At 53.7% G+C, this 57,671-nt stretch carries 50 protein-coding genes and 1 pseudogene (2 of these 51 cut by a window edge); 20 read left to right on the top strand and 31 right to left on the bottom strand.

The genetic code is table 11. The annotated features are described in order from the left end of the window. Positions 1-244, top strand: partial view of an alkaline phosphatase PhoX gene (locus D9N13_RS04705; RefSeq protein ID WP_290586548.1) — the final stretch only. It extends 995 nt beyond the left edge of the window; 244 of the gene's 1,239 nt are visible here — the last part of the coding sequence; the start codon falls outside the window, past its left edge; the stop codon is at positions 242-244. A gap of 44 nt (positions 245-288) precedes the next feature. Here D9N13_RS04705 and D9N13_RS04700 read toward each other — a convergent pair whose 3' ends face one another. The 4 genes from D9N13_RS04700 to D9N13_RS04685 form a co-directional block, all read right to left on the bottom strand. Continuing rightward, the gene (locus D9N13_RS04700; RefSeq protein ID WP_290586545.1) at positions 289-579 is read right to left on the bottom strand and encodes a putative quinol monooxygenase; all 291 of its coding nucleotides are present in this window, start codon (positions 577-579) and stop codon (positions 289-291) included. Positions 580-669: 90 nt separating this feature from the next. Continuing rightward, positions 670-1,572, bottom strand: coding sequence for a helix-turn-helix domain-containing protein (locus D9N13_RS04695; protein ID WP_290586542.1), 903 nt, complete (start codon positions 1,570-1,572; stop codon positions 670-672). A 223-nt stretch (positions 1,573-1,795) separates the two neighbouring features. After that, complete coding sequence (locus D9N13_RS04690) at positions 1,796-2,005, bottom strand: cold-shock protein (protein WP_290586540.1); 210 nt, start codon at positions 2,003-2,005, stop codon at positions 1,796-1,798. A gap of 169 nt (positions 2,006-2,174) precedes the next feature. After that, positions 2,175-2,885: a thiopurine S-methyltransferase gene (locus tag D9N13_RS04685; RefSeq protein ID WP_290586537.1), complete on the bottom strand. Its 711-nt coding sequence runs from the start codon at positions 2,883-2,885 to the stop codon at positions 2,175-2,177. A gap of 294 nt (positions 2,886-3,179) precedes the next feature. On the opposite strand from D9N13_RS04685, the gene D9N13_RS04680 reads away from it, so the two are divergent. Beyond that, a complete protein-coding gene (locus D9N13_RS04680; protein WP_290586534.1) occupies positions 3,180-4,151 on the top strand; it encodes an alpha/beta fold hydrolase in 972 nt (323 codons plus the stop codon). Positions 4,152-4,165: 14 nt separating this feature from the next. On the opposite strand, the gene D9N13_RS04675 is transcribed toward D9N13_RS04680, so the two are convergent. Together D9N13_RS04675 and D9N13_RS04670 are read right to left on the bottom strand one after the other, a co-directional pair. Continuing rightward, positions 4,166-5,023 carry a universal stress protein gene (locus D9N13_RS04675; RefSeq protein WP_290586532.1) on the bottom strand — a complete coding sequence of 286 codons (858 nt, stop codon included), beginning with the start codon at positions 5,021-5,023 and terminating at the stop codon, positions 4,166-4,168. A 17-nt stretch (positions 5,024-5,040) separates the two neighbouring features. Continuing rightward, the gene (locus D9N13_RS04670) at positions 5,041-6,528 is read right to left on the bottom strand and encodes a SulP family inorganic anion transporter (protein WP_290586529.1); all 1,488 of its coding nucleotides are present in this window, start codon (positions 6,526-6,528) and stop codon (positions 5,041-5,043) included. A 274-nt stretch (positions 6,529-6,802) separates the two neighbouring features. On the opposite strand from D9N13_RS04670, the gene D9N13_RS04665 reads away from it, so the two are divergent. The 5 genes from D9N13_RS04665 to D9N13_RS04645 all read left to right on the top strand — a co-directional run bounded on the left by D9N13_RS04665 (position 6,803) and on the right by D9N13_RS04645 (position 11,572). Further along, positions 6,803-8,401, top strand: coding sequence for a glycerol-3-phosphate dehydrogenase/oxidase (locus D9N13_RS04665; RefSeq protein WP_290586527.1), 1,599 nt, complete (start codon positions 6,803-6,805; stop codon positions 8,399-8,401). A gap of 82 nt (positions 8,402-8,483) precedes the next feature. Continuing rightward, positions 8,484-9,065, top strand: coding sequence for a cytochrome b/b6 domain-containing protein (locus tag D9N13_RS04660; RefSeq protein ID WP_290586524.1), 582 nt, complete (start codon positions 8,484-8,486; stop codon positions 9,063-9,065). Between the two features lie 190 nt (positions 9,066-9,255). After that, positions 9,256-9,579 carry a PepSY domain-containing protein gene (locus tag D9N13_RS04655; RefSeq protein ID WP_290586521.1) on the top strand — a complete coding sequence of 108 codons (324 nt, stop codon included), beginning with the start codon at positions 9,256-9,258 and terminating at the stop codon, positions 9,577-9,579. After that, positions 9,579-10,244, top strand: coding sequence for a response regulator transcription factor (locus D9N13_RS04650; RefSeq protein ID WP_290586518.1), 666 nt, complete (start codon positions 9,579-9,581; stop codon positions 10,242-10,244). The genes D9N13_RS04655 and D9N13_RS04650 overlap by 1 nt, the downstream gene beginning before the upstream one ends. Continuing rightward, positions 10,241-11,572, top strand: a complete 1,332-nt coding sequence (locus D9N13_RS04645) for an ATP-binding protein (RefSeq protein ID WP_290586515.1) — start codon at positions 10,241-10,243, stop codon at positions 11,570-11,572. Before D9N13_RS04650 ends, D9N13_RS04645 begins: the two co-directional genes overlap by 4 nt. 1 nt (position 11,573) lies before the next feature. Here D9N13_RS04645 and D9N13_RS04640 read toward each other — a convergent pair whose 3' ends face one another. After that, on the bottom strand, positions 11,574-13,757 hold the full coding sequence (locus D9N13_RS04640) for an AsmA family protein (protein WP_290586512.1): 2,184 nt from the start codon (positions 13,755-13,757) through the stop codon (positions 11,574-11,576). Between the two features lie 144 nt (positions 13,758-13,901). Between D9N13_RS04640 and D9N13_RS04635 the strand changes: the two genes are divergently transcribed. Further along, positions 13,902-16,307, top strand: a complete 2,406-nt coding sequence (locus tag D9N13_RS04635) for a fatty acid cis/trans isomerase (RefSeq protein ID WP_290586509.1) — start codon at positions 13,902-13,904, stop codon at positions 16,305-16,307. Between the two features lie 60 nt (positions 16,308-16,367). On the opposite strand, the gene D9N13_RS04630 is transcribed toward D9N13_RS04635, so the two are convergent. Further along, positions 16,368-17,417 (bottom strand): aldo/keto reductase, encoded by a 1,050-nt coding sequence (locus D9N13_RS04630; RefSeq protein ID WP_290586506.1) that lies wholly within the window; start codon positions 17,415-17,417, stop codon positions 16,368-16,370. A 197-nt stretch (positions 17,418-17,614) separates the two neighbouring features. Between D9N13_RS04630 and D9N13_RS04625 the strand changes: the two genes are divergently transcribed. Continuing rightward, on the top strand, positions 17,615-18,379 hold the full coding sequence (locus D9N13_RS04625; RefSeq protein ID WP_290586502.1) for a hypothetical protein: 765 nt from the start codon (positions 17,615-17,617) through the stop codon (positions 18,377-18,379). A 175-nt stretch (positions 18,380-18,554) separates the two neighbouring features. On the opposite strand, the gene D9N13_RS04620 is transcribed toward D9N13_RS04625, so the two are convergent. Genes D9N13_RS04620 through D9N13_RS04605 form a run of 4 tightly spaced genes read right to left on the bottom strand, consistent with a single transcriptional unit; the run spans position 18,555 to position 25,280 of the window. Then, positions 18,555-19,733: a Wadjet anti-phage system protein JetD domain-containing protein gene (locus D9N13_RS04620; protein WP_290586499.1), complete on the bottom strand. Its 1,179-nt coding sequence runs from the start codon at positions 19,731-19,733 to the stop codon at positions 18,555-18,557. After that, positions 19,717-23,022, bottom strand: a complete 3,306-nt coding sequence (locus D9N13_RS04615) for an ATP-binding protein (protein WP_290586496.1) — start codon at positions 23,020-23,022, stop codon at positions 19,717-19,719. The genes D9N13_RS04620 and D9N13_RS04615 overlap by 17 nt, the downstream gene beginning before the upstream one ends. Then, positions 23,019-23,771: a DUF4194 domain-containing protein gene (locus D9N13_RS04610; RefSeq protein ID WP_290586493.1), complete on the bottom strand. Its 753-nt coding sequence runs from the start codon at positions 23,769-23,771 to the stop codon at positions 23,019-23,021. Before D9N13_RS04610 ends, D9N13_RS04615 begins: the two co-directional genes overlap by 4 nt. Next, positions 23,772-25,280, bottom strand: a complete 1,509-nt coding sequence (locus D9N13_RS04605; protein WP_290586491.1) for a DUF3375 domain-containing protein — start codon at positions 25,278-25,280, stop codon at positions 23,772-23,774. It abuts the gene before it with no gap. Between the two features lie 123 nt (positions 25,281-25,403). On the opposite strand from D9N13_RS04605, the gene D9N13_RS04600 reads away from it, so the two are divergent. The 9 genes from D9N13_RS04600 to D9N13_RS04560 all read left to right on the top strand — a co-directional run bounded on the left by D9N13_RS04600 (position 25,404) and on the right by D9N13_RS04560 (position 38,323). Then, the gene (locus D9N13_RS04600; RefSeq protein WP_290586488.1) at positions 25,404-25,994 is read left to right on the top strand and encodes a restriction endonuclease subunit S; all 591 of its coding nucleotides are present in this window, start codon (positions 25,404-25,406) and stop codon (positions 25,992-25,994) included. After that, positions 25,991-26,461: a hypothetical protein gene (locus tag D9N13_RS04595; protein WP_290586485.1), complete on the top strand. Its 471-nt coding sequence runs from the start codon at positions 25,991-25,993 to the stop codon at positions 26,459-26,461. The genes D9N13_RS04600 and D9N13_RS04595 overlap by 4 nt, the downstream gene beginning before the upstream one ends. Continuing rightward, the gene (locus D9N13_RS04590) at positions 26,458-28,008 is read left to right on the top strand and encodes a type I restriction-modification system subunit M (protein WP_290586484.1); all 1,551 of its coding nucleotides are present in this window, start codon (positions 26,458-26,460) and stop codon (positions 28,006-28,008) included. The genes D9N13_RS04595 and D9N13_RS04590 overlap by 4 nt, the downstream gene beginning before the upstream one ends. Before the next feature lie 11 nt (positions 28,009-28,019). Next, positions 28,020-28,868, top strand: coding sequence for a DNA damage-inducible protein D (gene dinD / locus D9N13_RS04585; protein WP_290586481.1), 849 nt, complete (start codon positions 28,020-28,022; stop codon positions 28,866-28,868). Positions 28,869-28,956: 88 nt separating this feature from the next. Next, positions 28,957-30,138 carry a restriction endonuclease subunit S gene (locus tag D9N13_RS04580; protein ID WP_290586477.1) on the top strand — a complete coding sequence of 394 codons (1,182 nt, stop codon included), beginning with the start codon at positions 28,957-28,959 and terminating at the stop codon, positions 30,136-30,138. A 10-nt stretch (positions 30,139-30,148) separates the two neighbouring features. Next, positions 30,149-33,106 (top strand): reverse transcriptase domain-containing protein, encoded by a 2,958-nt coding sequence (locus tag D9N13_RS04575; protein WP_290586474.1) that lies wholly within the window; start codon positions 30,149-30,151, stop codon positions 33,104-33,106. Between the two features lie 15 nt (positions 33,107-33,121). After that, positions 33,122-34,207 (top strand): PD-(D/E)XK nuclease family protein, encoded by a 1,086-nt coding sequence (locus D9N13_RS04570; protein ID WP_290586471.1) that lies wholly within the window; start codon positions 33,122-33,124, stop codon positions 34,205-34,207. A 52-nt stretch (positions 34,208-34,259) separates the two neighbouring features. Continuing rightward, positions 34,260-37,565 carry a type I restriction endonuclease subunit R gene (locus D9N13_RS04565; RefSeq protein ID WP_290586468.1) on the top strand — a complete coding sequence of 1,102 codons (3,306 nt, stop codon included), beginning with the start codon at positions 34,260-34,262 and terminating at the stop codon, positions 37,563-37,565. A 5-nt stretch (positions 37,566-37,570) separates the two neighbouring features. Next, positions 37,571-38,323 carry a M48 family metallopeptidase gene (locus D9N13_RS04560; RefSeq protein WP_290586466.1) on the top strand — a complete coding sequence of 251 codons (753 nt, stop codon included), beginning with the start codon at positions 37,571-37,573 and terminating at the stop codon, positions 38,321-38,323. Between the two features lie 106 nt (positions 38,324-38,429). Here the strand turns inward: D9N13_RS04560 and D9N13_RS04555 are convergent, their stop codons facing one another. The 19 genes and pseudogenes from D9N13_RS04555 to D9N13_RS04465 all read right to left on the bottom strand — a co-directional run. Continuing rightward, a complete protein-coding gene (locus tag D9N13_RS04555) occupies positions 38,430-38,606 on the bottom strand; it encodes a hypothetical protein (RefSeq protein WP_290586463.1) in 177 nt (58 codons plus the stop codon). A 100-nt stretch (positions 38,607-38,706) separates the two neighbouring features. Then, positions 38,707-39,456, bottom strand: a complete 750-nt coding sequence (locus D9N13_RS04550) for a hypothetical protein (RefSeq protein ID WP_290586461.1) — start codon at positions 39,454-39,456, stop codon at positions 38,707-38,709. Next, positions 39,456-40,502 (bottom strand): hydrogenase expression/formation protein HypE, encoded by a 1,047-nt coding sequence (hypE, locus tag D9N13_RS04545; protein WP_290586457.1) that lies wholly within the window; start codon positions 40,500-40,502, stop codon positions 39,456-39,458. Before hypE ends, D9N13_RS04550 begins: the two co-directional genes overlap by 1 nt. Next, a complete protein-coding gene (hypD, locus tag D9N13_RS04540; protein WP_290586454.1) occupies positions 40,499-41,674 on the bottom strand; it encodes a hydrogenase formation protein HypD in 1,176 nt (391 codons plus the stop codon). The genes hypE and hypD overlap by 4 nt, the downstream gene beginning before the upstream one ends. Continuing rightward, positions 41,671-41,958 (bottom strand): HypC/HybG/HupF family hydrogenase formation chaperone, encoded by a 288-nt coding sequence (locus tag D9N13_RS04535; protein WP_290586451.1) that lies wholly within the window; start codon positions 41,956-41,958, stop codon positions 41,671-41,673. The genes hypD and D9N13_RS04535 overlap by 4 nt, the downstream gene beginning before the upstream one ends. After that, positions 41,949-44,441 carry a carbamoyltransferase HypF gene (gene hypF / locus D9N13_RS04530; protein WP_290586449.1) on the bottom strand — a complete coding sequence of 831 codons (2,493 nt, stop codon included), beginning with the start codon at positions 44,439-44,441 and terminating at the stop codon, positions 41,949-41,951. The genes D9N13_RS04535 and hypF overlap by 10 nt, the downstream gene beginning before the upstream one ends. Further along, the gene (locus D9N13_RS04525) at positions 44,441-45,943 is read right to left on the bottom strand and encodes a nickel-dependent hydrogenase large subunit (RefSeq protein ID WP_290586446.1); all 1,503 of its coding nucleotides are present in this window, start codon (positions 45,941-45,943) and stop codon (positions 44,441-44,443) included. Before D9N13_RS04525 ends, hypF begins: the two co-directional genes overlap by 1 nt. Continuing rightward, entirely contained in the window at positions 45,940-46,941 is a 1,002-nt protein-coding gene (locus tag D9N13_RS04520) for a HupU protein (protein ID WP_290586443.1), read from the bottom strand. The genes D9N13_RS04525 and D9N13_RS04520 overlap by 4 nt, the downstream gene beginning before the upstream one ends. Then, on the bottom strand, positions 46,938-47,957 hold the full coding sequence (locus tag D9N13_RS04515) for a sensor histidine kinase (RefSeq protein ID WP_290586440.1): 1,020 nt from the start codon (positions 47,955-47,957) through the stop codon (positions 46,938-46,940). The genes D9N13_RS04520 and D9N13_RS04515 overlap by 4 nt, the downstream gene beginning before the upstream one ends. A gap of 6 nt (positions 47,958-47,963) precedes the next feature. Continuing rightward, entirely contained in the window at positions 47,964-49,478 is a 1,515-nt protein-coding gene (locus tag D9N13_RS04510; protein ID WP_290586438.1) for a sigma-54-dependent transcriptional regulator, read from the bottom strand. Continuing rightward, positions 49,471-50,367, bottom strand: a complete 897-nt coding sequence (hypB, locus tag D9N13_RS04505; RefSeq protein WP_290586435.1) for a hydrogenase nickel incorporation protein HypB — start codon at positions 50,365-50,367, stop codon at positions 49,471-49,473. Before hypB ends, D9N13_RS04510 begins: the two co-directional genes overlap by 8 nt. After that, on the bottom strand, positions 50,367-50,708 hold the full coding sequence (gene hypA, locus D9N13_RS04500; protein WP_290586433.1) for a hydrogenase maturation nickel metallochaperone HypA: 342 nt from the start codon (positions 50,706-50,708) through the stop codon (positions 50,367-50,369). The genes hypB and hypA overlap by 1 nt, the downstream gene beginning before the upstream one ends. Then, complete coding sequence (locus D9N13_RS04495) at positions 50,701-51,834, bottom strand: hypothetical protein (protein ID WP_290586430.1); 1,134 nt, start codon at positions 51,832-51,834, stop codon at positions 50,701-50,703. The genes hypA and D9N13_RS04495 overlap by 8 nt, the downstream gene beginning before the upstream one ends. After that, positions 51,831-52,367 carry a [NiFe]-hydrogenase assembly chaperone HybE gene (hybE, locus tag D9N13_RS04490; protein WP_290586428.1) on the bottom strand — a complete coding sequence of 179 codons (537 nt, stop codon included), beginning with the start codon at positions 52,365-52,367 and terminating at the stop codon, positions 51,831-51,833. The genes D9N13_RS04495 and hybE overlap by 4 nt, the downstream gene beginning before the upstream one ends. 5 nt (positions 52,368-52,372) lie before the next feature. Then, the gene (locus D9N13_RS04485; protein WP_290586425.1) at positions 52,373-52,609 is read right to left on the bottom strand and encodes a rubredoxin; all 237 of its coding nucleotides are present in this window, start codon (positions 52,607-52,609) and stop codon (positions 52,373-52,375) included. Next, positions 52,606-53,490: a hydrogenase expression/formation protein gene (locus D9N13_RS04480; protein ID WP_290586422.1), complete on the bottom strand. Its 885-nt coding sequence runs from the start codon at positions 53,488-53,490 to the stop codon at positions 52,606-52,608. The genes D9N13_RS04485 and D9N13_RS04480 overlap by 4 nt, the downstream gene beginning before the upstream one ends. 24 nt (positions 53,491-53,514) lie before the next feature. Continuing rightward, the gene (locus D9N13_RS04475) at positions 53,515-53,919 is read right to left on the bottom strand and encodes a hypothetical protein (RefSeq protein WP_290586419.1); all 405 of its coding nucleotides are present in this window, start codon (positions 53,917-53,919) and stop codon (positions 53,515-53,517) included. Further along, on the bottom strand, positions 53,919-54,263 hold the full coding sequence (locus D9N13_RS04470) for a HypC/HybG/HupF family hydrogenase formation chaperone (RefSeq protein WP_290586417.1): 345 nt from the start codon (positions 54,261-54,263) through the stop codon (positions 53,919-53,921). The genes D9N13_RS04475 and D9N13_RS04470 overlap by 1 nt, the downstream gene beginning before the upstream one ends. A gap of 65 nt (positions 54,264-54,328) precedes the next feature. Beyond that, positions 54,329-54,955, bottom strand: a pseudogene (locus D9N13_RS04465) (HyaD/HybD family hydrogenase maturation endopeptidase); the annotation flags it as partial. 257 nt (positions 54,956-55,212) lie between these two features. Between D9N13_RS04465 and D9N13_RS04460 the strand changes: the two are divergent. Next, entirely contained in the window at positions 55,213-56,313 is a 1,101-nt protein-coding gene (locus D9N13_RS04460) for a hydrogenase small subunit (RefSeq protein ID WP_317622449.1), read from the top strand. Beyond that, a protein-coding gene (locus D9N13_RS04455; protein ID WP_290586409.1) for a nickel-dependent hydrogenase large subunit crosses the window boundary here: on the top strand, positions 56,313-57,671 show its 5' portion. 456 nt of this gene lie beyond the right edge of the window; only the first 1,359 of its 1,815 coding nucleotides appear in the window; the start codon lies at positions 56,313-56,315; its stop codon lies off the right edge, out of view. Before D9N13_RS04460 ends, D9N13_RS04455 begins: the two co-directional genes overlap by 1 nt.

Raw genomic sequence — 57,671 nt, 5'->3', positions numbered from 1 at the left:
GTTGCTGGTAGCAGAAGACGGTGGTGATATGCAGATTGTGGTGATCGATGGCGATGGCAATCTTGCACCATTGTTGCAAATCGTTGGCCAGGACGGTTCCGAAATTACGGGCCCGGCCTTCAGCCCGGATGGCAGCCGTCTGTATTTCAGTTCACAGCGCGGTTGCGCGGTCTTCGGCGGTGGAAATGGATTTGGAATTACTTATGAAATTACCGGCCCGTTTACCGAATTTATGTCAATTTAAGCGGGTACGGGGGGCGCCTGTAGCGATACCGGCACCCCCATGGATTACACCTCGACTGTCTTGAAATATTGAATCGTGGGTGCAGCCTCCAGCAAGGCGCCAAGCTCGCCCAATACCCCATTTTCGTCGATGAACTTCAGATACCGCTGGTGGCACTCCACTGACAACCACTCTTCGTCCAGAAGCATCTCATTAGTGGCGTCGTTGAACAGCACGCTCACACGCAGGTTGCCTTTAAAGCCACGAACATTCGGTAGATTTTCTTCAAGAAAGGGTAAAAGCGTTTCAAATTGGTCTGATTTTACCTGGCAGTTCAGGGTTACTCGCACACTCATGTGGTTCTCCTACAGGGTTAACGTAGGCCAAGCTTATGTAAAGACTCTCGAACCCACTACCTGAGGACTGTCAAAAATGCCGTTTTCAGTTCACTTTGCCATTTTTAACTGCTTCGTTTTTAACTGCTTAGGGGTCTGCCCGTACTTTAGCCGGAATGCGCGAATAAAATGGGATATGTTTTCGTACCCCACCGCCGCAGCTGCTTCAGTCACCGAGCAGTCACCACCATCCAGCAACCGATGGGCGTGAGCCAGGCGCTTTTCCTGCAGCCATTTCTGCGGAGTCGTCTGGTAGCTTGCTTTAAAATCCCGCTGAAAACTGGATAGACTGCGGCCGGACAGTAGCGCCAGGTCACGAACGCTCAAATGCAGAATATCGTGGGCCTCCAACAGGCGCCGGAGATTTCGTTTTGGGGTTTGGGCCCCCTTGCTCAACAGCAATGCATGAAAACGCTGCGCATCGCCTTTCCAGGCGATCAAATGCAACAGTTCCTGTAGTTTGACGTTGAAGTATCCGGGCTCGGTAATATCCGTCTTTAGTGAAGCCATGAAAGACTGAAAATCCGCCTGCCGATCGTGGATAACGTAGAAATCACCACTGTTTGTATTCGCTGCGCCGCGGATTCCTGTTTTGCTTAAGTACTCAGTAATGACCTGCTGATCGAAAAACACCAGGCAGGCACGAAGTGACTGGGTTTGTTTGACGTAATCGGAATGAAGCGTTGCTCCCTGGGGAAGAAAAATCGCCGAACCGGCCTGCAGTTCTATCACCTCATTCTGAGCGTTGGTCAATACTTCGCAACCACTTTCGATATACACGAAACAGGGGTAATTCGTGTAGAACTCAACATCCACCAGATCATGCTCAAGGTGCTTCAGAAACATCACTGAGTTTGCACCCTGCATGACAACCGAGACATCTTTCATGGCATACAGCGCCTGGGGGATTACCAGTATATTTTCTCGGGTGTATTCAAATACTGTCTTCATCATGTGATCTGCAATCACTTAAACTAAACCGTCGGCTCAGGTAGCACAGGATCTTGCTTGATCCGCTTCGGGGGCAGCGCGCTGTAACAACAACGCTATCGCACCGGCAAAATACCCAGTTTCGCGCGTTCAATCAAGCCAAGGGCATGCCACGGGGGCCATCACACCAGCATAAAAAAAGGGCGAGCCCGGTCAGGCTCACCCTTTCTTTCAAACTGAAGCTGTATCAGATTGCGACAATGTTCTCGGCTTGTGGGCCTTTCTGACCCTGCGTCACAGAGAACTCAACCCGTTGGCCTTCAACCAGCGTTTTAAAACCTGAGCTGACGATTGCGCTGAAGTGGGCAAACACATCGGCGCCGGATTCACGCTCAATAAAACCGAAACCTTTTGCTTCGTTGAACCACTTCACTGTGCCATTTACGGTATTAGACATAATAGTATCCTGAAATTTAAATATAGTTGTGCCTTCAAGAGGCTTGAATAGCGGGAATAAGTGCTGGAATTTAGAAACTACAGGACGAGGTATTACGAATAAAACGACGAGATGAAGCGTATAAATAAAAGTCTTTCTTTCTAGCTGCAGCCACAGTATAGAAGGCTGTTCACAATGTAAAGCTTTTTCTCAGCAGACGATACACTTTGGAATGGCTTACCAGCCGGTGCTGATCTTCAGCCTGTGGAATGACCTCACTGTGCAACAGCTGTACCGAGTAATTGCCCTGGCACAGATCATCCAGCTCCCGGTCAACGGAGCGCGATTCCCGGCCGCCATCGGATTCAATATCCTCTATGGTGAACAACAGTATGGGCGCGCCCTGTTCCGTCAGATCCATCAGTTTACTGACGTACGCGTGGCGTGATTCAGGTGGTAGCGCGGTGAGCGCCGCCCGATCAAACACCGCATCGATACGGCCAATCTGTTTGCTGCTCAACGCGAAAAAATCACCACACCAGATGCTGATGGTTTTCGCCCGCCAGCGCACAAAGTTGCCGATGCGCTGTTTCTTGGCTTGCAAATCCCGCTCCTTGAAAAAGGCTTCAACGGCGATGGGGCTGAGTTCAATACCCACCACTTCATGGCCCTGCTCTGCCAACCACAGCATGTCCAGGCTTTTGCCACACAATGGTACCAGTACCCGATGAGAGCGCTTTAACCCCAGTTTTTGCCAGAATCGCGATAACAACGGGTTCACTGCCAACTGATGAAAACTGCTTTGCTGCTGATCCCGCCAGAGCCGTAGCCAACGTTGATTATCATACCGGGAATCAGGCGGAACAGGATGGGAAGGCATGGAATCGGATGGATCAGTCATGGAACAGGCTCGCGTCTGTGATGGGTAATAAAAACGGCATCTTCAAGGAATGTTGCCTACCCGACAGCCGGTGGGAATTGCGCCACCCACAAGCCAGGCCAGTGTCCGGAAAGCGACACAAACGCGGGAATTGCCAAGCGGAAAAAGCATTCGGTCAATGCTTTGCAAGTTTCGATCCTGATTCAGGTTGGCAGCTCCGGCCATGTACAAAAAGCCCATGCGGTGACAGAGTAGCCTTTCCAGACATCAACAAGACAACATAAGACAACATTTTTCACCAGGAAATTCATCACCATGAAGCGAATCCTTCTCATCACCGTCGGGGCGTTGCTTGCCATTACCCTCATCACCACGCTGCTGGCGGGCCATTACCGTCATGAGCTGTACCAGGCCGGAATCCAGTCGGAAGCCGCCGCCATCGGCCTGCAAAGCAACCATGTCCAGCTGGGCGATATCACCTGGACCTATTGGGAAAACGGGTTGCGCGGACAAAAGCCCACTCTGGTACTGGTGCATGGATTTGGCGCCTCCAGAGAGACCTGGCTGCCCATGAGCAAGCATCTTGCCCAGGATTTTCATTTGGTCATACCGGATCTGCCCGGCCACGGTGAATCCGGCTTCAACCCTGAGCTGAACTACAACCTGAAACATCAAACCGAACGCTTCAGTCAGTTTGCCAAGGCGCTGAACCTGGAGCAGTTTCACCTGGTCGGTAATTCCATGGGTGGCGGTATTACCGGCCTCTATGCAGGCACCCATCCGGACAAGCTGCTGTCGGCGATTCTGTTGAACCCGGCGGGCATCATTGAGCATCCCAGCGATTACCAGCAGCGGGTGGCCAACGGTGAAAACCCACTGCTGGTGAATACCGTGGAGGATCTGGATTTTCTGTTCGAATACGCCGTTGCCGAGAAGATCACCATCCATTGGCCGTTCAATCAGGTGATGGTGGACAGGGCCGTTACGAAACGCCCGATCATGAATAAAGTGTTCGCGGATTTAACCGCCGACCCCGAAGCCAACATCAAGGCGGCCGTCGAGCAGATCAGGGTGCCCACGCTGGTGGTGTGGGGCAAAGAAGACCGGATTATTGCCCCGGAAAACGCAGCCCTGTATCAACAGCTGAACCCCACCATTGAGATTAAACTGCTGGATCAGGTGGGGCATATTCCGATGGTGGAAATCCCCGCGGCCTGCGCCGACATGGTGCTGAATTTCACCATGACCGCAAGCCTGCCGGGGCGCCAGGGTGCATCCGAATCGTAAGCGGTGGGCGGCCCCTAGCGCAGAATCAATACCGGAACCGTGCTGCTGGCCAGCATGCGAGTGGTATTGCTGCCCAGGATAAACTCCCGGATTCTGGAATGGCCGTAGGCCCCCATCACTTTCAGTTCAATGTTAAACCGGTTCTGAAAATCCGTGAGGCACTCAATAACGTTGCCCTGCAGCAAATGGGACTGCACCTGATGGCCATGGGAGGCCAGCAGATCGCAGGCACGCTGCAGCCGTTGGCGATTCTGCTGGCACTCATTTCCCACCATCACCACATGGCCCGGTAAACCGGACAACAGCGGGCTGTTGGCAATGCGGTCCATGGCCCGGTCGGCGGTTTCGCTGCCATCATAGGCCAGCATATAGTTTCCCGGTTTGGAAAACTTGCCCGTGGCCATGAGGATCGGCGTCTGCACCGCGCGCACCACACTTTCCACATGGGAGCCAATGGTCTGCTTCTGCAGATCATGGCCCCCACCCAGGCGGCCAATCACAAACAGGCGGGTATCGGCTTCGAAATGCAGCAGCGCTTCCAGCAACTCATCATGGCGCTGCTCCACCTGAACAGAGACCGCCCCGGCCGCGATGGCCCTGTTTTTGGCGTCCTGCAACAGGTGCTTGCCGTGTTCGATGGCCAGCTTGTTGCGTTTTTCATCCAGCTCGGTCAATTCCGCCAGAAGATGCTCGCGACTACCCAGGCCAATGGCGCCGGAAAGATCCTCCTGGGCCGGCGTGTTGGATTTTTCCAGCACATGCAGCAAACTCAGGGGGGCATCCAGCACGTGACTGGCCCAGGCGGCGGTATCACACACGGCGGTGGAAATCGCAGAGCCATCAACACAGGCGGTAATGTGCACTTTTGTCATTGTTTTTCTCCGTGAAGTTAGTGGCCAGCCATGAGTTTTTCAACTTCTTCCGGCTTGTCATAAACACCGAACTTATCCACTACCGTGCGGGTAGCCTCGTTCATACCGACAATGTTGACCTCCGTGCCTTCCCGGCGAAAGCGAATCACCACCTTGTCCAGCGCCGCCACCGAGGTAATATCCCAGAAATGCGCCAGGTGCAGGTCGATGGTGACGCGATCGATCACCTCTTTGAAATCAAACGACTCGGCAAAGTGATCCGCCGAGGCAAAGAACACCTGCCCCACCACGTTGTAATGCCGGTGGCCATCCTCCCGCTTCTCGTTCTTGACCACCATAAAGCGGCCGATCTTGTTGGCAAAGAACAGGGCCGCCAGCAGCACCCCAACAAACACACCGATGGCCAGATTGTGGGTGGCCACCACCACCACCACGGTGGTGACCATGACAATATTGGTGGATAAGGGGTGCTTCTTCAGATTGATCAGGGAATCCCAGGAGAACGTACCGATGGAAACCATGATCATCACCGCCACCAGCGCCGCCATGGGAATCTGCCGCAGCCACTCATCCAGAAACACCACCAGAATCAGCAGAAAGAACCCGGCAACAAAGGTGGACAGCCGCCCGCGGCCGCCGGACTTCACATTGATAACCGATTGCCCGATCATGGCGCAGCCGGCCATGCCCCCCAGCAAACCGGCGCTGATGTTGGCCACACCCTGCCCCTTGCATTCGCGGTTCTTGTCGCTTTTGGTGTCGGTAAGGTCATCCACGATGGTGGCGGTCATCATGGATTCCAGCAAACCCACAATGGCCAGGCCAATGGCATAGGGCAGGATGATTCGCAGGGTTTCCAGATTGAGCGGTACATCGGGCCACAGGAAAATCGGCAACGTATCAGGCAGCTGCCCCATATCGCCCACGGTGCGAATGTCCAAATTCAACAGCATGGCCGCCAGGGTCATGGCAATGATGCACACCAGCGGAGAAGGAATGGCTTTGCCCACCACCGGCAGCAGTGGAAACAGATAGATTATACCCAGGCCGGTGGCGGTCATGGCGTAGACATGCCAGGTGACATCGGTCAACTCCGGCAGTTGGGCCATAAAGATGAGAATGGCAAGAGCATTGACAAACCCGGTCACCACCGAACGGGACACAAAGCGCATCAGGCTGCCCAGTTTCAAGAACCCGGCCAGAATCTGAAACACGCCGGTGAGAAGGGTGGCCGCCAGCAGATACTGCAGGCCATGTTCCTTCACCAGGGTCACCATCAACAGGGCCATGGCCCCGGTGGCGGCGCTGATCATGCCGGGCCGGCCGCCCACAAAGGCAATCACCACCGCAATACAGAAAGAGGCGTACAGCCCCACTTTCGGGTCAACCCCCGCGATAATGGAAAAAGCGATGGCTTCGGGCACCAGCGCCAGCGCCACCACGATACCGGCGAGCAGATCACCGCGAATATTGGAAAACCAATCCTGCTTAATTGTATCTAGCATTTACTACCTAATTCCTAATGCGTTTCCCCAGGAGGCGGCAATCTTAACACGTTGAGGAGTCGATCCATATTGCCTGCCTGCCCCACCCGGCCGCCCATTTATGCATTTCTAACAGACAATCCCCGTCATTGCTTGGTTAAACAAAGGTTGCGCGGGCCATTTCGCTGCTGTTAAACCACCCAAGAATGACGCAGGAACCATCGTCTGATTTTCGCCCCGGCACGGAATATGATAAAACGGGCGTAGAAACCGGCGTATTCTCTACGGGGTAAGCATGCAGTTAAGACAAACCAATATTGCAAAACTGGGCAGTGAAACGTTCGACGTATTGGTGGTGGGGGGCGGCATCAACGGTGCCGTGTCCGCTGCGGCACTGGCGGGTAAAGGGGTAAAAGTGGCGTTGATCGACCGCTCGGATTTCGCCGCCTGCACCAGTTCCAATTCCTCCAACCTGGCCTGGGGTGGCATCAAGTATCTTGAAACCATGGAACTGCTGCTGGTGAACAAGCTCTGCAAAAGCCGCAACCATTTAATGAAAAGCTACCCGTCCACAGTGCAGGAGATCCGGTTCTTCACCACCATTCAAAAGGGCTTTCGCCTGCCGGTTTCGTTTGTCTATCTGGGCACCCTGTTTTACTGGATGCTGGGGCGTTTCTTTACCCGCCCGCCCCGATTTCTGACGCGAGCCAACATCGAATCCCTGGAGCCGGTGGTCAACACCCGCAACGCCAAAGGCGGGTTCGAGTATTCCGACTGCTATCTCTACGACAATGACGCCCGCTTTGTTTTCAACTTTATCCGCACCAGCATGAACTACGGATGTGTGGCGGCAAATTACGTGGCCTCCACTGCAGCGAAACGGGAGGGCGATTTGTGGCACGTCACCGCGCAGGACACCATCAGTGGTAAATCCTTTCCCATTCGGGCCCGCGCCCTGGTGAACGCCTGCGGGCCCTATGTGGATCAACACAACAGCCTGTCGCAGCAATCCACCGAACACCACCACGTCTTTTCCAAAGGCATTCACCTGATTGTGGATCAGGTCACCCCCAACAAGCGGGTGCTCACCTTTTTTGCCAGCGATGGCCGCCTGTTCTTTGTAATCCCCATGGGCCGCAGAACCTGTATCGGCACCACCGATACCCAGGTGGACGAACCGCAAACCCAGGTCACCGAGCAGGATCGCCAATTTGTGCTCGACAACATTAACGCATTGCTGTCACTGCCCACCCCCATCACCCACAACGACATCATTGCCGAACGCTGCGGAGTGCGCCCACTGGCGGTAACCGGAAAAGGGGGCAAGGCAGACTGGGTCAAGCTCTCGCGCAAACATGCCATTGATGTGAATCATGGGCAGAAACACCTGTCCATTTTTGGCGGCAAACTGACAGACTGCCTGAACGTTGGTGAAGAGGTGGTGGAAATCATTCGGGCGCTGGGTATTTCGATCCCCTACCCCAAACACCGCTGGTATGGCGAACCCAACGACGACATTAAAAAAGAATACCTGCACCAGGCCAGACTCATTGACCTGGACAGCCTGACCAATGAGATTTCCTCTGAACCATTGTCCGTGCGCTTTTGGCGCCGCTATGGGGCCGAAGCCATCGGCCTGTTGGAACGCATCCGGGCCAACCCGGCCAACGCCAAATTGCTGATCGAAAACGCCGAATACACCCGCTGCGAGATCGAACAGGCCGCCCGCCGTGAAATGATTACCAAACTGGAGGATTTTCTGCGCCGCCGTTCCAAGATTTCACAGGTGGTGCGCAAGGAAGAACTGAAAAACTCACCGGGGCTGAAGGAAGCCTGCAAGATTTTGTTCGGCGATCAGGCTGATGCAAAATACCACGAGTACTTTTCCGAATAATCATAGGCAACCGATTTTCAGCTTGAATTCAGCCTGATTGGTTACAGTGGTTCCTGATCAACAACATCAGGAGCCAACTCTCATGCAAGACACCACTACCCCGGCCACCATCAAGGTGTGGGATCCTCTGATCAGGATCTTTCACTGGCTGCTGGCGGCTGCCTTTTTCACAGCGTATTTAAGCGCAGAAGAATCCCAAACCATTCATACCCTTGCGGGATACCTGATCAGCGGGCTCATTGTGGGCCGCTTACTGTGGGGATTTATTGGCACACCGCACGCCCGCTTCAAGGATTTCATCGTTGGCCCCCGCCAGGTCATGCGCTATGGCAAGAGCCTGCTGCAACGCCGCTCACCGCGCTACCTGGGGCACAACCCGGCCGGCGCTGTGATGATTGTGCTGCTGCTGTTATCGCTCACCATTGTCGCCTGCTCCGGCATGATCACCCTGGGCATTGAAGAACACGCCGGTCCGCTGGCGGGCTGGGTGCAATCCATGGGTTGGCATGACGATGACGTGGCGGAAGAAATCCACGAGTTCTTCGCAAACTTCACCCTGTTATTGGTCTTCGTCCACATCAGCGGTGTCATTATCGAAAGCCTGCTGCACCGGGACAATCTGATAAAAGCCATGATTACCGGCCGTAAACGGCCACAATCTTAAACCAGGAAAAAGGAAACAACACCATGTTCGAAATCAAGGGCATCGATGACCAGGGTCAACGTTATAAACTGTACCTCAATGCCGAGAACGGGGAAGTATTACCCTCACGGCGCGATGACTGATAACATTTCATCAACCAGCAAATCCGGGCAGGGTTTACCCCCTGCCCCAACACCCAAAAGCCAATGCCATGAACACATTCCATAGCATGATCTTACTGCTGATATTGGCCACCTCCCCCGCGCAGGCAGACCGGCACTCAGATCATGAAGAAGCGCGCCGCTTACGCATAAGCGGGGAAATACTGCCTTTCTCGGAGGTGCTGCAGAAGGCAGAACAGGCCGGTATCGACACCCTGTTGGAGGCAGAACTGGAGCAAGAGAACCAACACTGGGTGTACGAAGTGGAAGGGGTGTCCGACACTAACCAGCTGATCGAACTGACCATCGATGCCCAAACCGGCAGGATCATCAAGCGCGAACACCAAAAGCGTCGCCATCGGGAAGCAGACTGATGCGTTTGCTGCTGGTGGAAGATGACCTGACCCTGGCCCGCGAACTGCAAAAGCAATTCAAACGGGATGGGTTCGCTGCCGATCTTGCAGCTTGCGGCGAGGAGGCCCGGCACCTGGGCAGCGAGGAAGCCTACGACATTGTCATCCTGGACCTGGGCCTGCCTGACGTATCCGGGCTGTCTGTCTTGCAAAGCTGGCGCAACCAGGGTCAAACCGTACCGGTATTGATTCTGACGGCGCGGGATGCCTGGGAGGAAAAGGTGGATGGGCTGAAAGCCGGTGCCGACGATTACCTCACCAAACCGTTCCACTATGAAGAGCTGCTGGCCCGCGTGCAGGCACTAATCCGCCGCAGCAAAGGCCAGGCTAAACCACTACTGGAATCCAGGCATTTTTATCTGGATGAAGATACCCATACCGTGATGTTCAGTGATGGCCAGCAGGAACCCCTGACCGGTACCGAATTCAAATTACTGCGCTACCTGTTACTGCACCCGGGCAAAATACTCTCGAAAAGTGAACTCACCGAACACGTCTACGCCTATGATGCGGACAAAGACAGCAATGTGATTGAAGTGTACATACGCCGCCTGCGTGACAAAATTGGTAAAGCGTACATTGTCACCAAGCGCGGGCAAGGCTATGTCTTCACGGAGCCCCAATGACACCCTCCTTACATAAACGCGTAACCCTGGGAGGCATCGGATTTGCGCTGCTGCTGTTTATCGCGCTGATGGTGCTGGAGAGTTACTTTATTCAGCGGGTGGCGCAATTCTACGTGACCACCCGGCTGGAGCACGATGGAGAAACCCTGCTGGCGGCATTGCAGCCCCACCCGGATAACCAGAGCTACGAACTGAATGCCTCCCGCATTCACCCAATCTATCTGCGCCCCTTCAGCGGGCACTACTTTCAAATCACCCTGCCCGGCAACACCCTGCGTTCCCGCTCCCTGTGGGATGAACCCTTGAACCTGCCCCAAGATCAGGCGCTGCATCCCGGGGTACTCACCATTCCCGGTCCACAGGGGGAATCGCTGCTGGTTCTGATACAGCGCTATACGGTGGGTCAGGACACGGTAACCATTGCCACGGCCGAATCCCTGGCACAACTGGACCCGTTGATTCGGCAGGCACAGATCTGGTCAGCGGCGGCCGCCAGTGTGCTGCTGATTGTTTTGGTGATTCTGCAGTACCGGTGGATGAGCGCGGGGCTATCCCCCCTGCAGGAACTCCAGCGACAACTGAAAGAACTGCAACAGGGCAAGCGTCAGCAACTGGTGTTGAACAAGACGTTCGCCGAGCTGGAACCCCTGATTAACGAGATCAACCATTTGATCACCGCGCTGGATGATCGCATCGGGCGCCATCGCAACGCCATCGGCAACCTGGCCCATGCCTTAAAAACACCGGTATCCGCCCTGCAGCAACTGGCCCAGTCCGACGCCTGCGACCCCAGCTTCAAGCAAGCGTTGGAAACGCAACTGAACCGCATCCGCGATCGCATCGACAATGAACTGAAACGCGCCCGCATAGCGGGTGCGCAGGGCCTGCGTGGAAAGCTGAACGTACGAGACGAAATCATCGACCTGAGCACTACCCTGAAAAAAATCCATCACCACAAGGCCATCGATATCGTGCTGGACATTGCCCCGGGCATCATCATTAACGCTGATCGCCAGGATTTTCTGGAACTGGTGGGAAACCTGCTGGATAACGCCTGCAAGTGGGCCCGGCAGCGGGTTGAGATCAGCGCACAAATGACAGATAGCGGGTTTCGCCTCACACTGGAGGATGATGGCCCCGGCTGTGATGCCGCGGCACTGAACCGGATATCACAACGGGGTACCAGGCTGGATGAGAAGAATCCCGGCCACGGGCTGGGCCTGGCCATCGCGGAAGACATTGTGTCCCAATACGCCGGCGAGCTGCATTTTTCCAGCAGCCCCCTGGGTGGCCTGGCCGTGGCAGTGCGCCTGCCGCAGCAGGGGTAGACTAGGGTAAGGCGTTGATGGCGGCCTTTGCCTCGCCGCAGCGATCCGCCGATGCCGTGGCCCGATCCAGAATCCCCGTATACAAAAACGACATACCGCCGGTGAGGAACGCGGCGCCGCCGCTTAACAACACCCCTTTGCGGTTCAGCCCCACACTGGGTTTGGCCAGCGTTCCCCCCAGTTTGACAAAGGGTGTCACGAACATATCGGCACTCACCCCCACTCCGGTGCGGGGCTTGGTATTGAATTCAACATTGAGGGATTCGTGGTTGAGATCAATGCTGCCGCCTCCCACCACCATCAGTTGATCACTCTGCAATAAAAAGCCCTCAATCTGGCCATAACCGGAATCAAACTTAAGCGCAAACAGGCTGCACTGCCAGTTGGTGAATTCTTCCTGCTCTGCAAACGGATTCACCAGCGTAAACAATTGCGCCAGGATATCGCCGGAGAACCGTTGCACCAGTTCATTGCTGACCTTGCCCTCCCCCTGGGTCACCACAACATCCCCATTCAAACTGGACGCCAAGGCCCGTGGGGTTGCGCCGCTGCTTTTCAAACGGACATTCATATCGGTAACCGGGATTTGATCCTCCGGCACGTTGGCACCGGATAAGGCGATGATACGCAGCCCCCTGACCTTGGTATCAATGGACACTTGCGCCTGCTTGTCGGTGGCGATGATGCGCACTTCATTTTCAAAATGCCCACCCAGATAGCCATCAAACTGATTGCTCAGTTGCATTGTGCCACGGGCGGCACTGGCCTTGAGCCTGACCTGTTTGATGTCGGAATCGTGCAGCAGCAAGTGCTCTACATCCGCTTTGATCTGCAGGTTCAGGTTTTGCAACAGAGCAAGCGGAAGCGGCTGCTCCTGGAAAACGTAAGGTGAGGCAGGCGATCCGTCCGCCTTCGCTTCCTCCGCCACTGCGGCATCCGCTTGGGTGATCGGGGCCGCATCCTGGGTGGGCTTGGGCTCCGGCAGCGGAAAGAACGGTGTCAGGTTAATGCGCTTTGCCGTGGCCTGGGCATCCACTTGCAGGGCGGTACCCGCGTCAATGCGCGCCGACCCCTGCACATCGCTGTCGCCCACCTTAACTTGATAGGAACGGACATCAAGCAAGGTTTGATCAATGGCCACCTCACTGTGCAGTGAAAAAGGCAGTTCGGGCAAGCCCGGCCGCAGGCGATTGAGCCGATCACCATTAGCCTCCACCACCAGTTCAATCAACCCCGATGCATTATCCCGTGTACCGCTTGCGCTTAACTGCACCCCGGGCAGGGTTGCCTGCACCTGGCGCACAGCAATACCGTTGGTGGCCATCCCCACGCTGCCTTTCACCACCAGATTCTCATCCGGCAGGGTGTGATCCGGCAGCGCCAACAACGCCCCCAGGGTTGCCAACGATTCAAGGCGCACATCAAACTCCACACCATCGGCGGGGAACTCAATGACTGACGTCATACCAACATCGCCCACCGCCAGATCGGCATCGATACGATGTTGCGCCAGGGTGGCATCCAGCGCGACAGTATAATCCTGGTAACGGGCCTGACCTTCCAGCACCGTGGTGTTGCCATCCTGGCCGCGGGCGGAAAGCGCATCCAGATAAAAAACCTGATCCTGAGCGTCAGGTTGCCGGTAAGTGAGCTTGATACCGTTCACCTCGGCCCATTGGATCACCACCGGAATGCTGAAACCAGCCGCAGGTGTTGTGTCTGTGGTGGCTGTGCTGTCTGTACTGTTTGTAGTGTCCGACTCAGCCGGCTCTGCCAACTCTGCCAACTCGGCGCCGGCAAACGCCCAGTTCACCTGATCATCTGCACCCACCTGCGCCAGCAGGTTCAGGTTCTCAAGCTCCAGCCGTTCCACCACAATGGGGCCGGTCAGCAGGGAAAACAGATTCACTTTCACATAGGCCTTGTCCGCCGCCAGCATATCGGTATCAGCACCCCACTGGGCATTACCCAGCCTGACCTGCTCCAGATTCAAAATAAAATCCGGCAGCACGCGCAGCGTGAGATCCCCTTCTATGTAAAAGTCGCGCCCGGTCAATGTTTTAATCTGGCGTTCAATCTGTGGCTTGAGAAAACCGAAATCCACCCACCACAGCAACAACACCAGCAGCGCCATCACCGACAGCAGCACGATGGCCGCCGCCCTTACCATTCTGACCCACAACATTGCAACCCCCGCCCTTGTACTCTCATCCTAGACAACACCTAAATGTAACGTTTTTAAGGTGGATTTTCCTGCACAGTCATCCTTTAGGCATCAAACCCGTGTATGCTGAAGACAAATTGCCGTTGTCTGCCACAGGATTGCATTATGACCGACTTTCTGGCGAATTCATTACATCGACTTTTTCAACGCCCTGGCCTGGGGTTGCTGCGCTGCATACTGCTGGGGGTTACATTACTGGCCCTCAGCAGCGGCTGCCAGAACGAGCAGGATTCCGATGCCACCTACGAGGAGGCACCCCGCCCGCAACAGCTGGTGCAACACTTTCAGTTTCATCGCGATATCAAACCCATACTGGAACAAAAATGCGTGGCCTGCCATGCCTGCAATGATGCGCCGTGCCAACTGAAACTGGAAGCCGCCAGCGGCCTGGAGAGGGGCGCCAGCAAACACAAGGTGTACGATGGCGGCCGCGCGGAAGACATCGCCCCCACCCGCCTGCATGTGGATGGCCACAGTGTGCAGGATTGGCGCCAGCAGGGCTTTTACTCCGTACTGTCAACACCCGGCCAGACACAGGCCGCCGATGCAAAGGCATCATTGCTGATGCAGATGCTGACCCTGGGCTACCAGAATCCAGTGGCCGTGGCTGAGCCACTGGATGAGCGCTACCGGCTGGGCATTACCCGCCAATCGCAGTGCCCCACCCCCGATGAATTTGCCGAGTACGCGGATGACAACCCACAGGGCGGCATGCCTTATGGGGTCAGCGGCTTATCGGCCAACGAATTCAACACCGTTAAAACCTGGCTTGAACAGGGTGCCGTAATCGATCAGGCGCCCACCCCGTTCACCGCAGCACAGCAACAACAGATTCAAACCCAAATCGAAACCTGGGAATCGTTTCTCAATCAACCGGATTTGAAATCACAGCTGGTGGCCCGCTATCTGTACGAACACCTTTTTCTGGCGCACCTGTACTTTTCCGATATCGGCGTACAACCGACACCGTTTTTTCAACTGGTGCGCAGTTACCGCAACGCCCCCGAGCCCATCGAAGTGGTGGCCACGGTACGCCCCAACGATGATCCGGGCCGGCCGATCTACTACCGGCTGCGCCCCATTACCGACACCCTGGTGCACAAAACGCACATCATCTACGGGCTGAACGACCAACGCATGCAACGTTACCGGGCATTGTTCCTGCAGCAGGATTGGCAGGTGGATTCCCTGCCGGGCTATGATTACCAGCACGCCTCCAATCCCTTCCTGGCCTTTGCCGCCATTCCCGCCCGCGCCCGCTATCAGTTTATGCTGGACAGTGCCGAGTATTTTACCCGCACCTTTATTCGTGGCCCGGTGTGCCGGGGCCAGATTGCCACCGATGTGATTCGCGATCAGTTCTGGGTGATGTTTGAAGATCCGGCGCAGGAACAATACGTCAGCAACCAGGATCACCGCCGCAAGGCAACACCACTGCTGGGCCTGCCGGGGGAAAAATCCCATATTCTGGATCTGGGGTCCGAGTGGCTGAAATACCAGAACAAGCGCAACCGTTACCGGGATCTGCGCACCCGGCAGTATCACCGTGCCTTTAACCAGGGCCTGAGCCTGAACAACATCTGGGATGGCGACGGCCACAACAACAACGCGTTTTTAACCGTGTTCCGCCATCATAACAGCGCCTCGGTGGAACGGGGCTGGTGGGGCCGTAATCCCAAAACCCTGTGGCTGATGGATTACCCGCTGTTTGAACGCACCTATTACGAACTGGTGGTGAACTTCAACGTGTTCGGCAGCGTATCCCACCAGGCGCAAACCCGCCTGTATTTCGATTTGATTCGTAACGGTGGTGAAACCAATTTTCTGCAACTGTTGCCGCCACAACAACGCAAAGCAATCTATCACGACTGGTATGCCGGCAGCGGCAAAATCAAAACCGCCATCGCCTATCACACCCTGGATACCCGCACCCCCACGGCCATCCCCTTCCAACCCGATGCGCCGGTGCAGGATCAGTTGATCGCCCTGGTGCAGGATCGGTTCGGCCACCTGTTACCGGCCGACCCTATTAACCGTTGCCGCCAACACTGCGAACAGAATCCATTAACCCGGCTGGCATCCGCACCCGCCGCCCAGCTGCCGGGCATTGGCTTTCTGCCGGATGTCACCGTGTTGCGGGTGGATCAGGCGGATGGTGATTTCAAACTCTACAGCCTGATCCGCGATCGTGCCCACAGCAACGTGGCCTTTATGTTTGCCGAGGAGGATCGTTACCAGCCGGATGAGGATTCCGTTACCGTGTTGGATTTTCCCATCAGCAGCTACCCCAACTTTATGTTTCGGGTGCCACAGGCCGAGCTGGAGGAGTTTGTCAAAACCCTGATTATGATCAGCACTGAACAGGAACGGGGTAAACTGGTGGATCGCTGGGGCGTGCGCCGCACCGATGCCGACTTCTGGAACAACTTTCACTCCGGCACCCGCTTTTTAAACCAGCACCGCCCGCTGGAATCAGGAATTTTTGATTTGAACCGGTATGTGGGTTGGTAACGGCGTTACCGCCGGCGGGACAACACCGCCGGCGGCTTCGGCATCATGGCCTGCAATACTCTAGAAGGGCACCGTAAAGCGCTTGACCAGCTCGGCCACCTCGCCTTTCAGCTCATCATTGAATTCAATATCAAAGGCGTCGATATCTTCCTGCAACTGCTCCATGGTGGTGGCGCCAATGATGGTGGACGTCACCCCATCCACCTGATCGCACCAGGCGATGGCCAGTTGCGAGGCGGTCATACCGTGTTTTTCAGCCAGGGCAACGTAGGCGGCAATGGCAGCGGATGAGGCCTCGGTATCCCGGAACAGACCGTTGCGTTGCATCATGGTCCAACGGCTGCCCTCCGGCCTGGCACCGCCCAGGTATTTACCGCTGAGCATGCCGCCGGCCAGGGGTGACCAGGGCAAAAAGGCCACGTTTTCCATCACACAGTGCTCCACCAGATAGGGCCAGTCCTTACTGTGCAGCAGATTGAATTCATTCTGAATCGACATCATGCGGGGCAGATCATGTTGCTCGCTGAGCTTCAGGTAGGTGGCGATGCCCCAGGGGGTATCATCGGATAAACCACAGTAACGGATCTTACCGGCTTTCACACAGGCATCGAGCCCCTGCAGAATATCGAGCATACCGGCGGTTTCCGCTTCGGCGCTGGCCGCGGTAAAGGCGTAACGGTTGGGAAAGTGCTTGCCGAAGTGCGGACTGGTGCGATTGGGCCAGTGCAACTGGTAAAGATCGATGTAGTCGGTTTGCAGGCGCTGCAGGGAATTATCCACCGCCTCGATCACGGTTTCCCGCGACAGCGGTTTGCCGCCCCTCACCCAGGGCAGGCCGGGGGCAATCTTACTGGCCAGAATGATATCGCCCCGTTGCTCGGCATGGCGCGCCAGCCAGTTGCCGATGATGGTTTCCGTCTTGCCGTAGGATTCAGCGGTGGGGGGAATGGAATACATTTCCGCCGTATCAATAAAGTTCACCCCTTTGCTCAGCGCATAGGCGATTTGCTGGTCGGCATCCTGCTGGGTGTTTTGCGTGCCCCAGGTCATGGTGCCAAGGCACGCCCGGGAGACCTCAAGCCCGCTGCTGCCCAATGGTGAATAGCGCATGGTTGGTTCCTTGTGATGAGAATGTGGTTAGTAGTGTAACGGAACTGGGATGGGATGCACCCCCTGCGGGGCTGGATGGAAGTGGGGCCTTGCCCGGATTCCTTTAACCATGGCCCGTCTCTATAGATGGAGCCCGGCTGCCCTCTGCATTCTGCCGGAGCCTCTGCTGATTATTAACCAACAATAAGGAAATTATCATGAGTAGCGCGGATTACGCTGCCAAGCTGGCAGACATTCAAGCCATTGACCCCCAAAACATGCAAAAGCCCAATATGCCCATCAAGGTTTACCTGCAGGAAGCAGAGAACATCGTTGACTGGGTGCAGCAGGATCAGGCGCAATTGCAGTCCGCCGGGCTGGACTGGGCCCTGGTGCAGGATCTGCCGGCACGCATCGGCGCCCTGCGGGAGGCCGAATCCATCTGGTTCAAAGAACGCTTTGGCCGTGAAGAAGCCCAGCAACAATGGGATCAGGATGCCCCGGTGGCCTATGCCCTGCGGGATCAACTGCTGCGCGCCATGCGCTACGCCTATCGGCGGGACAGCAGCCTGCTGAAACGGGTTGCAGACATCGCAGCGGGCAGCGGCCATGCCGACATGATCCAGGATCTGAACGACATCGCCACCCTGGGCCGGGCCAATGCCGAACCTTTGGCCGCCATCGGTGTGATGGCTGAAGAACTGGATCAGGCCGCCGCCAGCGCCGACACGATGGCGGAACTGCTGGCCCAGGTCAACGGTGAGCGCGCCGACGGTAACCGTGCCCGGATTATCCGGGATCTGGCCTATACGCACCTGAAGGAAGCCGTGGATGAAATCCGCGACGCGGGGCAGTATGTGTTTTGGGATAATGAGGCGCGGTTGGAGGGGTATTACGGCAAGTATTTCCAGGCCGCTAATGCCAGGCGGGCGGCACGCAATGATGCGTCATCGACTGAGTCTTCTCAGGAGTCAACTTTATAAGTCTTGGCCGGGGAACTTTGTTCCCTGGCGTCTTTTTTGGTGTCCTGTTGATCAGTTGGAGGTTCCTGTTGGGGAATTTGGTGATCTGTTGATCAATGGGGGCTTCCTGTTTGGAAAAGTTGGTGTCCTGTTGATCAGTTGGGGGGGCCTGTTGGGAGATCTGGGGTTCTGTTGATCAGTTCGGGGTACCCGGTGAGGAAGTTGGTAATCCGGAAACCCACGCCCTCAAAACGCTTTGAACTTCATCAACAGGCAAAAATTCTTGTTCCAATCGTCCCCGATCCTGCTTTAACAAATAACAATAAAAAGAGGCTTCTGAATCCGTCAATCCCTTAGGGGGCTCAGAGCCTGCAGTCGAGGCCTCCGACACAGCGGATCCCTCTCTATGTCTTTCAAAAAGTGACCGATTCATGAGCAAAGGAACTAGACCAGGTGCAAACTGCCTCGCACGTGCAAGCATTAACAACCCCCAGGTATCCATATCCCCCCAATAACCTATGGACTTTCCTTCAAAAATCCTGGAACCAAGCCAATTCAGATCCAAACCCGCCCCCATTACCGCAATAGTATGGGGAAGCTCAGGTAAGTGATGGAAGCATTGTTCATTCTCTACTATCAGAATATTTTTTGCTGGTAACGGTGATTCAGACAAAGCCGACGTGGTTACGCGCAGGCGGCGAAAAGGCAATATGTTGCGTTCCAGGGGGACAACAAGAACCCAATGATCGTTTTCTTCGTAAGCATCCAAAAAGCTCAAAAGGCCCTGCTCGCTAGCTTCACCCTGATAGCGCTCATCCAAAAGCCTAGTGAGCAACAATCCATGGCGCTCAAAAAATTTGGTATCGACACCATGCCCAGCCATAAGACGCAATGGTCTTCCTTGTGCCACCCCCGGACACAACGCATCCGCCAACTCTGCCGTAACCACAATTTCGTCCAGGTCCTTGTTGCGCCATAAGCTTCGCTCGCGTACGAGTAACTCACGATATATTTCATTGACATGTTCAACAATAAATTCAAGGGAATGAAACTCATCTTCTACAGCACTGTCGCCGCATGCTCGCGCCCATTCTGATGGACTTCGTATGCACCATTTCATTGGAACATCAATAGGTATATCACCGGCCCTATATTTGACAGGCTGCCAAACCACCTCGCCGATACTGACATTTTTCCAGCATTGGATATGATTCTGAACTTCTGAGGCTTGATGTAAAAATTGGGCCGGGCTTGGCTTGCCAATTAATAAAGGCTCAAGTGGCCAAGCGTCTTTAGAAAGCAGGCGTTCAACACGCACATCAGAACGATGCCATTGTTTAGCTAATTTGGCCGCCAGATCAGATGGGGACTTCATCCGAGTTCCTTAAACGCTGCTGATTCAATTCGTCCAGCGCCTGCCAGCTAAGCGGAGTCAATGTAGAATTCATTGCCTTCCGATGAACAACTATCGCGGAGCGAGTGTGCTTTCTGAGCAAACGCATTTCTTTATTAGGGGTTATAAACAGCGCATGCAAGCCGAATTCCTTCAGGGCAGCAATAATGCGTCCCGCCACCGCGTGAGAGCTTCGAGAGAAGGCTTCATCAAGGACTATGGTTCCGAACAATGGCCGACTGCTTCCATCCGGACATAACGCGTAACTCAAAGATGCCGTCAACACATAAGACGCAATGATTTCCTTTTCTCCACCGCTACGGCTTTGCGAACCACTGAATTGATTAACCACCTTACCTGTAGCTCGATCTATTACAGAAACCTTGAATTCGATCCGGAAACGAGGATCTAACAACGCCTTGGACGCTGCAATGCGATTCCTTTCACATGCATCCCGAAGCAAAGCTACGATTTCCTGTAACACTTTATACTGGCTCTCTCCTTCATCTTCCACAAAACGTGCAGAGGCCAATTTAGCCCTTGTCTTACTGAAACTACGAAGACTCTCATGAATCACTTTGTTAGAGACCAATTGCATATACTGATTGGCTTGAAAGTCCACACGACGTAGGGTGCTGTTAAGATCTTCCAACTTTTCTTCGATGCGATCCACTTCGCTATCAATGGTGGTTAACAATTGCGTGACACCTTCGTCAGAAGAGCGATTCAGGTAATCTTGGAAACGCTGGCGTTTTTCTGGTAGTGCCTCTTCAATCAATATAGTCAGGCGCTCCAGATATTGCGGCACATCCTCCAGCTCGCGTCCGACCTCAGACAGTGCGCCGCGATCTTCCTTCTTCGCGTCCGACATATATCTGACAAGATCCTTTTCTATTTGAGTCCGCTTTCTTTGCAATACATCCAGTTCCGAGCTCAGCTTATCGAAGGTGCTTTTTTCAATATCGGAAATATCATTAATTTGATCTGGCTGGACTACCGGGAAATAACTGCGAGCCAAATCCCGCAGATTGTCATTCATCCCAACTTCGGCCTTATTGAAGGCCTTACTCTTTTGAAGCTTGGCCTGCTGCAAGTCCTTTTTCGCACCTTCGCTTTGCTGAAGACATAGATCACGCTCCCCCTTGCAGTCTTTCAGCGCTTGCTCAGCCTCTTCAAGCTTTATCTTAGCTGCTGCAACGTCGGAGTCTGGGGAGGTTAAGACAGATAATCTATCTTTCAGGGTATCCAATTCCTGTTGCGCATTGTCAATATTGATTTGATCAAACTCCAATCCTTGTAGTTGTTCCAGTAACGTTTTTCTCTGGGCAATCAAAGAAGCTTGGCTTCTGGCTTTCTCAAGGAGCGACTCTATTTCTTTTAAGGCAGCTTCTGCCTCAGTAACCTCTTGTTTTAGGAATGCCAATCGGTCCCTATTATCAAACCCGGTTGACCAGTCTTGATCCAGTCGCTTTTGATCCTGTTTGTCAAAAAAGCGTGCTTTACCCGACATCAAACCCTGCTGGGTCATTGCATGCGGGGTTCGCTGAAGTTCCTCGGTAGAAGAGACGCAATGCCGATCAATTCCCGCTAGAAAATCCTTGACTGTTTCTCGATAGGGGTGTGGCTTATATTCTAATTTTCGGGTAAACCCATCTTCCCAAAATACCGGTTGATTTTTCGGATCCTTAACCTCCATAACACGAACATGCAACGCATTATGGCGGTTATTGATCCAGCGCAAAGCATCTTTAGTCGATTCAGGGGGAACCAGGATTCGGAGACGATGATTACCTATCGCCCTCTCAATAGCACCACGCCATGCTGCCTGGTCTTCCCTGACTTGAACAAGCTCAGCGACAAAGGGTAAATCATCTTCTGCCAGATTCAGCTCGGCAGCCAGCGCGGCACGAAAAGCCTGAAACTCGGGTTTAATGTTAGAACCTGGGCGCAATTCAACTTCAGACAATTCCTCCTTGATAGAAGTTAACAGTTGATTCGCATGATGCTGATTACTTCCTTGCTCAAACACCGCGTTCTCAGCGGCCGCCCACTGCTCAGTCACTTGATCCATTAGAATCTGTGCAGCAGATTGATTGTCTATAAAGGATTGCCTATCAATCGCGTCGGAAAGCCCTAGTTTTTGTGCCAACAATTGATACTGGTATACATCCCCCTGACAACGATCCAGATTCTTCCGTTTCTCTTCGATCAACGCTTCCAACACCTGAATATCTGAGCCGCCCAATTGCAGATAACTTTCTTTCAGGTTGTCCCGAACACTTTCCTGAACACGTAAGCGTTCAGAGGCATCTTCCAGGTTGGCTTCAGCACGCTGACATTCCAGCACCAGTCTTTCATATTCCGTCTTCCACAACTGATAGGCTTGCTCACCAAACCACACTGGCAAAATTTGGCTGAGCAAGGACTTTTCCTCAAATTCAGCACTATTGACTGTATACTTTTCCCAAGCCAATTTTACCGGTTCCAATGAACGTTGTTGCCGCCGCGCGATTTCAAGTTCCTCGTGAATGGCTGTTAAGTCATCAAAGCTGTCCGCAACTTCCTTAGCTCGATCAAACTGCGATGTATCATCGAGCACCAACTCCCTGAAAATATCATCAATGCTGTTGAGCTGCTTCAAACCAGCGGCCCGGTTTAGCAAATTAAAGGCATTTTCCCGGACTTCAAAAAAATCACGAATCCGGGAGAGATAAGCCTTTTTACTGGGGTAGGTCCATATTCCGGTTTCCGTCTTATCGAGCTGGCGTAACGCACGCATTCCACCTTCGTGCTGCACGGTAATCCAATGTTCCAATGATTGCTCGCTTGATGTGGTGAAGAACCACAGCCTCTTCATATCAGTGGGGGAAGAACTGGAGTCATCAAACCATAAAACGGCTCCAAGCCTTGCGATATTCTCTCCGTTGAACAAGGTGGCAGTGATTCCTGTGACGGTTTTTCCTGGACGCGCAATATGTGACTGCCCATCACCGCCATCACCCGCGCCGGACACGCCACGCACATAGGACACCAGATCACGATCACTTTCGTGACCGCCGGTAGATGCCAAGTTGTATTTTGGGTTCGCGCAGATCAATGTCATCAATGCGTCAACCAGTGTGGTTTTACCACTACCAGTGGGACCAATAACAGCCGTGCCCATTGGATCGATCGCAGCATGATGAGCGCCATCGAAACCACCCCAATTGAACAACTTGATTTCCTTCAGGATATAAGTCGGCTCCATAGACCATATATCTTTCTGGCTCATGCATCACCCTCGTTTTTGTCCTGCGGATCATCACTCCCCTTCACTCGGGCATGCATCCACTGTAATAACACCTCAAGGTTTTCGGGATTTGCCAAATGGGCAATCATGGGGCGAATGGTAATACGGTCGTGGGTGTCAGGGGCCGAAACCAAGCCATGCCCTTTTAGCTGATCTAGCAGTTGCAACATCCTGTTGCGTTCTTTAGCTTCGCTACCTATGTCGCCAAGATACACCTGTAACTGTGGAATCAACTCGTCAACAGCCACTATGGCTTGGGAGGCGCCCGTACCAGCCTCTTGTTCATAGACAATAAAATACTGACGTAGTATGGCGACTAACAAAGACTGCTCAAGGGTTAATCGCTGTTTACGTACCAATGGATGAGACCACTCGTCAAACTCCGCAGAATCATCCTGCTTTCTTACAACAAGGAAAACAAGCCCACGAATGTCGTCCACCCGAGCTGCAAAATCGAAGGGTTCAAGTACGTTATTCAAATGCTCAAAATCAGTAATCGCCACTCGATACAAATTAGGCTTCTGACTTTCTTCAAGCAGGCCATAACGGAGCAACTCCTGTGCGGCCTCACGCATTCTTTTATCTGTTCGCGCCGCGCCTTCAATAGTTTGATCACCACCGAGTTGTGAGTCCGTATTCGACAGCTCAACCTGCTGTTTATCCCTTTCCTTCTGGTCAGACTGACTATCACCGCCTGATTGACCAGTAATCTGATCGAATATGCCTGCCATCTAGAATTCCCACTCAATATCGTCCAGGGCCTCAGCGCTCAGCGCCACCCAAGGCACCCGAAACAACCAATGCTGCTCATCCTCATCTACCAGCACGACCTCTTGCATATTGATATCCTGAATATCAATACCCGCTTCCCGAGCCATACCCAACCAGAGCGCCAGCGTTTCCAAGTCATGAACCGGTGGCAGTTTTTCCACCAGATCAGCGATGGTCATAGGTTTACCTACCGCAGCCAGTACTGCCAGTGTATCCGCAACCATCGCTTCGCGATCCAATCCTTCAAGAGCGTCCCAAAACTCGGGATCCAGATCGCTGAAATCCGTGCTTTTTGCTGACAGATCCAGTTCACCCTCGGCGTCATCTTCCAGAGATTTAAACCGCAGCCTCTCAGCGGCCGGAACATAGCCCAGAGTAATCCCAACGGGAGGCAAAGGCGTATCGGTGCGCCGAACCTTCTGGCTGGACCAATCCATCTCCAGCGCAACATTCATTATCTCTGTCAGCAAATTCCCAACTCGATGGTGCTCAGCCGCGAGCCCGGTTTTTAAAAAACCCTTCACATCCCTTTCGCTGCGGGCTCTAGCCTGCAACACCGAATGACTTTCTCTTACCAGACGCAAAGTGATCCAGCGCAGATCAGCCTGCTGAGCTCTATTCAGTGCTTTCTCAGCAGCAGAGTTGGATAATATGGCCCGCAATCGCATGCGCATATTATCCAACTCCACGCGTTGCCTGAGCTGTTGCTGAAAACTGTCAAAGACGCGCCCTTCCGGCGTATTCAATAAATCAGACTGCCCATCCAACAACCGATCGACAATATCACCTCGGTGATACTTTTCCGACATAATGGTCTGCCGCAGCACCCGATCTGCCTCACGCCAGGAATCCTCAACACGGCGGAAATCGGCCCGCAGCCCCGCAGCCAAACCGTATAATTCACGAATCCGCTCTATTGCCTGATCGTGGGACAGAACCGGTATATGCCCGGCTTCTACATCGGCCAGCTCGGCTTCCAATTGTTTTATCTTACGGCGAATAGCATCCTTACGACTGGCTGGATTCGGGTTTAAACCCACTTCAAGTTCTTCGATTTCCCGTTGAACCACCAACAGCCGCGACGACGTGGAGGTCATGATTCGCTCATCAAGCAACTCCACAAACTGAATGGCGGATGACAAGGCATCCGTCGCATAGATTCTCTGGCCCCGCTCAATCACCAGCCCTCGCTTTATCCACTGACGTAGTTCCTTCCCTGCCAATAGTCGCGTATTCCCCGGATCAATATCGTATTCATCCTGGGAAGCATAGGCAGCCAGCATTTCGGACAATGACTGGAGCGCGTCTTCCTCGGCAATCCCATCCTCAGTATTCTCAAATAACGAGGTTAAGCAGCCCAAGACCAAAGGTGCCCGTGGCGATGCCAGCAGCAACCACGCAGGATGCTGCTTCCTGGCAGAGACAAATTTCTGTGTTCGTTCTTGGGCGCTAGTGTCCACAACAGTCATCCGTAAAGCAGGCTTCAGACAGACTTTTTTATTGCATCAATAAGAATGAAACATATTCCAGGTTGACACTCAACCCAAAATATGTGATTTTTTCGCATCATCACCAATGAACATGGCCAAAACGTGAAGCTCAAGCAAATCGCCACCATCAACGCAGGCTATCCGTTTCGGGGCAAAATCCCGGAGCAACCCGGTTCACCTGTGGTAGCGGTGCAGATGAAGGACGCCTCCCCAATGGAAGGGGTTAACTGGCCGTCCTGCGTGCCCACCGCGCTCACCGGAAAACGCAGCCCGCAATACCTGCATCCTGGGGATATTCTGGTAGCCGCCCGCGGTAGTCGTAACTACGCTACCCAGATCGATCACGCGCTGCCCCCAGGCATGCAAGCCGTGGCTGCCCCCCACTTCTTCGTAGTGAGCCTACAGCAACCAGGCATTCTGCCGGACTACCTGACCTGGCTGCTGAATCAGGGCCCCTTACAGCGCTACTTTGACCAGAATGCAGAAGGTACGCTCACCAAAAGTATCCGCCGCAGCGTATTGGAAGACGCGCCGGTGGTGATCCCGGCCCTCCCCCGGCAACAGGCAATTATCCAGCTGGCCAACACCCTGCGGGCAGAACAGCGATTGATTCAGCAGCTGCTGCACAACGGTGAACGGATGATGAGCAGTATTGCCAATGATTTATTCGATCACAAGGATGTTATGCGATGAAAGAACAACACCACTCATTCGAAGCTCTAAAGCAGAAATCCGAATCCGGACAGGAATACTGGTCAGCCCGCGATCTGGCCCCCATTCTGGAGTACCGCGATTGGCGCAATTTTGGGAAGGTCATCCGCAAGGCCATGCAGGCCTGCGAAGCCAGTGATCACGCTGTCTCGGACCATTTCGTTGAAGCCACCAAAATGGTCCCACTGGGGTCAGGTTCACAGCGGGAGCTGGCCGCCAACCTGTTCCGCGCCACACAGGCCGAAGAGAAACTGCGCCGGGACAATATCCAGAACAAAGGTCACGCCAACCAGACCCACTTTGACGTAGGCCAGAAGGTGCGCCAGACCATCGAGGACCTGGGCGGCACCAAGCCCGAAGACTTGCCAACACCCGACAAAAGCATCAAACAGTTAGAAACCGCCACCAAAAAGCTGGGCAAAAAAGACAAACAGGAATCAAAAGAGTGAACGACCAGACCTCCAACCAAGACAAAATCAGCCAGGACAGCATCAACAAAGCCCTGTGGGCCGCCTGCGACACCTTTCGCGGCACCATTAGCGCCGACACCTACAAAGATTTCATCCTCACCATGCTGTTCCTCAAGTACATCTCCGATGTCTGGCAGGATCACTACGACGGCTACAAAGCCGAATACGGTGACGAGCCGGAACTGATCGACGAAATGATGAAAAACGAACGCTTTGTTCTGCCCAAACAGGCCAGCTTCTATGCCCTGTGGGAACGCCGCCACGAACCCGGCAATGGCGAACGCATCGACCAGGCCCTGCATGCCATCGAAGAAGCCAACGGCACCAAACTCAAGGACGCCGGAAAAAGCGTGTTCCAGGATATCTCCTTTAACACCGACAAACTGGGGGAAGAAAAGCAGAAAAACACCATCCTGCGACACCTGCTGGAAGACTTCGCCAAGCCCGAGCTCAACCTCAAACCCAGCCGCGTGGGCACCCTGGACGTAATCGGTAACGGCTACGAATACCTGATCAAATTATTTGCCGCCAGCGGCGGCCAGAAAGCCGGTGAATTCTATACCCCGCCCGAAGTCAGCGACCTGATCTCTGAACTGCTGGACCCGCAATCGGGCGACAGCATCTGCGACCCGGCCTGTGGTTCCGCCTCCCTGTTAATGAAATGCGGCGCCAAAGTCCGCAAGAACCACAACAGCAAGCAATACGCCCTCTATGGGCAGGAAGCCATCGGCTCCACCTGGTCACTGGCCAAAATGAACATGTTCCTGCACGGCGAAGACAACCACAAAATCGAATGGGGCGACACTATCCGCAACCCCAAACTGCTGGATCAAAACGGCAACCTGATGCTGTTCGACATCGTGACTGCCAACCCACCCTTCAGTCTGGACAAGTGGGGCCACGACGAAGCCGAACACGACAAATTCAGCCGATTCCGCCGCGGCATACCGCCCAAAACCAAAGGCGACTACGCCTTTATCCTGCACATGATCGAAACCCTCAAGCCAAAAACAGGCAGGATGGGCGTAGTCGTACCCCACGGCGTGCTGTTCCGGGGTTCCAGCGAGGGAAAAATCCGCCAGCAACTGATTGACGAAAACCTGCTGGCTGCCGTGATCGGCCTGCCGGAGAAGCTGTTTTACGGTACCGGCATCCCGGCGGCGATACTGATATTCAAGAAAGAAAAGGCCGACAATAACGTCATGTTTATTGACGCCTCCCGCGAATTTAAAGCCGGTAAAAACCAGAACCTGCTGACCGAAGACAATATCCGCAAGATCGTCGAGACCTATCAGAATGGAGAAAGCGTCGACAAATACGCCTACGTTGCCAGCCTGGATGAGATCAAGGAGAACGACTACAACCTGAATATCCCGCGCTATGTGGATACTTTTGAGGAAGAGGAAGAAATTGATCTGATGGCGGTGCGGGCTGAGCGGGAGAAGTTAAAAGCGCAGCTGGCTGAACTGGAAGGTGAAATGGCCGGGTATCTGGCGGAACTGGGCTACCTGGACATGCCAAAGTAAGGATCATTAATATGGAACAGCACCAAATTCAATCACTTACAGAAACCTTTGAAGGCCACGCCCAAGAAACCGACAACGGCGTGGAATACTGGCTGGCGCGGGATCTACAGCACCTGCTGGGCTACGGCAAATGGGGCAATTTCCAGAGCGTGATCAGCAAGGCGAAAACCGCCTGCGAAGTCAGTGGCCACGGGGTTCCAGACCATTTTGCCGACGTTGGCAAAATGGTCGAGCTTGGCTCCGGCAGTCAACGCAATATCGATGATGTCATGCTCACCCGCTACGCTTGCTACCTGATCGCCCAAAATGGCGACCCCCGCAAACCGGAAATCGCCTTTGCCCAAACCTACTTCGCGATGCAAACCCGCCGGGCTGAGCTGATTGAACAACGCTTGCTGGAAACGGAGCGATTGCAGGCGCGGCACAAGCTATCTGCAACCGAAAAAGAGCTTTCCCACGTTATCTATGAACAAACCGGTGGCAACAATAACTTTGCACTGATCCGAAGCAAAGGGGACACCGCCCTGTTCGGGCGCAGCACCAAAGCCATGAAAGCCCGTTGGCAAGTACCGGATAACCGCCCACTGGCCGACTTTGCCCCCACCATCATCCTGAAGGCCAAGGACTTCGCCACAGAGATCACCATCCATAATGCCCGTGAGAATAACATGCAGCATGAGCAGGCTATCTCAAACGAACACGTTACCAACAATGAAGCCGTGCGCCAGACACTGCTCAATCGAGGCATCCGACCAGAGCAACTGCCACCGGCAGAAGATGTCAAAAAGGTCGAACGCCGCTTGGCGACTGCCGATAAAAAGTCTTTGCGAAATCCGGATAGGTTGGATGGAGGGGAATAAATGGTGAAAGGCGTTTTTGAAAGTGTGAAGGTGACTTTCAGGGTGGCTGAACTGGATGAAATGGCCAAGTATTTAGAGGAGCTTGATTATGCTCAATGAGCAAACAGAACATCTTGGGGACCTCTTCAAATCAAGCAGACAAAAAGGTGAAGAAGGGTTACCACTGCTTTCGGTTACCTTAAATGACGGTCTGGTTGTTCGAGATCAATTGGATCGTAGAACCGAAACCAGTTTGTCGTCAAAAGATCATTTAATGGTCAAGAAAGGATATATCGCCTATAACATGATGCGAGTGTGGCAAGGTGCTCTTGGTCGTGCTACTACAGATGGCCTTGTAAGCCCTGCTTATGTTGTTCTCAGACCAACAAAGAAAATTGATTCACTCTATGCGGAATACTTATTTAAAACTTCCCGCCTCATCTACTTATTCTGGGCATATTCATATGGCCTGACAAAAGACAGGCTTCGCCTTTATTACAATGATTTCTCTCGTATCTCTGTAAGAATTCCTAAAATTGAAACCCAAAAGAAAATCGCCCAAATCCTCTCCACCTGGGACAAGGCCATCAACACCACCGAACAACTGCTCGCAAACAGCCAGCAGCAGAAAAAAGCCCTTATGCAACAATTGCTCACCGGCAAAAAGCGCCTGCTGGATGAGAATGGGGTTAGGTTTAGTGGAGAGTGGGAGCAAAAGCCGCTCGGGAAATTGGGGGAGGTTGTTGGTGGCCTCACATATTCCCCTGCAGACGTGACAGATGAAGAAGGGACGTTAGTTCTCAGGTCATCAAATATCCAGAATGGCTCATTGAGTTTCAATGATAATGTCTACGTTACTTGTACCGTTCCTGAGAAAAACATTACTAGGGAAAACGATATCCTGCTTTGTGTGAGGAATGGTAGTAAGGCATTAATTGGAAAGAGCGCACTGCTTCGTGGGAAAGGGATTAACTGCTTCCATGGAGCGTTTATGAGTATATTCAGAGCCAAAGAACCCTTGTTTATCTTTCAGTTATTCCAGTCAAATTTATTCTATAAAGAAGTGCAGAAAAACCTTGGGGCGACAATTAACTCAATTAACGGATCAGATTTAAGAAAGTTTAAATTTTTGATCCCTGGCTCTAAGGAAGAGCGTGACAAGATCGCTGCTGTGCTTTCCTCTTCCGATCAGGAAGTTTCCGCACTAATACACAAGCTTGATACATTGAAACAAGAGAAAAAGGCGCTAATGCAGCAACTTTTAACCGGTAAGCGACGAGTTATCGTTTAAAGGAAAAAAAATGAATCTTGACATTCTTCAAATAGAAAAAGCGTATCTCTGCTTAAAAAGCTATGCTTATCATGAAAACCTAAATCTATTTCTCAAGCAACGTGTAGCTGAATTTGAACTTAAAAACGCTGAACTTGACTATGCATTTGAAACGATATCTGATGTCATCAATTCAGATAATGCACACAGAAGTGATCAATTTCAGGCTTGGGTAAAAGATATTGACTATCATCTTCTGCCCAAGTTAGTGGAACGTAAGGAAGATCACAACCAAAACCAACACAATAGAGATAAAGGACTGTTTATAAGCAATGTCCGTGACTCAGAGAAATACCAAGTATCCAAGGTAAACTATTTATTCAGGGCCCCTGTGGAATTGCACATCATCGAAACATTATGGTGTATTTACGCTGGTGCTGCTCTCGAATCCTCCATGAGCAGAGATAGCTATGGGAATCGGATGCATTCTTCTGTATTAAGGTATACATCTGAAGACTGCGGCGGTTTCGGAAAGGAAATTTTCAAGCGCTACATTGATCAGTACAATCAATGGCGTGATCAAGCTATTCAAGTTGCAACTGACATATCCAAGCAAGGTGATGATGTTGCACTGTTATCCCTAGACTTGAAATCTTACTTCTATCATATAGATCTACAATTCGAAAAAATCTCAGAAGCAATCAAAGCATATTACGAAGACAACGCAGAAAAACTGTCTCTGTCCCTAAAACTAAATCAGCTTCTTGAACAAATCTACAGCCAATATCAACGAAGAATTGCACCAAGAATCAAACAAACACATTTTGAGTGCAAAGACAAAAAGGGGCTTCCAATAGGGTTGGCCTCATCAGCCATCATTGCCAATTGGTATTTATCTGAGTTCGACACTTGCATTGGTGATTATGCTAGACCAGCATACTATGGTCGATACGTGGACGACATTATCATGGTATTCAAACGGCCGAAATTTGATGTCGATGATCCAATAAGTTCGTTCGTAAATCATTATCTCTCAATGGTTCTACATCAGACAGATAACAATTCCGAATACGTGGTTATTGTCGATGGTAATACCTTGCCCCTTCAAAAAGACAAGCTGATATTACAGTTTTTTGACAAGGAACACAGTAGAGCAGGACTTGAAGTATTCAAACAGGAGCTTGACGAGCGCAGCAGTGCTTTTAAATTCCTACCCAGCGATCACATTGACAAAGAGCTTGACAGATTCGCCTATGATGTTCTATACGATGGATCAGCCAACAAATTACGCAGCATAGTAGGACTTGCAGAAAACGAATCCGAACTTACCAAGTATTTATCCAGTCATATCACTGCACATCGGCTATGCAAAATCGACAAAAAGGATACTGTTCTCCCTCAACTCAAGCAATTTTTCAAAGGGCAAAATGCTCTACAGTTTTTTCGCCTATGGGAAAAGCTCTATCAATATTCCTTAATTATTCGGAACTACACTTTCGTTTCACAATTATTCAGTTACATCAATGATGAGATCTCTAAAATTGATGGCATTATGCCCAACACAAGGAAGCGTTCTCCCAGGATCTCAGCCAAACTTCAGGATGATTTAGCACTGTTTAATCAATTGTCGCTAACCTTGACTACAGGATTGCTCGATATCAAAGAGGCTCCAAGCGATATTAGCTTTCTTATTTCTATCGAAAATGAGGTATTTCACAAGCCAAAGCCCAGCCTGAGCAAGTTAATTGAATATGGATTAAAGCTGCATGATTACTCATGGCAGTTTAGATATGCCAACCTTGTTCGACATCACCTTGTAGCCTGGCCTCTTGCAAACTTTTCAAACCATGATGGTGACCTGACTAGCGAATCAGACTTCGTAGCCAATTCAGGCATTGAAATTGACGATCACAAACAAAAATACTCGCCCCGCTTTATTCATTTGGATGAATGGCAAATATTCCATTTGAATAAATATCTAGATTCCGACCAGGGGCTCAACTCATGGATAGAAGATTCTATTGATGACTACGCCCAAGCATTTTTTGAAGAAGAATTTCCAATCTCTTTCACTCAGAATACGATTGATAGTGCCTCCATTATAAAATCACATCTAAGGATTGGAGGCAACGACGCAAAAACGGTGCTTACACTGGCTATAGCCAACCTTCAAATAGAGGAATCCGATATTGGCAAGGCTGTTAGAAAAGACTCAATCCCAAACTTGAGCTTCGAAAGACAAGAGAGCCTCTACAACATATTGAACTCTGCCTTGTACGAGAACACAGACTTGCTAGTGATGCCAGAAGTTGCAATTCCGGTTAGCTGGCTACCTTTTATGGTTGCATTTTCAAGAAGACATCAGATTGGCTTGGTATTTGGGCTGGAGCATTGGGTTTCTAATGATGTCGCATATAATTTAATTGTTGAAGCATTACCATTCAAAGTGGCGGGAAAGTATAAATCAAGCGTGGTTACAGCCCGAATTAAAAACCACTACGCCCCGAGCGAGCTGGAACTGCTTGAATCTATTCGCATAACACCTGGAAATAAAGGCCTCAAGCCAAAGTCATACTATCACAATGTATCGTGGCGGGGCGTTTCCTTTGCAACGTACAACTGCTTTGAGCTCTCAGACATCACTCACAGAGTTTTGTTCAAATCAGAGATAGATTTGCTCTTCGCCTGTGTCTGGAACAAGGACACAAACTACTACCAGCACATCCTTGAGTCTGCGGTACGGGATTTACATTGCTATACCGTACAAGCCAACACCTCACAGTATGGTGGTTCTTGTGTGCTAAGGCCAACAAAAACAGAGAGCAAAACCTTGCTGTACGTAAAAGGTGGAGAGAATTCCTGTGTGCTAACCACGAAGCTAGACATCAAAAAGCTCAGGGAATTTCAATACAAGTCAAAACCAGGATCAAAAGATGAATTTAAACACCTTCCACCAGGCTACGACAGCGATGCGGTCCTCAGCCGATAAGGGCTTGAATTTCCAATGGTAGAACTCTTTGAAATAAGGAAGTTGCTCTCAGCGGCGAACTCCCTACCCCTACCCGAACCTCCAGAACCCACCATATTCAATATTGGGGGGCGTGGTTACTATGAGAACCCAACCACAGACTTGCTTGCCTTCTACTGCAATCCAGAAGGGCCTCATCAATTGGGTGATCGAGTACTTCGGGCTCTATTTGAGTGCCTGGGCGAAGATTGCCGCCCCGCTTCGTTCAGTTTGCAGTCCCCTCCGTCACGGGAAGTGCGAACAGAATACGGCCGAGTGGATCTTCTTCTGGAGGGGATGGATTGGGTATTAGTGCTTGAGAACAAAATATTCCATGATCTAAATAACCCTTTTGATGATTATGTAAGGTATGTGACTGATAGCTTCCAAGGGAAAAGACATTTATACGTTGTGTTGTCCCCGCAAGGAACGGCACCATCAGGCTGGCAAGGAATAAGCTACCCAACCTTATTATCCAACCTGAAGGCGGTACTATCTGAAGCATTTTATGATCTTCCAATGAATAAGTGGATGATCTTATTGCGTGATTTTGTTTTGAATCTGGAGCAGATTATGGACAGTTCAAAGAGGGTGCCGGAAAGCACCATAAATTTCTTTTTGGAGCACCTTTCCGATATAGAGTCTGTCGTAGCGAGAAAAGAAGAAGCAATGCGGTCGTTTCAAATTGACTTGTATAAATGGTTGCAGGATCAGCTTCCAAACGAAACAGTTCAGTACAAGTATGACAGATGGGAAGGATACCCAGCCCTGCGTTTCTTTCTTGAAGGCATGTATGATATGTCTTCCGTTGCGCTCTATTTAGATGGACGAGAAGGTAATGGCTTCCGTCTGAATTGGTATGTCCAGGATATACATAATGATGAGCAGCGAGCTCAATCAGATAAATTTATGTATTCTGATGGCAATAATAAGCCAGTAGACGAAGACCGTAGAAGGATTCGTCGTTATTCCAAGCCCGTTTCTTCTGACGACGTAGACGGAATGAAGTCTATGTTAAAAGAAACTCTGGAAAAGCTTCGTGATTTTGAAGTGGCGATTCGGCCAAGCTGGTCTGCCGAGTGAATTTATCTGGTAGATATCGACTATCAATCAATAACGCCCAAGGGTGGTAAGAATGTATCAAGACCTTCCGAAATTCCAGGAAGAATACAGCGCTAAAGTCCCGGCATTAACGCTGTTAACCAATATGGGTTGGTCTTTCCTACCCCCTGAACAGACGTTATCTGCGCGCAGCGGCAAGACAGATGAAGTGGTACTCCGCCAAATCCTGCGTTCCGAATTAAAAAAGCGCACTTTCACCTTCGCTGGTAACAGCTACCCGCTATCTGATAAGGCGATTGATAACTTGATCGCTGAGGTATGTAGCCCAGCATTAAACGAAGGCTTGCTTACCGCAAATCAGCAACTCTATAACCACTTGCAGTATGGAATATCCGTTACCGAATTCGTGGACGGAAAAAAAGCTAACCCTACTATTGCCCTGATTGACTGGAATAACCCAACCAATAACAGTTTTGTGTTCACCGAGGAGTTCGTAGTAACGCGCTCTGGCGGTGTAGAGTCGCGCCGCCCTGACATCGTCTGTTTTGTAAATGGCATCCCTCTGGTGGTAATTGAGGCCAAGCGGCCCGATGGCTATTCCGGTGCGGGTTCCAAAAAGGGGCCCACCATTGATGAGGGGGTTTCGCAAAGCCTGCGCAATCAGCGCCACGACGAAATACCTCTACTGTTTGCCTATAGCCAGTTGCTGCTGTCCATTAACGGTAATGAAGGCCGTTATGGCACCTGTGGCACCCCTGCCAAGTTCTGGGCCGCTTGGCGGGAAGAGGACATTGCCGATGCGGAAATGTATACCATCAAAAATACACCGCTAACGGCTGAGCAGGTATCCGGACTGTTTAACCACCGCCCCGCTGGCGATCTGGAGTGGTATCAAAGCCTGATTGGTGCTGGCGAGCTGGCAGTCACGGGGCAGGACCAGCTTTTAATCAGCCTGCTACGCCCCGACCGGCTGCTGGAGATGACCCGCTTTTATACCCTGTTCGATAAAAAGGTGGGTAAGATCGTGGCCCGTTATCAGCAGGTGTTTGGCATTAAGCGGTTGATCGAGCGCATCAATACCACCAATGCCAGTGGTGGCCGTGAAGGTGGTGTGATCTGGCATACCACGGGTTCCGGTAAATCGTTCACCATGGTGTTCTTAAGCAAGGCCCTGGTCTTACACGATAGCCTAAAGCAGTGCCGTATTGTGGTGGTAACCGACCGGGTGGATCTGGAAACCCAGCTTAGTAAAACCTTTTCCTCAGGTGGTGCGCTGGATGACAAGAAGGACAAGAATGCTGCCATGGCCACCTCAGGCAAGCGGCTTGCGGAGCAGATAGGGAAAGGCACTGAGCGCATTATCTTCTCGCTGATCCAGAAATTTAATACTGCCACTAAGCTGCCGGAATGTGTGAACAAGAGTTCCGACATCATTGTGCTCATCGACGAAGGCCACCGTAGCCAGGGTGGTGAAAACCATATCCGCATGAAGCAGGCCCTGCCCAATGCGGCTTTTGTAGCCTTTACCGGCACACCGCTGCTGAAAGAGGATAAGACCACTAACAAATTCGGCCCCATTGTGCATGCCTACACCATGCAGCGCGCTGTGGAAGACAAGGCGGTCACGCCCCTGCTGTACGAGGAGCGAATACCGGATCTGGATGTAAACGAGCGTGCCATCGATAGCTGGTTTGAACGCATTACCGAAGGGCTTTCCGATGAGCAGAAAACCGACCTGAAGCGTAAGTTTGCCAAAAAGGGCCAGGTGTACGAAGCAGATGATCGGATTCGATTGATTGCCCTGGATGTGGCCAATCACTTCGTGAAGAACATCGATGAAGGGCTGAAAGGCCAGCTGGCCTGTGACAGTAAAGCCTCAGCCATCAAATATAAGAAGTACCTGGATGAAGCAGGCCTGTTTGAATCTGCGGTGGTAATCAGCCCCCCGGATACCCGGGAAGGCAATACCGAGGTAGATGAAGCGACAGCCCCGGAAATAACGAAATGGTGGAAGGATAATGTAGGCAGCCAGGATGATCAGGCTTATACCAAACATTTGATCGAGCGCTTCGACAAGGATGACGATCTGAAGATGCTGATTGTAGTGGATAAGCTTTTGACTGGGTTTGATGAACCGAAGAACACTGTGCTCTATATCGACAAGCCTTTGAAAGAGCATAACCTGATCCAGGCCATCGCGCGTGTGAACCGCTTGCATCCCAAGAAGAAATTCGGCTTGCTAATCGACTATCGTGGCATTCTGGCGGAGTTGGATACCACCATCCAAAAATATCAGGATCTGGCGGCTCGCACCCAGGGTGGCTACGACATCAATGATATTGCTGGCCTCTACAGCCAGATGAGCACAGAGTACAAGCGTCTGCCGCAGCTCTACAAGCAACTGTGGGCGATCTTTGACGGCGTGAAAAACAAGAACGACATTGAGCAGTTGCGGCAGGTGTTGGTGCCCAAGATCGAAGACCGCAATGGCGAACTGGTAGACACTCACCTGAAGATACGCGAGGACTTCTATGAAGCGCTGACCGCCTTTGCCAGTTGTCTGAAGGTTGCTCTGCAATCCGCCACCTTCTACGACGATAAGAGCTTCAACGAAGATGATCGCCGCCACTACAAGGAAACAGTGAAGCAGTTCTCCAGCTTGCGCAAATTGGCGCAGCAAGATGCTGGCGAGAGGGTCAACTACGACGAGTATGCTGAGCAGGTTAAGAAACTGCTGGATAAGCACGTTGTGGGTGTTGAGGTAAGGGAACCCGGCGGCGTGTACGAAGTGGGCAAGATGGGGCAGAAGCAAGAGCCGAAGGATTGGAGCGAAGAAAAGACCCGCAACGAAACTGATATCATTAAAACCCGTGTCACCCGGATGATTGAGCAGGAACTGCAGGATGATCCCTATGCGCAGGAAGCTTTCTCAAAACTGTTGCGCCAGGCGATTGAAGAGGCTGAAAAGCTGTTCGACCACCCGCTGAAGCAGTACATGCTGTTTCGCGAGTTTGAAGAGCAGGTACAGGAACGCCGCCTGAATGAAATCCCCGATGTCTTTGCTGGTAACCGTCACGCCCAAGCTTACTTTGGGGTATTCAAAAAACAATTGCCAGAAGCATTGGCTGTGATGGATCAGCAAGTGCAGGATAAGTGGGTAAAGCTGGCCTTTGAAATCGATGAGTCAGTTGCCAACTCGGTAGCTGAAAATTCTATCAACCCGCAGAATATCGAAGCAGATATCCGCAAAAAACTCTTACCACTTATGTTCAAGGAATGTAAATCCGTAGGCAGCGGTATGGATCAGGCTAAGAAGATTGTGGAAATGGTGGTGCAGATTACCCGGGTTGGATTAAACAGTGGTGTGACTGGAGTTTGAACGGGATGAATGTTCCGATTAAGGTCAAAGGCACACCTATGAGCTTTCTGTATGGTGACGAGAGAATCGCTTTTGAAAGAGTCCTACGCCCGCAGGCCACTAGCAAGATACTAATTAAAGTCCATCCGGATTGTCGTGTGATTGTCTCCGCTCCAGAAGACGCCAGTGAGGATGCGGTGCTTTCTGCGGTCAAGAAGCGGGGCCGCTGGATCTACGAACAACTTCGCGATTTTCGTAAACAGCTGGAGCACATTACCCCGCGCCAGTATGTCAGTGGGGAGAGTCACTACTACTTGGGTAAGCAGTATTTGCTGAAGGTGATAGCAGCACCGGATCAAGTGCAGGGCGTGAAGCTGTTACGCGGCAAGCTGGAAGTATCGGTACGGCGGAAAAGTGCTGATCGGGTGAAGGGGTTGCTGACAGAGTGGTACAAGCTACGCGCCAGGGAAATCTTCGCCAACCGCCTGAATGCCATGCTCGAAGAAGCCCTATGGGTTACCGGTCGCCCTCCCCTACGAATTCTGTCCATGCAGACCCAATGGGGTAGTTGTTCCCCTAATGGCAGGATTACCTTGAACCCGCATCTGGTTAAGGCACCAAGGGAGTGTATTGATTACGTAATTCTGCATGAACTCTGCCATATTGCTGAACATAATCATAGTGAACGCTTTTATCGATTGATGGGTCAGGTGATTCCGAAGTGGGAAATGGTGAAGGAAAGGCTGGATACGATGGCCTATAGAATTCTGTCTGGATAATGCACTTCATCTTATCGAGTACTCCCGAGCAGGCTCAATTCTGGGCTATGTATCAGACCATCGTGGCCCGTGTGTTAAAAGCAAAAAGCCTGAAATGTCATCGGTTTTAGGTTGTGTTGCAACAGGATGGCTGTGGCTTGAATAAGCGACTGCCTATCCTGCCAATGGATAAACGCGGCCAGAACTCGGCAATGCTCTTGCCGTAACCACTCCCGTTCAGCAGTAGATAGATCAGGATCTTTTCCTGACTTTCCGCCCTCAGTATGCCTTTGAGCACAAACATGATGGGTTCTCCCCCCTTTTCCATAAACCATATAATGGTAAATATAACCCAACAATTGGTTAATATATGCCACCTATTGGTTTATGTAGCGCGGGCTCCGCTATATCGGCGCCACCAACAACCCAACCCCCAACGCCGACGTCACCACTCCTATGGAAAACTGCAACCCGGTATGCACCCGCGTCAGTTTCTTCGCCGTCATCCCCAGGGGCACAGAAATCACCAGTGAAAACACAAACATCCCCAATACCGATCCCACCCCAAAAATGGCGATGTAGGCCAACCCCGTACTGATGGAATCCACCTGATCCACAAACAACAGGATCAAGGCGGCGGAGCCGGCCATGCCGTGGATGATGCCCATGAACAACGCCCGCAGGGGCCAGTCTTTCTTGTGGCTCTTGTCATGAGAATGGTTGTGATGGCCGTGTTTATACTCAAGGCCCAGTTGCGGTTGGATGAACGGTGCCAGGCGAAAGTTTTGTGGTTGATCCTGATGGCTGTGGGCGTGGAAGTGCTGGGTGCCGTCTTTGTGTTGGTGCAGGTGGAAGTGGACTTTGTCGCGCCAGGCCCGACGCAGCACGTCCAGGCCCAGTACGATCATCAGGGCGCCGACGGCCATTTCCAGGCCGTGGGCCATTTGTTCGGGGATCATGGTGTCGCTCCACAGCACCACCGCGCCCACCAGCAGCAGCATCACGCTGTGGCCAAAGCCCCACGCCACCCCCTGGCGCACCACTTGCCAGCGGTTGGGAAAGGTGCTGGCCAGTGAGGCCACGGTGGCAATGTGGTCTGCCTCCAGTGCGTGCCGTATCCCCAGTAAAAAGCCCACGAATAATAAGCTGGTCATCAACAGATCCTCGGTAATTGCTCGCCTACGAGCCGGTCTACTATTCGCTGGCTGCCAAATCCTGTGGTCATCAGCACGCTTGGTTTTGAAACGGGTTTAGATGTTTCTTTTACTTGCCCGATGATGGCGCTGTGGCGCCCCGCCGGGTGGCTGTGCATTACTTCAATCAGTTTTTCGGCGGCAGCCGCAGGCACCACGGCCACCAGTTTGCCTTCGTTGGCCAGGTAGAGCGGGTCCAATCCCAGGATCTCGCACATGCCCCGTACTTCGTCGCGAATAGGCAGTTTGGTTTCATCCACCTGCATGCAGCAATCGCTGGCCTGGGCGAATTCGTTCAGCACGGTGGCCAGGCCGCCCCGGGTGGCATCCCGCAGGCAGTGGATGTCCGGGCACACGGCTAACATGGCTTGCACCAGATCGCCCAACGGTTGGCAATCGGATTCGATGCTGTTCTGCAAAGCCAGGTCGCCACGGGCATCCACAATGGCGGCGCCGTGATCCCCCAGGTAGCCGTTGATGATGATGGCGTCCTCCGGTTGTGCACCGGCGGCGCTGATGTTCACCCCTGCGGCAATCACTCCCACTCCGGCGGTGTTGATGAAGAGCTTGTCGCAGCTGCCCTTCTGCACCACTTTGGTATCGCCGGTGACGATGCTCACCCCCGCTTCCACTGCGGCTTGTTGCATGGAGCGTACCACTTTTTTCAGGGTGTCCACGGGCAGGCCTTCTTCGATGATGAAGCCGCAGCTTAAGTAAAGCGGTTTGGCACCGCCCATAGCCAGATCGTTGACGGTGCCGGCCACCGCCAGTTTGCCGATATCGCCACCGGGGAAGAATAATGGGTCCACCACGTACGAGTCGGTGGTGAAGGCCAGGCGGTTGCCCTGTTGTTGCAGGGCCGCCAGATCAAAGCGGGCCTGGTCTTCCATGGCGGCCAGGTTGGTGTTGTCCATGTTTTCAGAAAAGCCAGCAACGAACACAGAGCGGATCAGTTCGTCCATGGCTTTGCCGCCGCTGCCGTGGGCCAGGGTGATCACCTCTTTCATGCCATGGCCCCTGCCTTTTGATCCTGCGCCCGTTTGATTTTCAGCTCCTGCACATCGCTGTATTGATAGTAGGCGGCGCAGGCCCCTTCGGAGGACACCATCAATGCGCCCATGGGGGTTTGCGGTGTGCACTGTTCACCGAACTGTTTGCATTGCCAGGGGCGGATCAGGCCTTTGAGTACTTCACCGCACTGGCAACCGGCGGGATCAGTGACGGTGATGCCTTCAACCGCGAACTTGCGCTCCGCATCAAAGCGGGCGTAGGCATCGCGAATGCGCACGCCGGAGTGATCCACCGAGCCCAGCCCCCGCAATTCAAAAAAGTCGCGGATCTCGAATACGGTTTCGATGGCTTTCTGGCCCTGGCTGTTGCCCTGCTTTTGCACCACCCGTTTGTATTGGTTTTCCACTTCGCAGCGGCCTTCTTTGATTTGCAGCAACACCATGGTGAGGGATTGCAGAATATCCAGCGGTTCAAAGCCGGTGATCACCAGTGGTTTGTGAAATTCTTTCGCCACAAACTGGAACGGTTCTTCCCCCAGCACCATGCTGACGTGGCCCGGCGCCAGGAAACCATCCAGGATCATATCGGGATCGTTGAGAATGGCGTCGATGGTGGGCACGGTGGTGATGTGGTTGCAGAACAGGGAAAAGTTGGTGATGCCCATGCGTTCCGCCTGTAATAGGGTGAGCGCGGTGCTGGGCATGGTGGTTTCAAAACCCAGGGCGAAGAAGATGACTTCGCGGGTGGGGTTTTCCTGCGCCAGTTTCAGGCAATCCAGTGGCGAATAGACCATACGGATATCGGCGCCATCGGCCTTGGCCTGCAACAGGCTTTTCTGCGATCCCGGCACGCGCATGGCATCACCAAAGGTGGTGAAGATCACTTCCGGGCGGCTGGCCAGTGCCACGGCATCGTCCACCCTGCCCCGTGGTAACACACACACCGGGCAGCCGGGGCCGTGCACCAGTTCGATGCCTTCCGGCAACAATTGCTCGATACCGTAGCGGAAAATAGTGTGGGTATGGCCGCCGCAGAATTCCATTAATTGCAGGGGCATGGTGTTGCCGGCGGCGTTTCTTTTGGCAAGGATATGTTCGGTAACCCGGTGGATCTGTTGCACCAGTTTGCGGGCGGTGTCCGGATCACGAAATTCGTCGACGTATTTCATTGTGTGCTCTCCCCTGAAGCTTCTATCGCCTGCAGTTCTTCCTGAAATTCTCCCAACTCTTGTAACAGAGCCAATGTGCGTTGGGCCTCTTCCTCATCCAGGTGGCTCATGGCAAAACCCACATGCACCAGCACCCACTCCCCCACGTAATCCTGGGCTGTGGTGTTGGGTTCCACGATGCACATGATGTTCACTTCCCGCTGCACGCCGGATACATCCACCATGGCCATATGATTGGCGGCGTCACTGATGGCGACAATCTGCCCCGGAATTCCTAAACACATGGGGAGCTCCTCTTCTCTTGCAAATTTAGTTGTGGAGAGTTCAGTTGAATTTGTTGGGCGGCAGCGATCAGGGCCTGGCCCAGGGCGATGCCGCCGTCGTTGGCGGGCATCTGGCAATGGGTGAGCACGTTGAGTTGATGCTGCTGGAGCAGGCCCGTAATTTCGGTTGTGAGATGCACGTTCTGGAATACGCCGCCGGTTAACACCACATCGTTCACGTTATGCTGCTGGGCCAGTTGCCACACACAATCCGCCCAGGCCCGGGCCAATCCTTTATGAAATCTTGCGGCCATCAGGCCTTTAGGTTCTGCATTGTGCAGATCCTGTAAAAGACTGCGCCACATGGGGGCCGGGTCGATCTGCCACAGGCCGTTCGCTTCCTGCTGAATTGCCAAGGTGTAAGGTTGAGCTTGCTGCCATTGCTGTTCGCTGATGGAGGCTTCCAGTGCCATGGCGGCCTGGCCTTCAAAGCTCATACCATTGGTGGAGAATCCCAATAACGCGGCGACGGCATCGAACAGGCGGCCGCAGGATGAGGAAAGCGGTGAGTTCAACGACCGCTCCATCATGGCCAGGATGGTATCCACCGGTTGTTGGGCGATGGTTTGGATTGCCGGTAACGCGCCAAATTGTTCGATGACAGGGTTCCAGCCCATTGCATTGTGCAATTGCGCCACGGTGTTGCGCCAGGGTTGGATGGCGGCCGCATTGCCTCCGGGTAAGGGCACCGGTTTTAATCGGGCCAGGCGTTTTACTTGGGTGTAGTTCCCCAACAGGAGTTCGCCGCCCCAAAGGGCGTCCTCTCCTTTCCCGCCATCCTCACCTTCAGCGCCATTCGGTGCAAAGCCCAATCCATCCAGGGTGATGGCCAGTACTTCTTTTTCAGCCTTTTCACCATTAAATAACAGCGGCCAGCCATGCTCACCCAAACAGGCCGCCATGTGGGCATGGTGATGCTGGATTTCCAACACCGGTAAATTCAATTGCTGCGACACCATGCGCCCCACCCGGCCGGAGTGGTATTGGGGATGGGCATCCACGGCGATGCATTGCGCCTCATGCTGATACACCTGCTGATACAGGGCCAGGTTGCGTTCAAAGTCCGCCAGCGTTAACACATCCTGCAGATCACCCATGTGTTGGGACAGTACCGCTTTGTTCTGCCCCAACAGGCAAAACGTATTTTTGATTTCGGCACCCAGCGCCAGAACAGCCGGTGCGGTTTCAAAACCCGGCGGCAGCGGCAACGGCATGGGGGCATAACCCCGCCCCCGCCGCATCACTTGCGGTTGATGATCGATTACCTGAACCACGGCATCATCCACCCGATTGAGGATATCCCGATTGTGGAACAAGAACAGATCCGCCACGCCGGAGAGTTTTTCCAGCGCGCTGTCGTTGCTGATGCATTGAGGTTCACCACTGGGGTTGCCGGAGGTCATCACCAACGGAGTATCAAATGTATCCAATAGCAGGTGGTGTAATGGGGAAGGCGGCAGCATCACACCCAGGCGTTGCTGATCCGGTGCAATGCCGGTGCTGGGTGTTGTGTGCACGCCAAGTAATACCACGGGGGCCGCTGCACTTTGCAGCAGGGTTTGTTCCTGATCGGAGATATGACAATAACGCCTGGCCACCTCAAGATCCCGCACCATCACGGCCAAGGGTTTGTGGGGGCGGCGCTTGCGCAGGCGCAGTGTTGCCACGGCCTGTTCATTGCCGGCATCCAAAGCCAGATGAAATCCCCCCACACCCTTTACCGCAACAATCTTACCGGCCCGCAACGCGGCCTGGGCCACCGCGATGGGATCACCATCCAATGCAGCCCCGGATTGATCGGTGATCCACAGGGTGGGGCCACACATCGGGCAGGCGTTGGGTTGGGCATGAAAGCGGCGATCGGCGGGATCATCGTATTCCCGTTGGCACTGCGGGCATTGCTGGAACAGTGCCATGCTGGTGTTGACCCGATCATAGGGAATGCTGCGCACAATGCTCAGGCGCGGGCCGCAGTGGGTGCAGTTGATAAAGGGATAACGGTAACGGCGATTGTTGGGATCAAACAGTTCCCGCAAGCAATCCGGGCAGGTGGCCAGATCCGCTGATACACCGGTTTTCAATTGTGGTTTTGATTTGCCTTGCTGATGTTCGTGAAGGCTTTCTTCGATTCTAAATCCCTCACCATGCAGCGGAGCATCGCTCTGCCAGCATTCGATCTTGCTGATATGGGATTGTGCCGGCGGCGAGGATTGCAAACGCTGAAGCAAATCTTCCACCGCGCGCTCGGCACCACGGCAACAAATCAACACGCCGTCATCATCGTTACAGACGTGGCCGGTCAATCCCAGTTCCTGCGCCCAATGCCATACCGCAGGCCGGAAACCCACCCCCTGGACCACACCACTGACCCGAATGGTTTTTTGCACGGGCTGTTGTAACGAGCCGGGTTGTAAAGAATCCTGTTGCATCGGGTTCATCGCCATCAGTGCACCGTGCAAACCATACAAGGATCATAGGAACGAATCACATGCTGAATGGGCAGGCATTCATGCAGCTGGGCGGCATGTCCGGCATTTTTCAATTCGATGTTTTGCAATGCACTTTCCAAGGGCCCACATATGCCCTGCTGATCCCGGGGTGAAAAGTTCCAGGTGGTGGGTGCAATGATCTGGTAGTTGGCAATGCGGCCATCTACTACGTTGATCCAATGGCCCAGGCTGCCCCGGGCCGCTTCCACCAAGCCCTGCCCTTTACCGGAGTCAGGTTGATGGGATTGCTGGGCACAAAATAATTCGTTCACCTGCAGCTGCTGACACCATTGCTCCATGGCGGGCACCACCAAGGCAAATTCCAGTAAGCGCGCCACCACCCGGCTCATCACACCAGCGCCATCGCTTTTTACCAAATCCAATAACAGGGGATGGCCGTTCACCACCTGTCGCGCCAGGGCGCCCACCTCTGCCACTTCACCATTCAATCGGGGCGCCTTGCACCAGGAATAACCGGGCACATCGGCATCGGGCTGGGTAGTGCCCTGATAGGGATGGGCGCGCTCCCCCACCAACCAGCTATAGGCGATGTCTTCTTCAATCAATGTTGTATCCAGGGTTTTTATTTTTAGCCCACCGCTTTTAAGAGATGGCTTCTGCCACTGGGCCACGCCTTGCCTGAACAAATGCCGGTTGTTATTAGCGGGAATGTCATAGGCGCCGTAACTGAGAAAGGTATTACGGGTAACCCCCAGCTGATCCAATTGCAGGGGCTGTACCAAAGACAAAAAGCGGCCGAAGTCCGATTGGGCATGGGACGCCGCCCAGGCCATCAGCTGCTCGCGGTTTTCCAGCGCCGCAACGTTTTCCAGCTTGTCGGCAAACAACACCTGCTCCAGAAACTGGCGAAAGCTGCGAATCATCATCAACAGGCGCACCTGCTCGCTGCTGCCCAGGGCTTTGCTGGTGCCGCCCGGTTGCAGGCTTAAGCTGTGGGGCCATTTACCGGCCAGGATACCGGTCATCTGCATAAAGGCGGACCGCGCCGGTAACACCTGATTCACCACATTACCCACCTGGGCACGAAAGCGTTGTTGGATGGCGTCAAACCAGGGCTGTTTTTGATAACCGGTGCGGGCGAAATCCGGCATAAAGAATAAATAAAAATGGCTGAGGTGATCCGCCAGGTTTTCACAGGCCAGCGTCAGGCTGGTGGCAAGCCTGCCGTTATCAGTGGGCACCACCCCCATATAGTCTGCCAAAGCCGATGCGGCGGCAACGGACTGTGCCACCGAACAGATGCCACAGATGCGGGGTGTGTAGACCAATGCATCCAGGGGTGGCTTGCCTTGCAGAATCACTTCAAAGCCACGGAACAACGGTGAATTCACCCAGGCCTGTTGCACGCGCCCATCGGCCTCCTGCACGCGAATTTCCAGATCCCCTTCCACCCGGTTTAACGGCCCCAATAATGTGTTTCCCGTTGGCAGGCTCATGATTTTTTATGCTCTTTGCCGGGTGGGTAGATCAGGCGCTCCGCCACGGCGTTCTTGCGCAGGCGTTGCGGTGTGGCGGCCTTGGCCAGGGAGGCCAGCGCCACAAACCAGGCCTTGGGCATGTCCGTGGGCAGGCCCACCGGAATGCCGGCAAGCTTGGGTGTTTCCATAAAGCTGTGGCGGCTGTCTTCAAAGCCCGGTGCGGTGCAATTCACGCAGGCGTAACCGCCTTTCAAACAGGAACCGCTGCCGTTCCAGGGGCGGATATTGCAATCCGCCCGGGCCTGGGTACCCAGGCAGCCCATGTGTTCCATCATGCAGCCCAGATCACCGGGCTTTTCGGAACTGGCTTTGTATTCGTAATATTCGTTGCGGGGGCAACCGTGATGCACCAGGTGATCGGTGTAAAAACGGGGCCGGTTGTATTCATCCAGTTGGTTTTGATGCAAAGCATCCGCCGCCAGTAACGTGAGGGTTTCGGTCACCCAATCGGGATGGGTCGGGCAACCGGCAATGTTTACCACCGGCAATGATGATTGGCTGCGCCATTGTTCCCCCAGCAGGCCACCGGGTTGTTCGGTATCGAATTGCAATCCTTTGGCTTCACCAATATTGATCCCCGCCGAGGTGATACCACCAAAGGCCGCGCAACTGCCCACCGCCACCACCTGTTTGGCTTGGGCGGCCAGCTTTTCCAACCAGTGAAACATGGGTTGATCGGTGCCACTCAACAAATGGAAACGGCCGGTACCGTTCGGCCCCATCATCACGGAGCCTTCCAGGCATAATATATCCAGTGCCTGCTCGCCATCACAGATGGATTTCATGAGCGCCAGGAATTCCGGCCCGTTGGATTCGCTCAGGCTGGGGTGCCATAACAGGTCAATTCCGGATTGGGATAAGCGATCCAGCAGGTGCGGATTCTCTGCATTCAGTAATGAAAGGCTGCAACCACCACAACCACCGGACTGCAACCACAACAGCGTTTTTGACGTCATGCCGTGCCTCCATTCTGGGTGATGGCTTGTGTTATCACTTTGGGTAAGGTGAGGGTGAATTCAGCGCCGCCCTGCGGTGGGCATTCCACCGTGAGATTACCACCGCATTGCTCCGTGGCCAGCAGATAGCTGATGTACAAGCCAAGCCCGGTGCCTTTACCGGATTGTTTGGTGGTAAAGAAAGGATCAAAGATCGTGGCCAGGTGTTCACGCTTGATGCCGGGGCCGTTGTCGCGAAGCGTAATGGCAACCGTTTTATCATCCATTTTAACGCTGACCCACAGCGAGGGAGCCTTCACCGGCTCCACCGCATCGATGGCATTCTGAATCAGGTTCACCAGAATCTGGTGCACCAGGCCTTCGTAACCTGCCACTTCCAGTGATTCCAGTATTTCCAGATGCTGCTGCACCGCAATCCGATTGCTGCGACACACCCATTGCATGGAGTTGCGAATCAATGCCGCCAGATCAAAGGGGGCAACCGATCGCTTCTGTGGGGTGGTAAACCGCAGCAGGTTCTGCACAATCTCGGTAACCCGATCTGCCCCCTCTTTGGTGCCTTCCACCAGGGGGTTTAAATCCCGCAGGATGGCGTCGATGCGGTTGCGCTCCCGCAATTGATTCACCGGCGGGTGATTGAGCTGTTCCAGTTCGGTAAAAAAGCCCTGCAAGCGGGCGTTGTAGCCTTCCAACGCAAACGCATTGCCCTGGATAAAACTGATGGGATTGTTCAGCTCGTGGGCCACCCCCGCCACCAGGCGGCCAAGGGATGCCATTTTCTCGGCCTGGATCAGCTGCCGCTGGGTTTGTTTTAGTTCTTCATGGGTGCGGTGCAATTCACGGTAGGCCGCTTCCAGGGCGGTGTTTTTATCTTCCAGTGCCACCTGATGTTCCACCAGGTCGGCGTAGATGTCATCCATGCGCTGAATCACTTCAATCCACGCGCTTTCCCCCACCTCTTCGGGTAATGCATCCGGCAGGGTGACCTGATGGGTAAGCGGTTTAGATCGTTCCATGGCGCTCTATCCTTGAGCCGTTTGGGGTTTCTGTGGAATCTGTTCCAGTTCGTAGCGCTCCAGCTTGTTGCGCAATCCCACGCGGGATAAACCCAGCTCTTCCGCCGCGCGGGTTTTGTTCCAGCGGTGACGAATCAGGGTTTCCTTGAGGATGCGCGCCTCCAACGATTCCACCCGTTGCTTCAGCGAGCCTTCGATGCCGGTAAGCAATTCCAGATCCGATTGGGCTTCCTCCGGCGCGGCCAACACAATGCGCGCGCTGATCAGGTCGGCCCCCAGGGTATCCTCATGGGCCAGCACCAGCATTCGCTTGATTTCGTTCTGCAGTTCGCGCACGTTGCCGGGCCAGTCATAGGCCTGCAAACAGTGAATGGCTTCTTCGGTAAAACCTTTGACCTGTTTGCCCAACTGGCGGGATGATTCCTCCAGAATGGCGTAGGCCAGTGCCTCGATATCCATGGCGCGATCCCGCAGTGGCGGCAGCTGTACCACAAAGGTGGCTAAGCGGTAGTACAGATCCTGCCGAAACCGGCCTTCTTTTACGTCTTTTTCCAGATCCCGATTGGTGGCGGCCACCACCCGCACATCGATCTTCCGGCGGGTGTTGGTGCCTAAGGGCCGGATCTCCCCTTCCTGCAACACCCGCAGCAGTTTCACTTGAAAAGCCGGTGACACTTCGCCGATTTCATCCAGAAAAATCGTGCCGCCATCGGCCCGTTCAAACAATCCCACCCGGTCATCCACCGCCCCGGTAAAGGCGCCGCGCTTGTGACCGAATAATTCACTTTCCAGCAATTCATCCGGCAGTGCACCGCAGTTTTCCGCCACAAAGGGGCCATCCTGACGCAGGCTGTTGTAATGCAGTGCCCGCGCACACAGCTCCTTGCCGGTGCCGGATTCACCGGTCAATAATACGTTCACGTTGAACGGGGCCACATGCTGGATGATCTCACAAACATGATTCATGGCGCTGTCCGGGGATCGAACAATCCCCAGATTCCAGTCAAAACGGGCACGCAATAACTGACGCTTTTCTTCCAGCTCGTCGGCCAGGGTTTCCGGCCGCAGCTTCAATTCCACTGACAGTTGCTCGTTCAAACGCTGCAGGCGGAACAGTCGGGCGGCATTGTGCAGTTTCATCAGCAGATCAGCGGGCTGCCAGGGCTTGGTAATAAAATGGTAGATGCCCGCATCGTTCACCGCATCGATGATGTCGGCGGAATCGGTGTACCCGGAAATAATCATGCGAATCACTTCCGGCCATTGCTCCCGTACCCGCATCAGAAACTCGACACCGGTCATCTCCGGCATGCGTTGGTCACAGAGAATGATCTGCACCCATTCCCGCTGCAGAATGGCCTCCGCCTCCTCGATGGTGGTGGCACAATGCACATCGAACTCATCCTGCAGAATACGCGCCAGGGTTTCCACCGAGCGCTGTTCATCATCCAGAATCAGAACCGTGGGCAAGGGCTTGGGCACCGCGGGCAAACCGGAACGGGCATCGATCAGCTCAGGCATGACGGGTATCCTCGGCGGTGTTGGCGCCTTCGGCAAAGGCCGGATGCCCGATGAGGCGGCTTTGCCGATTCAGTGTCAGCCACTGATACCATTGCTCCATGCCTTCGCCGGTTTTGGCGGACACTTTGATGATCTGAATAGCGGGATTGATACGGCGGGCAAACTCAATGCAACGCTCCACATCAAAATCCAGATGGGGCAGCAGATCGATTTTATTCAGCAGCATCACATCAGCAGCGGCAAACATATCGGGATATTTGATGGGTTTGTCCTCCCCTTCGGTAATAGACAGGATCGCCACTTTGTGGGCCTCCCCCAGATCAAACGCGGCGGGGCACACCAGATTGCCCACGTTCTCAATAAACAATACGCTGCCCGGTTGCGGTTGCAGGGTTTCCAATGCGTGGCCCACCATGTGTCCGTCCAGGTGGCAGCCTTTGCCGGTGTTTACCTGAATGGCGTTGACACCGGTGGCACGGATGCGCTCCGCATCCTGGGAGGTTTCCTGATCGCCTTCGATGACCGCTAAAGGGAACTTGTCTTTCAGATCGGTCAGGGTTCGGGTGAGTAATGTGGTTTTACCGGAGCCGGGGCTGGACACCAGATTCAGGGTGAAAATTCCCTGTTCGGCAAAGCGGGCGCGATTGGAGCGGGCATACTGATCATTCTTGCCGAGAATATCTTTTTCGATCTGCACCATGCGGGCCTGATCCAATCCCGGGGCATGGGCCCGGGCCGGGCCCAAACCGTAGTGATGGTGGTGGTTATGTTCGTGAGAATGATGACCTTGAGAATGACCTTGAGAATGTTCATGTGAATGTCCGTGGGAATGTTCGTGCCCACCCTCAATGGTAACGTCCCCTTCTCCGCAACCGCACACTGTACACATCACTCCACCTCCAATTCTTTGATTCGCATTTCATCCCCGCCGGTAACCTGTAACTGATAACCACCGCACTCCGGGCAGGGTTGGTAGCGTTCCCGAAGCGGCAGGGTTTTGGCGCACTGCATGCACCAGGCTTGGCCAACCGGCTGCACGATATCCAGCGCCGCCCCTTCCAGCACACTGTTACGGGAGACCGCATCAAAACAGAAGCGCATGGCTTCCACCTCCACACCCGCCAGCGTGCCGATTTCCAACTGCAGCCATTTCACTTTGCTGAAGCGCTGCCTGGCGGCTTCTTCTTCCACAATTTGTAATACGGATTCACACAGGGACATTTCATGCATGACTCTGTACCTCCCAGCCCACACAGGGGTTCATCATCATCACCAGTAACGCCAACCGCTGATGGGCCTGCTCTGCTTCTGTTTCCGGCAATTTTTCCACCATTGTATGCAGCACGCCCTGCGGGTGAAAGTTCCAATCAGTAGGCGCGATGATCCAGTAGCGGGCAATGCGTTCCCGCTCGGGGTTCAGTTCCACCCCGTGGATCAGGCCGCCACGGGCGGTTTCCAACTGGGTCAGGGCAAACCGGGGTGAAGCGGACTCAATATTGCCATTGCTGATGTTTACACCGCCATCCTCTTTGCCGGTAGCCGCTCTGGAGGCGCCAGCCAATAGCCATTTCAGCAGCCACTGCACTTCCAATACAATGGCCAGCAGCCGGGGTTGCAGGCACCAGCCCTGCTGCAAGGCCTGGAACACTGGCGCCCGATCGGCCTGACGCACAACGGCGCCGGTCTCCCTGGGCTGTTGTTGCCACTGGGGTTGATGGCTGAATGCAGGATCACCAATCAAGCGGCTGACCAGATCTTCTCCAGAAAAGGATTGCACGCCACACAGATGGTAATCGCTGCGCCAATCCTGCAATCGGGTTGCCGCCACCAACTCATCGGCCAGGCAGTTCCCCCCGGTAAATAACGACTCGTATAACTGCCCTGCCCAAGCGGCCAGATCCATCACCGCTGGTAAATCATCGGCAACCGCCTTGATGCCGAATATCCCGGACAGCACGCTCCTGCGGTCCATGCCGCTCATGGCACAGCGCAGAATCTGGCTGGCTTCCGCCATGCAATCCGTGCGGGGGGGCAAGCCCAGGCGCGGCGGCAATTGAACCAACAGTGTCCACAGATGTTCGTGCAGCAGTTCCAGGCGCAGCATCTGGTCACGATGCTGTTCCAGCTCTGCAGGCACAGTGACGCCCATCAACTGCTCGGCTACCCGGGATGCGGCAACGGTTTGCGCCCGTCGACACACGGAAAACAACAGCGACACCACTTGATGAGCTTCGACGATGGTGCGGTTTTGCAACAAGCGGGTCAGCCCCTGGGGGCGGGTGGATTCGATGGACAACAATGCATTCGCTGCGGAATCGCGCCCAAACCGGATATGCAAAGCGCCCGCCTGACTCATTTGGCTGCTTTCCCCTGAATGTGCGGTTTATCTGTTTGCTGACCCAGAATGCGCCGAAACAATGTGCGCCGGGGTGGCTCTGCACTGCAGTCTGCTGGTATAGACGATTCGGCCGTGGATGCTTCGGCAGTCAACAGTTGCTTCAGCGATGCCATTGCGATTTCTTCCGCCAGGTGCTGACTCTCAAGCTCCTGCACCGGGGACAACAACGAGCAGCTCAAGTAACGGCCGATACCACCCTCGTGCCCGGCGATAAAGGAAAAAGACCCGCAGGGAAAATTTACCGATTGCGCTTCGCCAAACCGCGGCACGCTGACACCGTCTTCCCTCGGCAATAACATGAAATTCATAAACCAGGGTGTCACCATCACCCCCAACCAGTATTGCTGCCAAGGTTGAAAGCCCAGCGCACGAACCTGTAACCGGGGATTCAAAAACGGCAAGCCATCCATGCGTTGCTGCACCTGGGCAAACGTGGCTTCCAGGGTGCTGACAACCTGCTGCTCTGAAGTGAATGTGGCGGTGAAGGTCATGGCGCTTACCTCACCACCATAAACTGATTTTTTGCCCCATCACACTGGGGGCAACGCCAATGCTCCGGTAGCTGGGAAAACGGTGTGCCCGGTTCAATCTGCCAGACATCATCCCCCTGCTCCGGCTGGTAGCGATACCAACAGATCTTGCATTCCAGAATGGAATCATCCTGCAGGCGGCTGGCATCCCCGCCATAAGACCCTTCAAATGAGGAGCCTTCAAAAGAAGCGTTGCCACTCACCGGTAGATCTCCAGAATTTCCTGCAGACGATGGGCGCTGTCTGCAATGTCTTCCGGCGCGGCCATCACCACTTCCGGCATGTTAGTGACTTCGATGGTGTTCAGGATCAGCGCATCTTCAGAATTGAAATATTTAATCCACCACACGTTGTTACAGGCGGTACTGCCCACCCGGCAATTGCCATAACCACGGGATAAAAACGTCACCGGGCCTACCCCCAAACGTTCACCCAGGCAAAACAGATCCGCATCACTCAACGGCAGTAAGGTTAGATTCATCACATGGGCGGGTTGCCCTTGCGCCGCATCCTGCGCCCGCTCCGTAATTTTGTTCGCCAATTCTGACAACAGCGCAGGCACGTTCATCACACCGGTGGGCAAATTGCTGGTGTCGGTATCCAGGCTGGCGGCAGCATCGGCAAATGCCAGCTCCGTTACGCAAGCAGGTACAGCGCCCACCTCCAGGCCATCCCAGATCAGATTGTCATCCACATCCCGTTGCTGCACCCGCCACAAACCGGCCATCACGGATTCCTGAATATGAATGGGGGAAGATTCCAGGGAAGCACCGCCGATGGTGGCACTCACCTCGCCCACCCCCATCATCTGATTCACCAGCCGCAAGCTGTCCTGATTCAGTCCGGACAGCGGAAACAAGGCATTGCCTTTAGAGGGATAGTGCTGCAAGCCGAGCAACACCCGCTGCAGCAGCTTCAATGCCGGCTCAATGTGGCCGGCATCTTCCGGTTCCGGCACCTGCGGCTGGTGATAGGTTGTCATGGCCGTGGGCATGCTCAGGTATTGAAACGACTCTTCGAATTCCTGTGGTTGCGAACCCGGGCCGAAATAGGACACCACCGGAATACGATCTGAATCACTCATGTTTGGCTCCTCATATTTAGTTCCTCACGACAAACTGACGTTGGGAATTCGTTGGGCGGGCTGAAAGTCGGTTTCCAGCAAGGGCTTGATCAGGGCCCGGTACTCGGCCCAATCCCGCACTTTGCTGATCACCTCAAGCTGGGTACCGCGCCGCAAGAACACCAGTGCCGGCCATTGGTTGAAGGGGTAGCGTTCCTTCAGGGCCTGTTCACTTTCACGATCCACCACCGCCACCTGAAACCGGCCATGAAAGGCCCGTTGTATCTCCGGCAGGATAATGGCCACATCATTGCTCTCCGGATAGCGGGCGGGATCGTTGGTAAAAAACAGCATCAGGAATTCGTGTTTGGCCACCAGTGCATCGATGGTATCCAGATTCGCGACCGGGCACCCCACTTGTGAGACCAGGCGTTCAATCATTACCGACATTACTCTTCTCCATCATTCAAGGTTGCCACAGGCTTGCCCACCGCCGCTCGCAGGTGATCCGGCAACGGGGGTTCTCGGCCTACCAGATCGGCAAACAGGTGATCGATATCCCCGTGCCCGTTCATGGTTTGATTCAAGGCTTGCAACGCCAACTGCATACGTTGGGCGGTTTCGTGATCCAGGATTTCCCTGGCCGCCCCCAGAAACACCAGCAACCAGGAACCCGGTTCGCAGGGGCCCACCAGGGACAAATCCACTTCTTCAGGCTCAGCAGCGCCTTCCTGCCGACACAAAGCCAACAGCCCATCGGCAGACACCACCTGCATGGGAATCCCAATGCACATCAGTCCTGCCTCCGCTTGTCCAGATCCACACTGTAAGACAACGGTTCTGCGGTGACGGCTTTGGGATCAAACACCACCTGGCCGGATTGCAGTACTCGGGGGTCTCCCAACCGGCAGGCGTCTTCTTCGCTGGGGCGCCTGGATTCATAGTCATTCAGGGCAATACTGTGATGGGCAAGGGTTTCGGCGGTGGCCTGCCCTGATCGCCGGCAGACCTGAATACCCTGCTCCTGCAGGTAGGCAACGGCGATCTCCAATGCCGGTTGAATCTGGGCTTTTACAGAGGGCCGCAAACTGCCGCCGTAATCCTCCAGCTCTTCCGGCTGCACCCCGATCAAAAGCAGTTTCTGCGGGCATCTACCCAGCATTTCCGCCATGGCCAGCACTTCCTGAAAGCCGGTCTGATGCAGGCTCATTTTCTTGGCCCCCATAAAACTGGGGACAGCCTGATCGCGAATCACCTTGAGCGTGCCGGGGTCTAGGCCGTAATCAATGGCATCGAACACCACCAGGATATCGGCCTCCTGCACATGGGGAACCAGATAGATGCCCTGGGTGCCCCCGTCCATCAAGCGCACGGAATCCGGCACTTCATAGCACTCGTTGAACGCTTCAATGGCACGCACCCCAAAGCCCTCGTCGGCCCACAGCACATTACCAATACCCAACAGCAGAACCTGGTCACTCATGATGACGGTCTCTTGATCGATTGCGAACGAAAATGGATGTGACCCTCATTCTGTCAACAGCTTGACCATTGCGCAAGATCTATTGAAAACTTTCTTTTCGATAATAAGACCAAAGTGCAATATATTTTTCCGGTTTGGCGTTTAACTACCCCCTAGAGCCCCCACAACCCGGGCGTTGTCGCCATGGCACATAACTTGCCCAAAGGCTGAACAAGAGGAGTGACCGAATAACAAGACCGATAGGGGAATGCTCAAGGGGAATGCTCATGACTGAAACCTTTTACGAAGTAATGCGGCGCCAGGGCATCACGCGCAGAAGTTTTATGAAGTACTGCAGCCTGACCGCCACCGCACTGGGCCTGGGGCCCGCCTTTGTACCGAAAATCGCCCACGCCATGGAAACCAAGCCGCGGATTCCCATCCTGTGGCTGCATGGCCTGGAGTGCACCTGCTGTTCGGAATCCTTCATCCGCTCGGCCCACCCGCTGGCCAAGGATGTGATTCTCAGCATGGTCTCACTGGATTATGACGATACGATCATGGCCGCTGCCGGCCACCAGGCGGAAGCCATCATCGAAGAAACCATCGACAAATATAACGGCAACTACATTCTGGCGGTGGAAGGTAATCCACCCCTGAACCAGGATGGCATGTCCTGCATCATCGGCGGCAAGCCGTTCCTGGACCAGTTGACCCATGCGGCCGAGCACTGCAAGGCCATCATCTCTTGGGGGTCGTGCGCATCCTACGGATGCGTGCAGGCAGCGGCCCCCAACCCTACCCAGGCCACCCCGGTGCACAAGGTGATCCACAACAAACCGATCATCAAGGTTCCCGGGTGCCCACCCATTGCGGAAGTCATGACTGCCGTGGTGACCTACATCCTGACCTTTGAGCGAATGCCGGAGCTGGATCAACAGGGTCGGCCGAAAATGTTCTACAGCCAGCGCATCCACGATAAATGCTATCGCCGCCCGCACTTTGACGCCGGCCAGTTTGTGGAAAGCTGGGATGACGAGGCCGCCCGCAAAGGCTATTGCCTCTACAAAATGGGCTGTAAAGGCCCCACCACCTACAACGCCTGTTCCACCATTCGCTGGAACGAAGGCACCTCCTTCCCGATCCAGGCTGGCCATGGCTGCATCGGTTGTTCGGAAGACGGCTTCTGGGACAAAGGCTCCTGGTACGCCCGCCTTACCGACATCCCGCAGTTCGGTGTTGAGGCCAACGCCGACAAGGTGGGGGCTACCGCCGCCGCCGTCGTTGGTACCGCCACCGCCGCCCATATTGCCGCTAGCGCTGTGAAGCGCGCCATGCAGAAAGACGCGCAGCCAGGATCACAAAAAGGAGATCAGGAATAATGAGCATCATCAAAACCCCGAATGGTTATGATTTGGATAGCAGCGGCCGCCGTGTGGTGGTGGATCCAGTGACCCGAATTGAAGGTCATATGCGTTGCGAGGTCAACGTGGATGATAACAACGTCATCCGCAATGCGGTGTCTTCGGGCACCATGTGGCGCGGCCTGGAAGTGATCCTGAAGGGCCGTGATCCCCGCGACGCCTGGGCGTTTGTGGAACGCATCTGCGGTGTCTGTACCGGCTGTCACGCGTTAACGTCTGTGCGTGCCGTGGAAGATGCCCTGGGCATTAAAATCCCCCCCAATGCCCACCTGATCAGGGAAATCATGGCCAAGACCCTGCAGGTGCACGATCACGTGGTGCATTTCTATCACCTGCATACGCTGGACTGGGTGAATCCGGTGAATGCACTGAAAGCCGATCCCAAGGCAACGTCCCAGCTGCAGCAAATGGTATCCCCTGCCCACCCCATGTCCAGCCCGGGTTATTTCCGCGATATCCAAACCCGCATCCGCAAGTTTGTGGAGTCCGGTCAACTGGGCCCGTTCAAGAACGGTTACTGGGATAACCCGGCTTATAAACTGCCGCCGGAAGCGGATCTGATGGCGGTGGCCCATTACCTGGAAGCGCTGGACCTGCAGAAAGATTTTGTGAAAGTGCATACGGTGTTCGGCGGCAAGAATCCCCACCCCAATTATCTGGTGGGCGGTGTGCCCTGCGCCATTAACATGGACGGCGATCTGTCCGCCGGTGCGCCGTTGAATATGGAGCGCCTGAACTTTGTCAAAGCCCGTATCGATGAGATGGTGGCCTTCTGCAATAACGTGCTGATTCCCGATGTGTTGGCCATTGCCAGCTTCTACAAAGACTGGCTCTACGGCGGCGGCCTGGGCGCCTACAGTGTGATGGATTACGGCGCCTACCCTAAGGTGAACTACGACAAATCCACGGATCAATTGCCCGGCGGTGTGATCTTGAACGGGAACTGGAATGAAGTGTTTCCGGTGGACCCCCGTGACCCAGAGCAGGTACAGGAATTTGTCGCCCACTCCTGGTACAGCTACCCGGATGAAAAAATGGGCCTGCATCCCTGGGACGGTGTTACCGAGCCCAACTTCAAGTTAGGCCCCAACTTCAAAGGCACCAAAACCAACATTCAGGCAATGGACGAAGCCGCCAAATATTCCTGGATCAAGGCACCCCGCTGGCGTGGTCATGCGGTGGAAGTGGGGCCACTTTCCCGCTACACCCTGGCCTATGTGCAGGGCGTCGACTATGTGAAAAATCAGGTGGACACCAGCGTAGCCGCGTTCAACCAATTAGCGGGTACTGAACTGGGTGCCAAGTCCGTGCTGCAA

This window comes from Ketobacter sp. GenoA1 (assembly GCF_003671475.1).
GTDB lineage: Bacteria > Pseudomonadota > Gammaproteobacteria > Pseudomonadales > Ketobacteraceae > Ketobacter.
This window is presented reverse-complemented; position numbering and strand designations above follow the sequence as displayed.

Excerpts from the sequence above, each read along its gene's own strand:
- D9N13_RS04700 (WP_290586545.1), bottom strand. The coding sequence starts at position 579 with ATGAGTGTGCGAGTAACCCTGAACTGCCAGGTAAAATCAGACCAATTT.
- D9N13_RS04695 (WP_290586542.1), bottom strand. The coding sequence starts at position 1,572 with ATGATGAAGACAGTATTTGAATACACCCGAGAAAATATACTGGTAATC.
- D9N13_RS04690 (WP_290586540.1), bottom strand. The coding sequence starts at position 2,005 with ATGTCTAATACCGTAAATGGCACAGTGAAGTGGTTCAACGAAGCAAAA.
- D9N13_RS04685 (WP_290586537.1), bottom strand. The coding sequence starts at position 2,885 with ATGACTGATCCATCCGATTCCATGCCTTCCCATCCTGTTCCGCCTGAT.
- D9N13_RS04680 (WP_290586534.1), top strand. The coding sequence starts at position 3,180 with ATGAAGCGAATCCTTCTCATCACCGTCGGGGCGTTGCTTGCCATTACC.
- D9N13_RS04675 (WP_290586532.1), bottom strand. The coding sequence starts at position 5,023 with ATGACAAAAGTGCACATTACCGCCTGTGTTGATGGCTCTGCGATTTCC.
- D9N13_RS04670 (WP_290586529.1), bottom strand. The coding sequence starts at position 6,528 with ATGCTAGATACAATTAAGCAGGATTGGTTTTCCAATATTCGCGGTGAT.
- D9N13_RS04665 (WP_290586527.1), top strand. The coding sequence starts at position 6,803 with ATGCAGTTAAGACAAACCAATATTGCAAAACTGGGCAGTGAAACGTTC.
- D9N13_RS04660 (WP_290586524.1), top strand. The coding sequence starts at position 8,484 with ATGCAAGACACCACTACCCCGGCCACCATCAAGGTGTGGGATCCTCTG.
- D9N13_RS04655 (WP_290586521.1), top strand. The coding sequence starts at position 9,256 with ATGAACACATTCCATAGCATGATCTTACTGCTGATATTGGCCACCTCC.
- D9N13_RS04650 (WP_290586518.1), top strand. The coding sequence starts at position 9,579 with ATGCGTTTGCTGCTGGTGGAAGATGACCTGACCCTGGCCCGCGAACTG.
- D9N13_RS04645 (WP_290586515.1), top strand. The coding sequence starts at position 10,241 with ATGACACCCTCCTTACATAAACGCGTAACCCTGGGAGGCATCGGATTT.
- D9N13_RS04640 (WP_290586512.1), bottom strand. The coding sequence starts at position 13,757 with ATGTTGTGGGTCAGAATGGTAAGGGCGGCGGCCATCGTGCTGCTGTCG.
- D9N13_RS04635 (WP_290586509.1), top strand. The coding sequence starts at position 13,902 with ATGACCGACTTTCTGGCGAATTCATTACATCGACTTTTTCAACGCCCT.
- D9N13_RS04630 (WP_290586506.1), bottom strand. The coding sequence starts at position 17,417 with ATGCGCTATTCACCATTGGGCAGCAGCGGGCTTGAGGTCTCCCGGGCG.
- D9N13_RS04625 (WP_290586502.1), top strand. The coding sequence starts at position 17,615 with ATGAGTAGCGCGGATTACGCTGCCAAGCTGGCAGACATTCAAGCCATT.
- D9N13_RS04620 (WP_290586499.1), bottom strand. The coding sequence starts at position 19,733 with ATGAAGTCCCCATCTGATCTGGCGGCCAAATTAGCTAAACAATGGCAT.
- D9N13_RS04615 (WP_290586496.1), bottom strand. The coding sequence starts at position 23,022 with ATGAGCCAGAAAGATATATGGTCTATGGAGCCGACTTATATCCTGAAG.
- D9N13_RS04610 (WP_290586493.1), bottom strand. The coding sequence starts at position 23,771 with ATGGCAGGCATATTCGATCAGATTACTGGTCAATCAGGCGGTGATAGT.
- D9N13_RS04605 (WP_290586491.1), bottom strand. The coding sequence starts at position 25,280 with ATGACTGTTGTGGACACTAGCGCCCAAGAACGAACACAGAAATTTGTC.
- D9N13_RS04595 (WP_290586485.1), top strand. The coding sequence starts at position 25,991 with ATGAAAGAACAACACCACTCATTCGAAGCTCTAAAGCAGAAATCCGAA.
- dinD (WP_290586481.1), top strand. The coding sequence starts at position 28,020 with ATGGAACAGCACCAAATTCAATCACTTACAGAAACCTTTGAAGGCCAC.
- D9N13_RS04580 (WP_290586477.1), top strand. The coding sequence starts at position 28,957 with ATGCTCAATGAGCAAACAGAACATCTTGGGGACCTCTTCAAATCAAGC.
- D9N13_RS04575 (WP_290586474.1), top strand. The coding sequence starts at position 30,149 with ATGAATCTTGACATTCTTCAAATAGAAAAAGCGTATCTCTGCTTAAAA.
- D9N13_RS04570 (WP_290586471.1), top strand. The coding sequence starts at position 33,122 with ATGGTAGAACTCTTTGAAATAAGGAAGTTGCTCTCAGCGGCGAACTCC.
- D9N13_RS04565 (WP_290586468.1), top strand. The coding sequence starts at position 34,260 with ATGTATCAAGACCTTCCGAAATTCCAGGAAGAATACAGCGCTAAAGTC.
- D9N13_RS04560 (WP_290586466.1), top strand. The coding sequence starts at position 37,571 with ATGAATGTTCCGATTAAGGTCAAAGGCACACCTATGAGCTTTCTGTAT.
- D9N13_RS04555 (WP_290586463.1), bottom strand. The coding sequence starts at position 38,606 with ATGTTTGTGCTCAAAGGCATACTGAGGGCGGAAAGTCAGGAAAAGATC.
- D9N13_RS04550 (WP_290586461.1), bottom strand. The coding sequence starts at position 39,456 with ATGACCAGCTTATTATTCGTGGGCTTTTTACTGGGGATACGGCACGCA.
- hypE (WP_290586457.1), bottom strand. The coding sequence starts at position 40,502 with ATGAAAGAGGTGATCACCCTGGCCCACGGCAGCGGCGGCAAAGCCATG.
- hypD (WP_290586454.1), bottom strand. The coding sequence starts at position 41,674 with ATGAAATACGTCGACGAATTTCGTGATCCGGACACCGCCCGCAAACTG.
- D9N13_RS04535 (WP_290586451.1), bottom strand. The coding sequence starts at position 41,958 with ATGTGTTTAGGAATTCCGGGGCAGATTGTCGCCATCAGTGACGCCGCC.
- hypF (WP_290586449.1), bottom strand. The coding sequence starts at position 44,441 with ATGGCGATGAACCCGATGCAACAGGATTCTTTACAACCCGGCTCGTTA.
- D9N13_RS04525 (WP_290586446.1), bottom strand. The coding sequence starts at position 45,943 with ATGAGCCTGCCAACGGGAAACACATTATTGGGGCCGTTAAACCGGGTG.
- D9N13_RS04520 (WP_290586443.1), bottom strand. The coding sequence starts at position 46,941 with ATGACGTCAAAAACGCTGTTGTGGTTGCAGTCCGGTGGTTGTGGTGGT.
- D9N13_RS04515 (WP_290586440.1), bottom strand. The coding sequence starts at position 47,957 with ATGGAACGATCTAAACCGCTTACCCATCAGGTCACCCTGCCGGATGCA.
- D9N13_RS04510 (WP_290586438.1), bottom strand. The coding sequence starts at position 49,478 with ATGCCTGAGCTGATCGATGCCCGTTCCGGTTTGCCCGCGGTGCCCAAG.
- hypB (WP_290586435.1), bottom strand. The coding sequence starts at position 50,367 with ATGTGTACAGTGTGCGGTTGCGGAGAAGGGGACGTTACCATTGAGGGT.
- hypA (WP_290586433.1), bottom strand. The coding sequence starts at position 50,708 with ATGCATGAAATGTCCCTGTGTGAATCCGTATTACAAATTGTGGAAGAA.
- D9N13_RS04495 (WP_290586430.1), bottom strand. The coding sequence starts at position 51,834 with ATGAGTCAGGCGGGCGCTTTGCATATCCGGTTTGGGCGCGATTCCGCA.
- hybE (WP_290586428.1), bottom strand. The coding sequence starts at position 52,367 with ATGACCTTCACCGCCACATTCACTTCAGAGCAGCAGGTTGTCAGCACC.
- D9N13_RS04480 (WP_290586422.1), bottom strand. The coding sequence starts at position 53,490 with ATGAGTGATTCAGATCGTATTCCGGTGGTGTCCTATTTCGGCCCGGGT.
- D9N13_RS04475 (WP_290586419.1), bottom strand. The coding sequence starts at position 53,919 with ATGTCGGTAATGATTGAACGCCTGGTCTCACAAGTGGGGTGCCCGGTC.
- D9N13_RS04470 (WP_290586417.1), bottom strand. The coding sequence starts at position 54,263 with ATGTGCATTGGGATTCCCATGCAGGTGGTGTCTGCCGATGGGCTGTTG.
- D9N13_RS04460 (WP_317622449.1), top strand. The coding sequence starts at position 55,213 with ATGCTCATGACTGAAACCTTTTACGAAGTAATGCGGCGCCAGGGCATC.